This is a genomic window from Bosea sp. PAMC 26642, from assembly GCF_001562255.1.
GTDB lineage: Bacteria > Pseudomonadota > Alphaproteobacteria > Rhizobiales > Beijerinckiaceae > Allobosea.
The window spans coordinates 2,251,269-2,308,472 of the sequence record NZ_CP014301.1 but is presented as its reverse complement, the minus strand read 5'-3'; the positions used below and the strand labels follow the sequence as shown (position 1 = coordinate 2,308,472).

General features: G+C 64.7%; 49 protein-coding genes, 1 tRNA gene and 1 pseudogene (2 of these 51 running past the window's edge). 38 read left to right on the top strand and 13 right to left on the bottom strand.

The features are described from left to right. Window positions 1-160, top strand: partial view of a LysR substrate-binding domain-containing protein gene (locus AXW83_RS10905; protein WP_066613284.1) — the 3' end only. 773 nt of this gene lie to the left of the window's left edge; only the last 160 of its 933 coding nucleotides appear in the window; its start codon lies off the left edge, out of view; the stop codon is at window positions 158-160. Window positions 161-163: 3 nt separating this feature from the next. Here the strand turns inward: AXW83_RS10905 and AXW83_RS10900 are convergent, their stop codons facing one another. From AXW83_RS10900 to carA, 4 genes are all read right to left on the bottom strand, one after another. Next, a complete protein-coding gene (locus tag AXW83_RS10900) occupies window positions 164-592 on the bottom strand; it encodes a group III truncated hemoglobin (protein ID WP_066613281.1) in 429 nt (142 codons plus the stop codon). 158 nt (window positions 593-750) lie between these two features. Continuing rightward, complete coding sequence (locus tag AXW83_RS10895; protein WP_066613279.1) at window positions 751-2,373, bottom strand: ABC-F family ATP-binding cassette domain-containing protein; 1,623 nt, start codon at window positions 2,371-2,373, stop codon at window positions 751-753. Then, window positions 2,370-3,239, bottom strand: coding sequence for a prephenate dehydrogenase (locus tag AXW83_RS10890; RefSeq protein WP_082767066.1), 870 nt, complete (start codon window positions 3,237-3,239; stop codon window positions 2,370-2,372). The genes AXW83_RS10895 and AXW83_RS10890 overlap by 4 nt, the downstream gene beginning before the upstream one ends. 353 nt (window positions 3,240-3,592) lie before the next feature. Further along, complete coding sequence (gene carA, locus AXW83_RS10885; protein WP_066613278.1) at window positions 3,593-4,801, bottom strand: glutamine-hydrolyzing carbamoyl-phosphate synthase small subunit; 1,209 nt, start codon at window positions 4,799-4,801, stop codon at window positions 3,593-3,595. A 153-nt stretch (window positions 4,802-4,954) separates the two neighbouring features. Here carA and AXW83_RS10880 point away from each other — a divergent pair, with 153 nt between their 5' ends. After that, window positions 4,955-5,416: a GatB/YqeY domain-containing protein gene (locus AXW83_RS10880; protein WP_066613277.1), complete on the top strand. Its 462-nt coding sequence runs from the start codon at window positions 4,955-4,957 to the stop codon at window positions 5,414-5,416. Window positions 5,417-5,436: 20 nt separating this feature from the next. On the opposite strand, the gene AXW83_RS10875 is transcribed toward AXW83_RS10880, so the two are convergent. Together AXW83_RS10875 and AXW83_RS10870 are read right to left on the bottom strand one after the other, a co-directional pair. Then, window positions 5,437-5,829 carry a type II toxin-antitoxin system VapC family toxin gene (locus AXW83_RS10875; protein ID WP_236841879.1) on the bottom strand — a complete coding sequence of 131 codons (393 nt, stop codon included), beginning with the start codon at window positions 5,827-5,829 and terminating at the stop codon, window positions 5,437-5,439. Continuing rightward, window positions 5,823-6,098, bottom strand: coding sequence for a type II toxin-antitoxin system VapB family antitoxin (locus AXW83_RS10870; protein ID WP_066613276.1), 276 nt, complete (start codon window positions 6,096-6,098; stop codon window positions 5,823-5,825). The genes AXW83_RS10875 and AXW83_RS10870 overlap by 7 nt, the downstream gene beginning before the upstream one ends. Window positions 6,099-6,215: 117 nt before the next feature. Here AXW83_RS10870 and dnaG point away from each other — a divergent pair, with 117 nt between their 5' ends. Both dnaG and rpoD read left to right on the top strand, forming a co-directional pair. After that, the gene (gene dnaG / locus AXW83_RS10865) at window positions 6,216-8,114 is read left to right on the top strand and encodes a DNA primase (RefSeq protein WP_066613274.1); all 1,899 of its coding nucleotides are present in this window, start codon (window positions 6,216-6,218) and stop codon (window positions 8,112-8,114) included. A 207-nt stretch (window positions 8,115-8,321) separates the two neighbouring features. Beyond that, a complete protein-coding gene (gene rpoD, locus AXW83_RS10860; protein WP_066613270.1) occupies window positions 8,322-10,373 on the top strand; it encodes an RNA polymerase sigma factor RpoD in 2,052 nt (683 codons plus the stop codon). Between the two features lie 53 nt (window positions 10,374-10,426). Here rpoD and AXW83_RS10855 read toward each other — a convergent pair whose 3' ends face one another. Both AXW83_RS10855 and AXW83_RS10850 read right to left on the bottom strand, forming a co-directional pair. Further along, complete coding sequence (locus AXW83_RS10855; protein ID WP_066613268.1) at window positions 10,427-10,909, bottom strand: SRPBCC family protein; 483 nt, start codon at window positions 10,907-10,909, stop codon at window positions 10,427-10,429. After that, on the bottom strand, window positions 10,906-11,250 hold the full coding sequence (locus tag AXW83_RS10850; RefSeq protein WP_066613263.1) for an ArsR/SmtB family transcription factor: 345 nt from the start codon (window positions 11,248-11,250) through the stop codon (window positions 10,906-10,908). The genes AXW83_RS10855 and AXW83_RS10850 overlap by 4 nt, the downstream gene beginning before the upstream one ends. A gap of 117 nt (window positions 11,251-11,367) precedes the next feature. Between AXW83_RS10850 and AXW83_RS10845 the strand changes: the two genes are divergently transcribed. From AXW83_RS10845 to AXW83_RS10805, 10 genes are all read left to right on the top strand, one after another. Then, entirely contained in the window at window positions 11,368-11,979 is a 612-nt protein-coding gene (locus AXW83_RS10845) for a LysE family translocator (protein ID WP_066613257.1), read from the top strand. A gap of 18 nt (window positions 11,980-11,997) precedes the next feature. Next, window positions 11,998-12,420 carry a secondary thiamine-phosphate synthase enzyme YjbQ gene (locus tag AXW83_RS10840; RefSeq protein ID WP_066620315.1) on the top strand — a complete coding sequence of 141 codons (423 nt, stop codon included), beginning with the start codon at window positions 11,998-12,000 and terminating at the stop codon, window positions 12,418-12,420. Window positions 12,421-12,495: 75 nt separating this feature from the next. Then, a complete protein-coding gene (locus tag AXW83_RS10835) occupies window positions 12,496-12,789 on the top strand; it encodes an HlyU family transcriptional regulator (RefSeq protein ID WP_066613255.1) in 294 nt (97 codons plus the stop codon). 158 nt (window positions 12,790-12,947) lie between these two features. After that, window positions 12,948-14,192, top strand: a complete 1,245-nt coding sequence (locus tag AXW83_RS10830; protein WP_066613253.1) for an MFS transporter — start codon at window positions 12,948-12,950, stop codon at window positions 14,190-14,192. Window positions 14,193-14,700: 508 nt separating this feature from the next. Beyond that, window positions 14,701-16,071, top strand: a complete 1,371-nt coding sequence (locus AXW83_RS27030) for a hypothetical protein (protein ID WP_156639937.1) — start codon at window positions 14,701-14,703, stop codon at window positions 16,069-16,071. Window positions 16,072-16,305: 234 nt separating this feature from the next. Next, window positions 16,306-17,331, top strand: a complete 1,026-nt coding sequence (locus AXW83_RS10825; protein ID WP_066613251.1) for a methionine synthase — start codon at window positions 16,306-16,308, stop codon at window positions 17,329-17,331. Window positions 17,332-17,443: 112 nt separating this feature from the next. Continuing rightward, window positions 17,444-17,788 carry an acyl-CoA thioesterase gene (locus tag AXW83_RS10820; protein ID WP_082767482.1) on the top strand — a complete coding sequence of 115 codons (345 nt, stop codon included), beginning with the start codon at window positions 17,444-17,446 and terminating at the stop codon, window positions 17,786-17,788. A gap of 343 nt (window positions 17,789-18,131) precedes the next feature. Continuing rightward, window positions 18,132-19,298 (top strand): ABC transporter substrate-binding protein, encoded by a 1,167-nt coding sequence (locus AXW83_RS10815; protein WP_066613242.1) that lies wholly within the window; start codon window positions 18,132-18,134, stop codon window positions 19,296-19,298. A gap of 40 nt (window positions 19,299-19,338) precedes the next feature. Next, on the top strand, window positions 19,339-21,750 hold the full coding sequence (locus tag AXW83_RS28100; RefSeq protein ID WP_066613240.1) for a methyl-accepting chemotaxis protein: 2,412 nt from the start codon (window positions 19,339-19,341) through the stop codon (window positions 21,748-21,750). Between the two features lie 138 nt (window positions 21,751-21,888). Then, a tRNA-Ile gene (locus AXW83_RS10805) sits at window positions 21,889-21,964 on the top strand. Between the two features lie 250 nt (window positions 21,965-22,214). Here the strand turns inward: AXW83_RS10805 and AXW83_RS10800 are convergent. Both AXW83_RS10800 and AXW83_RS10795 read right to left on the bottom strand, forming a co-directional pair. Continuing rightward, window positions 22,215-23,801 (bottom strand): ABC transporter substrate-binding protein, encoded by a 1,587-nt coding sequence (locus AXW83_RS10800; RefSeq protein WP_082767481.1) that lies wholly within the window; start codon window positions 23,799-23,801, stop codon window positions 22,215-22,217. A 105-nt stretch (window positions 23,802-23,906) separates the two neighbouring features. Beyond that, window positions 23,907-24,941 carry a histone deacetylase family protein gene (locus AXW83_RS10795; protein ID WP_066613236.1) on the bottom strand — a complete coding sequence of 345 codons (1,035 nt, stop codon included), beginning with the start codon at window positions 24,939-24,941 and terminating at the stop codon, window positions 23,907-23,909. 577 nt (window positions 24,942-25,518) lie between these two features. On the opposite strand from AXW83_RS10795, the pseudogene AXW83_RS10790 reads away from it, so the two are divergent. The 7 genes and pseudogenes from AXW83_RS10790 (at window position 25,519) to AXW83_RS10760 (ending at window position 34,487) form a co-directional block, all read left to right on the top strand. Further along, window positions 25,519-26,900 (top strand): annotated as a pseudogene (locus AXW83_RS10790) (aspartate aminotransferase family protein). 733 nt (window positions 26,901-27,633) lie between these two features. Then, window positions 27,634-29,226: an ABC transporter substrate-binding protein gene (locus AXW83_RS10785; RefSeq protein ID WP_066613233.1), complete on the top strand. Its 1,593-nt coding sequence runs from the start codon at window positions 27,634-27,636 to the stop codon at window positions 29,224-29,226. Between the two features lie 178 nt (window positions 29,227-29,404). Next, window positions 29,405-30,418 carry an ABC transporter permease gene (locus AXW83_RS10780; protein WP_066613231.1) on the top strand — a complete coding sequence of 338 codons (1,014 nt, stop codon included), beginning with the start codon at window positions 29,405-29,407 and terminating at the stop codon, window positions 30,416-30,418. A 14-nt stretch (window positions 30,419-30,432) separates the two neighbouring features. After that, a complete protein-coding gene (locus AXW83_RS10775; protein ID WP_066620313.1) occupies window positions 30,433-31,326 on the top strand; it encodes an ABC transporter permease in 894 nt (297 codons plus the stop codon). A gap of 151 nt (window positions 31,327-31,477) precedes the next feature. After that, entirely contained in the window at window positions 31,478-33,178 is a 1,701-nt protein-coding gene (locus AXW83_RS10770; RefSeq protein ID WP_066613229.1) for a dipeptide ABC transporter ATP-binding protein, read from the top strand. A 156-nt stretch (window positions 33,179-33,334) separates the two neighbouring features. Next, the gene (gene hpxZ / locus AXW83_RS10765; protein WP_066613226.1) at window positions 33,335-33,715 is read left to right on the top strand and encodes an oxalurate catabolism protein HpxZ; all 381 of its coding nucleotides are present in this window, start codon (window positions 33,335-33,337) and stop codon (window positions 33,713-33,715) included. An 85-nt stretch (window positions 33,716-33,800) separates the two neighbouring features. Beyond that, window positions 33,801-34,487 carry a GntR family transcriptional regulator gene (locus AXW83_RS10760; RefSeq protein WP_066613224.1) on the top strand — a complete coding sequence of 229 codons (687 nt, stop codon included), beginning with the start codon at window positions 33,801-33,803 and terminating at the stop codon, window positions 34,485-34,487. A gap of 92 nt (window positions 34,488-34,579) precedes the next feature. Here the strand turns inward: AXW83_RS10760 and atzF are convergent, their stop codons facing one another. Further along, entirely contained in the window at window positions 34,580-36,388 is a 1,809-nt protein-coding gene (atzF, locus tag AXW83_RS10755) for an allophanate hydrolase (protein WP_066613221.1), read from the bottom strand. A gap of 271 nt (window positions 36,389-36,659) precedes the next feature. Here atzF and AXW83_RS10750 point away from each other — a divergent pair, with 271 nt between their 5' ends. Genes AXW83_RS10750 through AXW83_RS10735 form a run of 4 tightly spaced genes read left to right on the top strand, consistent with a single transcriptional unit; the run spans window position 36,660 to window position 40,594 of the window. Then, the gene (locus AXW83_RS10750; RefSeq protein WP_210179660.1) at window positions 36,660-37,346 is read left to right on the top strand and encodes a cysteine hydrolase family protein; all 687 of its coding nucleotides are present in this window, start codon (window positions 36,660-36,662) and stop codon (window positions 37,344-37,346) included. A gap of 31 nt (window positions 37,347-37,377) precedes the next feature. Beyond that, window positions 37,378-38,985, top strand: a complete 1,608-nt coding sequence (locus AXW83_RS10745) for a regulator (protein ID WP_066613219.1) — start codon at window positions 37,378-37,380, stop codon at window positions 38,983-38,985. Beyond that, complete coding sequence (locus AXW83_RS10740; protein ID WP_066613216.1) at window positions 38,982-39,206, top strand: DUF4089 domain-containing protein; 225 nt, start codon at window positions 38,982-38,984, stop codon at window positions 39,204-39,206. The genes AXW83_RS10745 and AXW83_RS10740 overlap by 4 nt, the downstream gene beginning before the upstream one ends. Beyond that, window positions 39,203-40,594 carry an AtzE family amidohydrolase gene (locus AXW83_RS10735; protein ID WP_066613211.1) on the top strand — a complete coding sequence of 464 codons (1,392 nt, stop codon included), beginning with the start codon at window positions 39,203-39,205 and terminating at the stop codon, window positions 40,592-40,594. Before AXW83_RS10740 ends, AXW83_RS10735 begins: the two co-directional genes overlap by 4 nt. A 59-nt stretch (window positions 40,595-40,653) precedes the next feature. Here AXW83_RS10735 and mbfA read toward each other — a convergent pair whose 3' ends face one another. Beyond that, window positions 40,654-41,646 carry an iron exporter MbfA gene (gene mbfA / locus AXW83_RS10730; protein ID WP_066613208.1) on the bottom strand — a complete coding sequence of 331 codons (993 nt, stop codon included), beginning with the start codon at window positions 41,644-41,646 and terminating at the stop codon, window positions 40,654-40,656. 120 nt (window positions 41,647-41,766) lie between these two features. Beyond that, window positions 41,767-42,519, bottom strand: coding sequence for a superoxide dismutase (locus AXW83_RS10725; protein ID WP_066613205.1), 753 nt, complete (start codon window positions 42,517-42,519; stop codon window positions 41,767-41,769). 279 nt (window positions 42,520-42,798) lie between these two features. Here AXW83_RS10725 and AXW83_RS10720 point away from each other — a divergent pair, with 279 nt between their 5' ends. The 13 genes from AXW83_RS10720 to AXW83_RS10660 all read left to right on the top strand — a co-directional run. Further along, a complete protein-coding gene (locus AXW83_RS10720) occupies window positions 42,799-44,358 on the top strand; it encodes an ABC transporter substrate-binding protein (protein ID WP_066613202.1) in 1,560 nt (519 codons plus the stop codon). A 209-nt stretch (window positions 44,359-44,567) separates the two neighbouring features. Then, window positions 44,568-45,542, top strand: a complete 975-nt coding sequence (locus AXW83_RS10715) for an ABC transporter permease (protein ID WP_066613199.1) — start codon at window positions 44,568-44,570, stop codon at window positions 45,540-45,542. Beyond that, window positions 45,542-46,378, top strand: a complete 837-nt coding sequence (locus AXW83_RS10710; RefSeq protein WP_066613196.1) for an ABC transporter permease — start codon at window positions 45,542-45,544, stop codon at window positions 46,376-46,378. The genes AXW83_RS10715 and AXW83_RS10710 overlap by 1 nt, the downstream gene beginning before the upstream one ends. After that, window positions 46,378-48,000, top strand: a complete 1,623-nt coding sequence (locus tag AXW83_RS10705) for an ABC transporter ATP-binding protein (protein ID WP_066613195.1) — start codon at window positions 46,378-46,380, stop codon at window positions 47,998-48,000. The genes AXW83_RS10710 and AXW83_RS10705 overlap by 1 nt, the downstream gene beginning before the upstream one ends. 186 nt (window positions 48,001-48,186) lie before the next feature. Further along, window positions 48,187-49,476 (top strand): ArgE/DapE family deacylase, encoded by a 1,290-nt coding sequence (locus AXW83_RS10700; protein WP_066613194.1) that lies wholly within the window; start codon window positions 48,187-48,189, stop codon window positions 49,474-49,476. Window positions 49,477-49,571: 95 nt separating this feature from the next. After that, entirely contained in the window at window positions 49,572-50,477 is a 906-nt protein-coding gene (locus tag AXW83_RS10695) for a DMT family transporter (protein ID WP_066613193.1), read from the top strand. A 95-nt stretch (window positions 50,478-50,572) separates the two neighbouring features. Further along, complete coding sequence (locus AXW83_RS10690) at window positions 50,573-52,027, top strand: methyl-accepting chemotaxis protein (protein WP_066613190.1); 1,455 nt, start codon at window positions 50,573-50,575, stop codon at window positions 52,025-52,027. 157 nt (window positions 52,028-52,184) lie between these two features. After that, window positions 52,185-52,619, top strand: a complete 435-nt coding sequence (locus AXW83_RS10685) for a response regulator (protein WP_066613187.1) — start codon at window positions 52,185-52,187, stop codon at window positions 52,617-52,619. Window positions 52,620-52,707: 88 nt separating this feature from the next. After that, window positions 52,708-53,103: an STAS domain-containing protein gene (locus AXW83_RS10680; RefSeq protein WP_082767062.1), complete on the top strand. Its 396-nt coding sequence runs from the start codon at window positions 52,708-52,710 to the stop codon at window positions 53,101-53,103. Between the two features lie 5 nt (window positions 53,104-53,108). Then, on the top strand, window positions 53,109-53,468 hold the full coding sequence (locus tag AXW83_RS10675; protein ID WP_066620309.1) for a response regulator: 360 nt from the start codon (window positions 53,109-53,111) through the stop codon (window positions 53,466-53,468). A gap of 10 nt (window positions 53,469-53,478) precedes the next feature. After that, entirely contained in the window at window positions 53,479-55,836 is a 2,358-nt protein-coding gene (locus AXW83_RS10670) for a chemotaxis protein CheA (RefSeq protein WP_066613183.1), read from the top strand. 2 nt (window positions 55,837-55,838) lie between these two features. Beyond that, complete coding sequence (locus tag AXW83_RS10665; RefSeq protein WP_066613180.1) at window positions 55,839-56,345, top strand: chemotaxis protein CheW; 507 nt, start codon at window positions 55,839-55,841, stop codon at window positions 56,343-56,345. A 127-nt stretch (window positions 56,346-56,472) separates the two neighbouring features. Further along, on the top strand, window positions 56,473-57,204 hold the start of the coding sequence (locus tag AXW83_RS10660; protein WP_168166087.1) for a methyl-accepting chemotaxis protein. Its footprint extends 1,200 nt past the window's final position; the window shows 732 of its 1,932 coding nt (coding positions 1-732); the start codon lies at window positions 56,473-56,475; its stop codon lies off the right edge, out of view.

The following is a 57,204-nucleotide window of genomic DNA, read 5'->3' as shown; positions in this document are numbered from 1 at the left end:
TGCGCGCACGGCGCTCAATCCGGTGGCCTATTGGCTCGACAGGCCGCTGGGCGCAGCGCGACCCGCCGCTGCGACGCTGGCAAAGCGGATCGCGACCGAAGCGGGCACGGCGCCTGATGCGCTTGCCGCCTTCCTCGATCCGCAGGCGCCGGCGATTTGACGATCAGGTAAGGCTGTGGCGCGGGCGGGCAATCTCGCCGCGCTGGCCGGCGCGAGCCATCTCGAAGCTGTCGGCGATGCGCCTTGCCCTGACGACGAAAGCCTCGGCGATATCCGGCTCGCCGCAAACCTCTGCGGCGGTTTCCTCGAACAGGGCGAGCCAGCGATCGAAGTGATGCGGCTCCAGCGGCAGGATCAGATGCGGGCGCATCGGCCGGCCCTGGTAGCGCCCGGTGCGCAGCATCACCGAACTCCAGAAATCGGTGATGTTGGCGATGTGCTCGTCCCAGTGCTGGACCGCGCCCATGAAGACCGGGCCGATCACCGCATCCTCGCGCGCCCGCTCATAGAAGCTGCGCACCAGCATCGCGATCATCGCCTCGGTGATGGCGGGGTGGGCGGCGCCGGGCTGGGTCAGCGGATTTTCGGTCATGGACGGTCGCTCGCGACTGAAGCCCGCTGATTACACTCGGAACAACGACGTCATCCCGGGCTTGACCCGAGATCCATCCGGAACGGTTCCGGAATGGATTCCGAATCTCCGCTTCGCTGCGTCCGGGATGACCCGTGCCTCATAACGCGGAGCCCGGGCTAGCTCCGCAGCCCCGGCGCCTCCTGGCCGGTGCGGGCGACATATTCGTTATAGCCACCGCCGAAGGCATGGACGCCCTCGGGCGTCAGCTCCAGCGTGCGGTTCGACAGCGCGGCGAGGAAATGCCGGTCGTGGCTGACGAAGAGCATGGTGCCTTCATATTGCGCGAGCGCGTTGATCAGCATCTCCTTGGTGGCGATGTCGAGATGGTTCGTCGGCTCGTCGAGTACGAGGAAATTCGGCGGGTCGTAGAGCATCAGGGCCATGACGAGCCGGGCCTTCTCACCACCCGAGAGTACGCGGCAGCGCTTCTCGACATCGTCGCCCGAGAAGCCGAAGCAGCCGGCGAGCGCGCGTAGCGAGCCTTGGCCGGCCTGGGGGAAGCGGTCCTCCAGCGACTGGAAGATCGTGCGGTCGCCGTCAAGCACTTCCATGGCGTGCTGGGCGAAATAGCCGAGCTTGATCGAGCCGCCGAGCGCGACCGAGCCGTCATCGGGTTCTGTGGTGCCGGTCACGAGCTTGAGCAGGGTCGATTTGCCGGCGCCGTTGACGCCCATCACGCACCAGCGCTCCTTGCGGCGGACCTGGAAATCCAGCCCCTCATAGATCGCGCGGCTGCCATAGCTTTTGTGGACGCCCTTGAGCGTGACGACGTCCTCGCCCGAGCGCGGCGGGTTCTGGAACTCGAAGGACACGGTCTGGCGGCGCTTGGGCGGCTCGACCTTCTCGATCTTGTCGAGCTTCTTGACGCGGCTCTGGACCTGGGCGGCATGCGAGGCGCGCGCCTTGAAGCGCTCGATGAAGTTGATCTCCTTGGCGAGCATGGCCTGCTGGCGCTGGAACTGCGCCTGCTGCTGCTTTTCGGCGAGCGCGCGCTGTTCCTGGTAGAATTCGTAATTGCCGGAATAGGAGGTCAGCGCGCCGCCATCGATCTCGACGATCTTGCCGACGATGCGGTTCATGAACTCGCGATCATGCGAGGTCATCAAAAGCGCGCCCTCATAACCCTTCAGGAAGGATTCCAGCCAGATCAGGCTCTCGAGATCGAGATGGTTCGATGGCTCGTCGAGCAGCATAGCGTCTGGGCGCATCAGCAGGATGCGGGCGAGCGCAACGCGCATCTTCCATCCGCCCGAGAGCGCGCCGACATCGCCCTCCGTCATCTCCTGGCTGAAGCCGAGGCCGTTGAGCACCTCGCGGGCGCGCCCGTCGAGCGCATAGCCGTCGAGCTCCTCGAAGCGCCCCTGCACCTCGCCATAGCGGGTGATGATCTCGTCCATCTCGTCGGCGCGGTCGGGGTCGCCCATCGCGGCTTCGAGCTCGCGCAGTTCGGCCGCGACGCTGCTGACCGGGCCGGCGCCATCCATCACGGCTGAGACCGCGCTGACGCCGGCCATGTCGCCGACATCCTGGCTGAAATAGCCGATGGTGACGCCGCGATCGACCTGAACGAGCCCCTCGTCGGGCTGCTCTTCGCCGGTGATCATGCGGAATAGGGTAGTCTTGCCGGCGCCGTTGGGGCCGACGAGACCGACCTTCTCGCCCTTCAAGAGCGAGGCGGAGGCCTCGATGAAGACGATCTGCTGGCCGTTCTGCTTGCCGATGTTTTCGAGGCGGATCATGGTTTTGCGTGTATCTCGGGGCTGATGCTGCGCTGCAATAGGGCATGGACGCCCTGTGCGGAAGGGCCGGCTTCGCCCAAGGCGACATCGGCTCTCACCTGCTTGGGGTGGTTATCCTCCTCCAGCGCGTTGGTCAGCTCCTGGGCATGGGCGAAGAATCGCTCGCGGACGGCGCGCGCATGTGGGTTCGCCTGCTCGATCGCGAGGAAGACGCCGGGCGCATCGTGCCTGACCATCTCGGTCGCCTGCATCAACAGTTCGAAACTCCGCGTGGTCATCCGGCGCGGCATGGGTTCCATGCGGACCAGGATTTTTGCGACCAGATGGGTCAGGCCCTGGACCAGCGCCATGTCGCGGTCGTGTGCGTCGGCCGTCGTGAGGATGACGTCGAGCTTGAGGATGTGGCGCAGGAAGGCCGCGATCCGGCAGAAACCGTCGCCGCGGATCGGGCAGAGTGCGATTTTCAGGCCTTCGAGGCCCTCGCGCGCACTCTGCGGCCCAAACAGCGGGTGCGTGCCGATGATGTCGACGTCATCTGGCAGCCCAGTCAGCAAGAGCCGTGTCGGCTCGATCTTCACCGAACCCACATCGAGCACCACCGTGCCTGTACGCAGATGTGGATGCAGCGCCGAGATTGCCTCTGCAAGTGCATGAACCGGGACGGCCAACACGACGATGTCGCAGGCCGCAACCTCGGCGATGCTGCCGGGCACGAGGCCGCGGCCCGAGGTATCGGGAGCCGCTGGCTGTGCCGGGTCGAACACCACTAGCGGCAAATGCGGCTGGAGATGGCGTGCCATCAGCCGGCCGAAGGCGCCGAAGCCGAGAAGGCCGATGGAGGAGAAGGATTTTCGCTGGATCGACATCGTCTTGGTCCTTGAGAGGGCCGCGATGTCGGGTGAGTGCCAAATTTCAACCGCCAGCGCGGCGGTTGAGCATGAGAATGCGACCCGCCTTATGAGGACGGGGCGTAATAGCTCTGGGCGAGGCAGGTCGCTGGGTTCATGGAAGCGCTTGAAGCGCAGGCGCGCGGCGCTGTCAACGCGCTAGTGGGCGGCCTCGATGCCCTGGCATGAAGGCGCCGTCATTCCGGACGAGCCGCTAAGCGGCGCCGATCCGGAATCCATCAGAGGGCTCCGGGGCGTTACGATGAATCCCGGGTCAAGCCCGGGATGACGGTCGAGGTTCAGAGCCGGGACCGCCTGCGGAGAATGCCGCGTCAGCCCGCCGTCTTCGCCTTCTCCTTGTCCATCATCTCGACGAAGCGCTGGAACAAATAGTGGCTGTCCTGCGGGCCGGGCGACGCTTCCGGATGGTGCTGGACGCTGAAGGCGGGGCGGTCGGTCAGCGCGATGCCGCTGTTGGAGCCGTCGAAGAGCGAGACATGGGTCTCGACTGCGTGGGCCGGTAGCGAGGCGGGATCGACCGCGAAACCGTGGTTCATCGAGACGATCTCGACCTTGCCGGTGGTCTTGTCCTGCACCGGGTGATTGGCGCCGTGATGGCCCTGCTTCATCTTCAGGGTCTGGCCGCCGATGGCGAGCGCCAGCATCTGGTGGCCGAGGCAGATGCCGAAGGTCGGGATCTTCTTGTCCAGGAGGTCCCTGATCACCGGCACGGCATATTCGCCGGTCGCGGCCGGGTCGCCGGGGCCGTTCGAGAGGAAGATGCCGTCGGGCTTCAGCGCCAGGATGTCCTCGGTGCTGGCGGTCGAGGGCACGACCGTGACCTCGCAACCGGCGCGGGAGAGCAGGCGCAGGATGTTGCGCTTCATGCCGTAGTCGATCGCGACGACCCTGTGGGCCGCATCCTCGCGCTTGCCATAGCCTGCGGGCCAGACCCAGGGCGTCTCGTCCCAGTCATAGCGCTGGGACGCGGTGACGAGCGGTACGAGATCGAGGCCGGCCATGTCGGCCAGGCCGGCGGCGAGCGCCTTGAGTCGGGGCAGGTCGAAGACGCCGTCGGGGCTGTGGGCGATGATGGCGTTCGGCATGCCGTTGTCGCGGATCAGCGCAGTCAGCGCCCGGGTGTCGACGCCGCTGATGCCGACGATGTTGCGCGCCTTCAGCCAGGCATCGAAATGGCGACTGCTCCGCCAGTTCGAAGGCTCGGTGATGGCAGCGTGAAGCACGACGGCGCGCACGCCGGAGGAGGATGCGGCATTGACCGATTCGGTGTCGTCGTCGTTGACGCCGACATTGCCGACATGCGGGAAGGTGAAGGTGATGATCTGCCCGGCATAGGACGGGTCGGTCAGGATCTCCTGATAGCCGGTCATCGCCGTGTTGAAGCAGAGCTCGCCCGGCGCCTCGCCCGTGGCGCCGAGGCCGAAGCCCTCCAGCACCGTGCCGTCCGCCAGCACGAGGAGCGCGGTGGCGCGCGGTTCGGTCCAGCCGCCGTCAGCGGGGTTTCCTTCGGAAGCGGTCATGTCTATGTCTCGGTCCAGGCCGCGTGAGCGCGGCAATGCGTGTGCGGCCGCGGTTTTTGCTGCGCGCCATCTGGAGCGCGAGCCTTAAAGACGCGCCCCCGCGCCGTCAATCGAAGCGGGTTCAGAGCCTGCGGATAAAAGGGAACGATCATCATGACCAGCCTGCGCGAGCGCTTCACGGCCGACCTCAAGGAGGCGATGAAGGCCGGCGAGAAGGGCAAGGTCTCGACCATCCGCCTGATCACCTCGGCGCTGAAGGACAAGGACATCGAGGCGCGCGGCCTCGGGAAACCCGAGACGACGCCCGACGAAATCCTCGCCCTGCTGCAGAAGATGGTGAAGCAGCGGCAGGAGTCGATCGCCATCTACGATGCCAACAGCCGCCCGGAACTGGCGGCGGGCGAACGCGCCGAGGTCGAGGTGATCTCGGGCTACATGCCCAAGCAGATGTCCGAGGACGAGGTGAAGGCCGCCATTGCCGCCGCCGTCACCGAGAGCGGCGCCGAGACCGTCAAGGACATGGGCAAGGTCATCGCGATCCTGCGCGCGAATTATGCCGGCCAGATGGATTTCGGCAAGGCGAGCGGGCTGGTGAAGACGGCGCTCAGCGGCTGAGCCACGACAATCGGGCGGGCTCAGGCCCGCTCGATATCCGTCTGCGAGAAATCCTCGCCCTTGAACAGCAGCGGCCAGCCGCGCGCCTTCGCCAGCGCATAGGCGGCGCAGTCGCCCATGTTGAGCCTGGCGGGATGGCGGCCCTTGCCGAAGCGGCGATAGGCTTCGAAAGTGAGGTCGGAGAGAGGGGCGTCGAAGGGGACGATGTCGATCTGCCATCTGCTCAGCAGATCGTCGAAGCGTTCGGGATCGCCTCCCTTGCCCATCTCCAGAACGATGCGGGTCTCCAGAGCATTGACCGCCGACATGCAGCGGCCGGATGCTGAAACCAGCTGCGCGAGCCGGGCCTCGGCATCGCTCTCATGCGTCAGGATCGCGATGACGGCCGAGCTGTCGATGACGATCTTCACCACATGCCGTTCTCATCATAGCCAATGATGTCGTCCATTTCCTGCTTGGTCATGGACCTCTCGGCCGGCTTGATGTCGTATTTCTTGTAGAACTCCGCCAACCAGAGTTTGCTCTCGGCAATCCGCCGCGCCTTCTCCTCGTCGGACAACTCATCCTTGTCGAGTTCGCCATCGACCGCCTGGCGCACGGCCTGTGTCAGCGTCAGACCGCGACGCTTGGCCAGCGTGCGCACGGCCTTCTCGGTCTCGGGATCCTTGATGTTGAGGGCCATGGCTTTCTTCCTTTTGCCGCGCTTTCTTTATCATGGCGCTGTGGATTGCGCCAACAACCCGGCCTCCTGCCACATCCTCGATTGGCTTTCGCCGCGGCTGCGCCCACATAGAAACCGATGAAGTTCCCGCCCTCCATTCTCGAAGAGATCAAGGCACGGCTGCCGGTTTCGGCGGTCGTGGGCAAGCGCGTGCGGCTGGCCAAGTCGGGCCGGGAATGGAAGGGGCTGTCACCCTTCAACGCCGAGAAGACGCCCTCCTTCTTCGTCAACGACCAGAAGGGCTCGTTCTTCGATTTTTCGTCGGGCAAGAACGGCGACATCTTCAAATTCGTGATGGAGACGGAAGGGCTGTCCTTCCCCGAGGCGGTCGAGCGGCTGGCTTCGGAGGCCGGCGTCGCGCTGCCCAAGGTCACGGTCGAGGCGCAGGCGCAGGAGGAGCGCCGCAAGGGCCTGCATGAGGTCGTGGAGCTGGCGGCGCGTTTCTTTGAGGCGGAGCTGACAGGCGATCGAGGCGCGGGCGCCCGGCGCTATCTCTCGGGGCGGGGGCTCGAAGGCGAGGCGCGAAAGCTGTTCCGGATCGGCTATGGGCCGCCGGACCGGTTTGCCCTGCGTGATCATCTTGCCGGCAAGGGCGTCTCGGCCGAGTTGATGATGGAGGCGGGACTGCTGGTGCATGGCGAGGAGATCGCCGTACCCTATGACCGCTTCCGCGATCGCATCATGTTCCCCATCCACGACACGCGGGGGCGGGTGATCGCATTCGGCGGACGGGCGATGAGTTCGGAAGTCGCTGCGAAGTATCTCAACTCGCCGGAGACGCCGCTCTTCCACAAGGGCCATCTGCTGTTCAATCACCACAATGCCCGCAAGGGCGCGCACGACACCGGGCAGGTCATCGTCGTCGAGGGCTATGTCGATGTGATAGCGATGACGCTTGCGGGTTTCCCGCAGACGGTCGCGCCGCTCGGCACCGCGCTGACCGAGGACCAGCTCGGGCTGCTCTGGCGCATGGCCGACGAGCCGGTGATCTGCCTCGACGGCGACAAGGCCGGGCGCAAGGCCGCCAGTCGTGCGATCGACCTCGCGCTGCCGATGCTGGAGCCGGGAAAATCGCTCGCCTTCGCGACGCTGCCCGATGGGCAGGATCCCGACGATCTGGCGCGTTCGGGGGGCAAGGCTGCGGTCGCCGAGGTTTTGGAGGCGGCGCGCCCGCTCGTCGACATGCTGTGGAACCGCGAGGTCGAGGCCGGGCCGCTCGACACGCCGGAGCGTCGCGCGGCCTTCGAGCGTCGGCTGAAGGAGCCGCTGGGCCAGATCAAGGATGAGGCGACGCGGCGTCATTACCGCCGCGAGATGGACGAGCGGCTGGCGCAGCTTTTCGCCAGCGCGGCGCCAGCGCGTGCCGAGCGCGGTGGTGGCGGTTTCCAGCGCGGCGGACAAAAACGCGGCGGTGGGCGGGGTGGTTGGCAGGCCGCGCCTGCGCCGTGGGCCAGCGGCCTGCTGAAGGCGTCGAGCCAGCTCACCCGGACGAAGATCATGGCGCGCGGACGGGGCGAGGATGCGCGCGAGGCCTTTATCCTGCTGGCGCTGGCGAGCCATCCCGATCTGATCCTGCGCTGTGCCGACGAAATTTCAGAACTGTCGCTCGACGGTACCGCGGCCGAGCGTTTCCGGCAGGCGTTGCTCGACGCTGCCGATGACGGCGTTCTCGACGAGGAGGCGCTGGCGAACCGGCTGGAGCAACCGCGCGTGCAGGAGGCGCAAGCTCATTTGATGGCCGTGACGGGCCCAGCCGAGCGGCTCAAACTCGTGCAAGCGGCTGATCCTGAATCGGTTTTCGACTCGATTCGTCAGGCTATCGTCTTGCATCATCGCGCGCGGACGCTACATAGCGAGTTGAAGGCAGCCGAGCGCGCATTGGCTGACGAAGCGACCGAAGCCAATTTCGCCTGGATCAAGGACGTCAAGGCTCGCCTCGAGACGATCGAGGGGACCGAAGCGATGTCCGGAGATTGACGGCCTGACATTCGGGGTCCCGCCGTCATCATCATGCGCACCGGTTCAAGATGGTTTACGGTTCATCAACGATGACCGGCGCCATGTGGCCTGAGGTGATTTGGGTGGGGTGAGCGCGCCGGACCAGCGGCCGCGTCGCCCTTTTATGCGTCCGTATGTGGCTTCTTCCGGAGCCGGCCCGGACGCGCGAATGCGGAGCGCTGATTGATGGCGACGAAAGCGAGCGAACGGGAAAAGACCGACCAGGTCGCACCGGAAGCCCCCCCGACTTCCGATGGACCGTTGCTCGATCTGACCGATCAGGCCGTAAGGCGGATGATCAAGCTCGCGAAGAAGCGCGGCTATGTCACCTATGACGAACTGAACGAGGTTCTGCCTTCGGAGGAGTTTTCCTCCGAGCAGATCGAGGACGTGCTCGGCCAGCTCAGCGAGCAGGGCATCAACGTTGTCGACAACGAAGACCCCGAAGCCTCCGGCGAGGAGCGCGCAGCCGCGCGCACCGGCGCGGGCGGCGACGAGGAAGAGCCCGAGGGCGGCGAACTCGCCGAGACGCAGCGCTCGGCGCTGCCCGTCGAGGTCAAGCGCAATCTCGAGCCGACAGAGCGTACCGACGATCCGGTGCGGATGTATCTGCGCGAGATGGGCTCGGTCGAGCTGCTTTCCCGCGAAGGCGAAATCGCCATCGCCAAGCGCATCGAGGCCGGCCGCGAGGCGATGATCGCAGGTCTCTGCGAGAGCCCGCTGACCTTCCAGGCGATCATCATCTGGCGCGACGAGCTCAACGACGCCAAGGTGCTGCTGCGCGACATCATCGATCTCGAAGCGACCTATGCCGGCCCTGACGGCAAGAACCCGGCGCAACTGCCGGGCGAGGGCGGCGAAGGGGCAGAGCCCGGCGTGCCCGGTACTCCGGCCGAGGGCGCGGCCGCCGAGGGTGAGGTACCTGAAGGCGAGTTGCCGTCGGATCTCGACGACGACGACATCGAAAACAACGTCTCGCTTTCGGCGATGGAAGCCGAACTCAAGCCGCGCGTGCTGGAGACGTTCGACTCGATCGCCGACAATTACAAGAAGCTGCGCCGCCTGCAGGACCAGGACATCGCCAACCGGCTGGAGAACACCAAGCTCTCGCCGTCGCAGGACCGCAAATACAAGAAGCTCAAGGACGACATCATCACCGCGGTGAAGTCGCTCTCGCTGAACAACAACCGCATCGAGGCGCTGGTCGAGCAGCTCTACGACATCAACAAGCGCCTGATCGGCCACGAGACCCGCCTGCTGCGGCTGGCCGAGAGCTATGGCGTCGGCCGCGAGGACTTCCTCAAGCAGCATGTAGGCGGCGAGCTCGATCCGAAATGGGTGCTGCGCGTCTCCAAGCTGGGATCGCGCGGCTGGCGCGACTTCGTCGGAGCGGAACTCGACCGGATCAAGAGCCTGCGCGACGAGATCCATACGCTCGCCTCGGAGACCGGCCTGGAAATCCAGGAGTTCCGCAAGATCGTGCTGATGGTCCAGAAGGGCGAGCGCGAGGCCAGGCAGGCCAAGAAGGAGATGATCGAGGCGAACTTGCGTCTCGTGATCTCGATCGCCAAGAAGTACACGAACCGCGGCCTGCAGTTCCTGGATCTCATCCAGGAAGGCAATATCGGCCTGATGAAGGCGGTCGACAAGTTCGAGTACCGCCGCGGCTACAAGTTCTCGACCTATGCGACGTGGTGGATCCGGCAGGCCATCACGCGTTCGATCGCCGACCAAGCCCGCACGATCCGCATCCCGGTCCATATGATCGAGACGATCAACAAGATCGTGCGGACCTCGCGCCAGATGCTGCACGAGATCGGCCGCGAGCCGACCCCGGAGGAGCTGGCCGAAAAGCTCGCCATGCCGCTGGAGAAGGTTCGCAAGGTCCTCAAGATCGCCAAGGAGCCGATCTCGCTCGAAACGCCGATCGGCGACGAGGAGGATTCGCATCTCGGCGACTTCATCGAGGACAAGAACGCGATCCTGCCGATCGATGCGGCGATCCAGAGCAATCTGCGCGAGACGACGACGCGCGTTCTGGCCTCGCTCACCCCGCGCGAAGAACGCGTGCTGCGGATGCGCTTCGGCATCGGCATGAACACCGACCACACCCTCGAAGAGGTCGGGCAGCAGTTCAGCGTGACGCGCGAGCGCATCCGGCAGATCGAGGCGAAGGCGCTGCGGAAGCTGAAGCATCCGAGCCGGAGCCGGAAGCTCAGGAGCTTCCTGGATAATTGATCATCAAGGCGGGCTGCGAGGCCCGCCTTTTTCGTTCTGCCGGAAGCTGTCGATCACAGCCCCTTCGCCAGCGCCACCAACTGATCCAGCGCCGTCGCCCAGCCCTGTTGGAAGCCCATCTCCTCGTGCTGCTTGCGGGTGGCGTCGTCCTTGTGGAAGGCGCGGGCGATGTAGCGGGTGCCGCTGCCTTGCGCTTCGAAGCTGACGGTCGCGGTCATGAAGGCCGAGCCCGTCGGGCGCCAGCCGGGGCCGAGCGCATCGGTGAAGACGAGGAGCTGTTCCGGCACAACGACGAGGAAGCAGCCGGTGTTGTCGTGGCGCTCGCCGTTCGGGCCCTCCATCACGGTGTGGAACTTGCCGCCGGGCTTGAGGTCGATCTCGCAGGCCGTCGTTTTCCAGGGCAGCGGGCAGAACCATTGCATCAGCAGTTGCGGCTCGGTCCAGGCGCGCCAGAGCAGGCGTGGGGAAACATCGACCACGCGGTCGAGTTCGAGATCGAGCGTGGGATCGAAGCTGAAGGTCGGCAGGTTTGTCATGGGGCGTCTTCCCGATTCTTGAGTTGGAGAACGAAGGCGTCCAGCTGGTCCAGACGCTTCGTCCAGAGTGTCTTCTGGTCGTCGAGCCAACGCTCGGCTTGGGCCAAGGGCTGTTGGTCGAGGGTGCAGGTGCGCACGCGGCCGACCTTTTGCGTCGCGATCAGTCCGCTTTCTTCCAACACCTTGAGGTGTTGCAGGAAGGTCGGCAGGGCCATCTCGAACGGTCTTGCGAGCTCGCTGACCGAGGCCGGACCGCGCCCCAGCGCCGCGACGACCGCACGGCGGGTGGGGTCGGACAGGGCGCGAAAGGTGTGGTCGAGATCGGTCGAAAGGTTAGCCATGTGGCTAGGTTTACCGACGCGTTTTGGTTAGGTCAATGGCTAAGTTTCGGCGCTTGACGGTGTGCACATAGCCATGGCCTTCTGCGGCCTTTCCGCATCGCCAACGTGGATGCAGCCATGACAACCGACTTCCTGATCACCTCGCTGATCATCGTCGCTTCGCCAGGCACCGGCGCGCTCTATACGATCGCTGCCGGGCTCGCGCGTGGCGGGCGGGCAAGCGTCCTCGCGGCCTTTGCCTGCACGCTCGGGATCGTGCCCCATCTCATGGCGGCGATGATGGGGCTGGCGGCACTGCTCCATGCCAGTGCGCTTGCCTACGAGATCGTCAAATATGCCGGCGTCGCCTATCTGCTCTGGATGGCGTGGCAGACGCTGCGCGAGCACGGCGCGCTCAAGGTCGATGCAGCGCCCGATCCGCGCTCGGGCTGGCGCGTGCTTGTCGATGGCATCGCGGTCAATGTGCTCAATCCGAAGCTGTCGATCTTTTTTGTCGCCTTCCTGCCGCAGTTCATCTCGGCCGGGGAGGCAGCGCCGCTGATGCGGATGCTGGAATTGTCAGGCGCGTTTATGGCGATGACATTCGTCGTTTTCGCTCTTTACGGCCTGTTTGCCGCCGCGATGCGCGACAAGGTCGTTGGTCGGCCGGCGGTCATGGCCTGGCTGCGCCGAAGTTTTGCGGCGGCCTTCGTGGCGCTCGGCGCCAAGCTCGCTTTATCGGAACGCTAGACGGGGGCTTGGGGCATGATCCGTCAGGCCATCCTTACGACGCAGACAAGCGGGCCTGGCCTGAATGAGGTGACCGATCGCGTAGCCGCATTCGTGCGCGAGGCCGCCGTCGGCGCAGGACTGCTGACGCTGTTCCTGCGCCATACATCCTGCTCGCTGCTCATCCAGGAGAATGCCGACCCGGACGTCCAGCGCGACCTGGATGCGTTCTTCTCCCGGCTGGCGCCGGGGGCCGACGATCCCGCGATGGCCTATCTGACGCATCGGGCGGAGGGGCCAGACGACATGCCGGCCCATATCAAGGCGGCGCTGCTGCCGGTGTCGCTGTCGATCCCCATCATGGGCGGGCGGCTGGCACTGGGGACCTGGCAAGGCATCTATCTGTTCGAACACAGACGCCGGCCGCATCGGCGCGAGATCGCGCTGCATCTCGCCGGCTGACGCGGCTTGGCAGTGGGCGCCACGGGCGCTACCTCTCTCGCGAGACCTTAAACTGCCGCCCGACGGAGTTCCGCCATGTCCTTCCTGAAGTCCCTCTTCGGCCGCAAAGGGCCGGCTGCGCCCGCCGGCCCACTCAAGACGCTGGACCATAACGGTTATACGATCCATGCGACCCCCTATCAGGAGGGTGGGCAATACCAGCTCTGCGGGGTGATCGAGAAGGAGATCGACGGAGAGGTGATGAGCCATCGCTTCGTCCGGGCCGATCGATTTCCGGGTGCCGATGAGGCTGCGGATTTCACTCTCGTCAAGGCGCAGCAGATCATCGAGCAACAGGGCGATACGCTGTTCAAGCCGACAAGAGGATAAGCCCGGCCGCTTCAGGGTCGCGCCGCCTTCACGAATGCCTGTGCCGGGGTCCGTCGCCAACGCCGTTCCGCCCTGCGGCCGGCGCGCTTGCCGCGCCTTCTGCCGCCGCCTAATCCTGCATCAGAACGTCGCTCCAGAAGACGACGTCGCGAGGAAACATGGCTGCCCAATCCCTGTCCGACGCGCAGGATGCCGCGCGCTTCGCACCTGATTCATCCTATGCCTGGCTGCGGCTCGCGCTGTCGCTCCTGTTGGGCACGGTCGCCTGCGTCGGTACCTGGTCGGTCGTGGTCGTGCTTCCCACGGTACAGGCCGAGTTCGGTACGCTGAGAGCGGGCGCGTCGCTGCCCTATACCTGCGTCATGCTCGGTTTCGGCTTCGGCAACATCGCGATGGGGCGCATCGCCGACCGCTACGGAATCGTCGTGCCGATCGTGCTCGGCGCGGTGCTGCTCGGGGCGGGCTACATGCTGGCCGGCTTCGCCCAGACGCTCTGGCAATTCGCACTCGTGCACCTCTTGCTCATCGGCGTCGGCTGCGGGGCGGGCTTCGCGCCGCTGATTGCGGATCTCTCGCACTGGTTCCGCCGGCATCGCGGGCTCGCCGTGGTCTTCGGCGCATCTGGCAGTTATCTCGCCGGTGTGATCTGGCCACAGGTCATCACGTGGGGCCTGGCGAACCATGGCTGGCGCGCGACGCATATCGGGATCGGGCTGGTCGCGCTGGCCGTGATGCTGCCGTTGGCGCTGTTCTTCCGGCGCCGGCCCTCGGCCGCGCATCTGGCTGCCGACGAGGCGGCCAGTGCGGGCGCGCGCGGCGATCTCGGGCTCAGCGCCACACAGCTGCAATGGCTGCTCGCCGTCGCGGGTTTCTGCTGCTGCGTCGCCATGGCGATGCCGCAGGTCCATCTCGTCGCCTATTGCGGCGACCTCGGCTATGGCGTGGCGCGTGGCGCCGAGATGCTGTCGCTGATGCTGGGGCTCGGCATCATCAGCCGGGTCGGGTCGGGCTTCGTTGCCGATAGGATCGGCGGGGCGGCGACGCTGGCGCTCGGCTCGCTGATGCAGGGGCTGGCGCTGTTCCTCTATCTCTGGTTCGACGGGCTGACCTCGCTCTACATCGTCACAGGCATCTTCGGGCTGTTCCAGGGCGGTATCGTGCCGATGTATGCGGTGATCATCCGCGAGTATCTTCCGGCCAAGGAGGCTGGCGTGCGCATCGGCATCGTGATGTCGGCGACGGTCGTGGGCATGGCCTTCGGCGGCTATATCTCGGGTGCGATCTTCGATGCTTCCGCGTCCTACCGCATGGCGTTCCTGAACGGGATGGCCTGGAACCTGGTCAATCTGGCGATCGTGGCCTGGCTGATGCTCCGGGCGCGGCGGAAGGCGGTGGTGGCGTAGACTTTTTTGATTTAGGCAGAGCAAACTTTGATCTCGTGGCGAATCGAGAACTGCTGTGCGCATCGAGACCGAGCATGACTTCTCCCGTTGGGCTAAGACACTTCCCCTTCATTTAAGAAAAAGGGCGTCCGCAGCAATCGCAATCCGGGCGTCCGCCCGTGTTTTGCCACTGCTCGCGCACGAGCTACGGCTGTCTGATGAATCAGACCAGAAAACACTAGCCGCAAAGAATCATGTTCTTCCGACATTTGCGTATCTCTTGAGGGCATATTCTTCGGAGCATAATGTAGAGAGATATCATCACTATAGTCATTATCGATTTTCTTCTCCATATGGTTCGGATACCGCTAATTCGACCTTTCGTATAACATGGTCTGCTCAGGCGGCCGCATAAGCCTCGTCTTTTACAGAAAGGGCTTATGTCGCTTCAGTTCGCTCTGCTAGCACCGCTATTGAGCGATCTGCTTCTGCTGCTCGATCTATAAGGGGAAATATAGCCGCTGAGGCAATGTTACAGGTCGAAAGTGACGTCAATTTCCTAATTGATTCTCGGATAGATATTGACTCTTTGCTGTCTTCGGAGCTTTGGACGCGTTCCGAAGGGCGTGTTGCATTTCACAAATTTTGGAGCGAGCTTAGAGGGTATTTGCTTGAGATTGACCCAAGTTGGTCGATTTGGGTGGAATGGTATGACGGGAAATTACGAGGGTACATCCCGTTTACCGTCGATTTTGCTACTCACAATAAGATAATGAGCGCAATATCAAATTTTCGTGACGCTGAATGGAGTGGCGGTCCCGATAGTATAAATAATTTGGCAGCTCATATCGTTATCGGGTTTGGTGGAAAATTATCTAATGGCGACTTTGATCATGATGATAGTGAAATTTTAGATCAGATACCGACGCAGGGAGTGGGGCCTCACTTCGAGGTAAGAGAAGATTATATCATCGATCGCATGAGCGTCGATCAATCGCGCATCGGCGGCGATTTTTCTGATCGAACGGAAAAACTCTGCCCCATCGTTCTACAATCGGCAAAAGATCTATCTAGTCGATTATCTGGTAATCAATTTAGAGAGCTTTCTGATGCGATAATTAAATATATATCTTTAATTGATAAGAGTAATTTGTCTGATATTTCCTGGGGAGAAGTTTGGGGTGTTGGTGTAATAATTAGAAATATATTTGAGGCCTCTCAGAGAGATATTGGTGACCGGATGCTTCCGGAATTGGAAGATCCTGCCAAGGCGGCTCTGGAGAGCCTCCTCACATTGCATGGTCCTATGATACTCTCTACCCGCGAAGGTCAAGAGCTGGCTGATCAATCACAGCTATTTGATAAGAATCGGGCTGAGCGTGCGATTTTGAGAGAGGCCGCAAAAGATATTGCGGCTGCGATATCCCTCCGAACCGATATCGCAACAAAATCGGCAGCTGACGCGGTCGTAGACGCGGCTAGCGCGATGGCGGAGGGGAGCCACCCTGAGCGAGGGGCGGTTTATGGGTTAGCAAGCGTCCGAAACGTAATGATCCCGCTGGTCGCAGCTGCCGTTGTAACCTCGCCGTCAACGATAGGGTATCTGGCGATGGGGCCAACAGGTGTTCTTGCCGCGGCTCCCGTTTCTCTAGTTGCTGTTGAAGGTCTAAAGAAAAGCCCAAGATTTATGGCTTTCGTAAGTGCATTAGGAACGAGATTTGATGATGTTCTTGAAAAAGATCCGATCGCTTGGCTCAGTGAAAATGCTAGAAGATTTGCGCCGTTTCGTAGTTTTTTTATTGATAATAAAGAAAATTTGCTCAGCATCGCTTCGCATACGCCTGAGTTAAAGTGGATCGAAAAATACATTCGCATGATTGAGGCTGATGAGAATTTGTGATGTCTTATTTGCCTTCCTCTGAGTAAGAGGCTGCGTGCCTCTCGAAGGCGAAGGCCGCGATCAGCCAGTCATACATCCTCACCGCATCGGCATAACGCAGGGAGATGCAGATCATGGGCGGCGCCGCAGTCATCGAGGTTTCCTCCTTTCGGCTGGGCTCGTTGGTTGGGCTTGACGCTGGTCTGCGACCCGTCAGAAGTCGGCGCAACCACACAAGATTCCAGAGGACACGCCATGCTCCTGACAACCATCGCCGGCAGCCTGCCCAAGCCTAGCTGGCTTGCCGAATCCCAGCGGCTCTGGGCGCCCTGGAAGCTGGAGGGCGTCGCCCTGCAGGAAGGCCGGCGCGATGCGACGATCCTGTCGGTGAAGCTGCAGGAGGATGCGGGCATCGACATCGTCGGCGATGGCGAGCAGGCCAGGATGCATTTTGTCCACGGCTTCCTCGCCAATCTCGCCGGGATCGACTTCGACAAAAAGATGATCATGGGCATCCGCAACAACCGCTACGAGGCGGAGGTGCCGACCGTGACGGGCGAAATCCGCCGCAAGGGGCCGGTCCACAGCATGGAGGCGCAGGCCGCGCGCTCCCACACCACCCATAAGCTCAAGTTCACGCTGCCCGGGCCGATGACGATCGTCGATACGATCGCTGACGAGCATTATGGCCGGCGCGAAGACCTCGCCATGGCGTTCGCGGCGGTGCTGAACGAGGAGGCGCTTGAGCTTCAGGCGCTGGGCATCAACGTGATACAGTTCGATGAGCCGGCCTTCAATGTCTATATGAAGGAGGTTCCGGACTGGGGCATTGCCTGCTTGGAACGCGCCGCGCAGGGCCTGACGGTCAAGACCGCGGTCCATATCTGCTACGGCTACGGCATCAAGGCCAATATAGACTGGAAGGCGACGCTCGGCGCCGAGTGGCGCCATTACGAGCAGACCTTCCCGGCGATCGCCAAAAGCTCGATCGACCAAGTTTCGCTGGAGTGCCGCAACTCCAAGGTGCCGCTCGACCTGATCAAGCTGCTCGACGGCAAGGACGTGCTGGCCGGTGCGATCGACGTCGCCTCGAACGCGATCGAGACGCGGGAGGAGGTCGCCGCCACGATCCGCGCGGCGCTCGCCTTCGTGGCGCCCGAGAAGCTCTACCCCTGCACCAATTGCGGGCTCGCGCCGATGACCTCCGAGGTCGCCTATGGCAAGCTCGCGGCGCTGGCGGCGGGCGCCGCCCTGGTGCGCAAGGAACTTGGCGCGGCCTGAGGCTCTGGACCGCCAAGAACTCGACCGCCAAGAAGGGGGACACTCATTGACCGAGCCTGACCTGACACCCGAGGAAGCGCCGCGCGGCAACCTGACGGTTCGCATCAACGCCATGCCGGCGGACACCAACGCCAATGGCGACATCTTCGGCGGCTGGGTGATGTCGCGCATGGATGCCGCAGGCGGCATCGCCGGCGTCGATCGCGCGCAGGGCAGGGTGGTCACGATTGCGGTCGACGCGATGACCTTCATCCGGCCGGTCAAGGTCGGCGACGTGCTCAGTGTCTATACCGAGGTGGAGTCCGTGGGCCGAACCTCGATGAAGATCCATGTCGAAGCCTGGGCTCGGCGCTTCCGCACCACGCTGCATGAGAAGGTCACGGATGCGACCTTCACCTTCGTCGCGATCGACGAGGAGGGGCGGCCGCGCCCGGTGTCGAAGCCCGCGGATAGCTGAGCCCTGGCGGGCTTTATCCCAGCACCTCGGCATGGTTACGCCGCGACAGCCGTATCCGGAAGCCAATCCGATGTTTGCCCTGACAAATAGCTTTCTGCTGGCTGTCGGCAGCGGCTGCTCAGGAGATATCTGTGCTGTGCGCCACGTCGGGCAGCAACAAGATTGCTTTGCCTCGACCATCCTTTCATCCACCCCGCTCTCGAAGATTAACGAGCTGTAAATCCGCCCACTATGCAGGCGATTCAGAGCGGGGCGGTCGTTTAAAGCATTCTTAAGTGGAAAACCGGCAGTATTAGGTCATCGCTCAAGCGATCTATGAAAAACAATCACAGGGGATCCGTCCATGACCAGCCGTCGCTCCGTCCTGATTGGCCTATCATCCACCGCCGCCATCGCCATGCTACCGCTGCGTGCCTTCGCCGAGGCCGGCGTCTCGGCCGACACGATCACGCTCGGCCAGGCGGCCGTCTTCGAGGGGCCTGCCAGCGCGCTCGGGCTCGGCATGCGCGACGGGCTGATCGCGGCCTTCACCGAGGTCAACAAGAAGGGCGGCGTCCATGGACGCAAGCTCGAACTGGTCTCGCAGGATGACGGCTACGAACCCAATAAGTCGATCGACGCCACGAAAGCGCTGATCGCGAAAGACGTCTTTGCCCTGGTGGGCCCGGTCGGTACGCCGACCTCGATGGCCACGCATCCGATCGCCAAGGAGGCAGGCGTGCCCTTCATCGGGCCTTTCACCGGTGTCGAAGGCCTGCGCGAGCCCTATCTGCCGCATGTGGTCAATGTCCGCGCATCCTATTTCCAGGAGACCGAGGTCTGGATCGAGCGTCTGGTCAAGGACAGGGGCTTCAGCAAGATCGCGATCTTCTACCAGGACGATGCCTTCGGCCGCGCCGGTCTTGCCGGCGTCAAGAAGGCGATGGACGCCCGCAAGATGAGCCTCGTCGCCGAGGGCACCTTCGAGCGCAATACGGTGGCTGTTCGTTCGGCACTGCTGGAAATCCGCAAGGCCAACCCCGAGGCCGTGGTGATGGTCGGCCCCTACAAGCCCTGCGCCGAGTTCATCAAGCTGTGTCGGCAGGTGAAGTTCGAGCCGACTTTCATGAACATCTCCTTCGTCGGCTCGGATGCGCTCGCAGCCGAACTTGGGGAGGCGGGCAAGGGCGTCTACGTCACGCAGGTCGTGCCGCTTCCGAGCGACGCCTCCATCCCGGTGGTGAAGGCCTATCAGGAGGCGCTCGCCGCCAGCGACGCCAAGGACAAGAAGCCCGGCTTTGTCTCGCTGGAGGGCTATCTCGTCGGCCGCACCGTGATCGCGGGTCTTGAAAAAGCCGGCCCGTCAGCGTCGCGCAAGGCGTTCATGGAAGCCTTGACCAACGGCTCCTACGATCTCGGCGGCTTCAAGCTGGCCTTCGGTCCCAACGACAATCGCGGCTCCGACGACGTCTTCCTCACCGTCATCGGTGCCGACGGCACATTCAAGTCCGTGGCGTCGCTGACGTCCTGATCTCGACCACGTTTCGCATGGCACTCCGGAGACACGACTGATGAAGACGGCCAGCAAGCCCGCGCGCCAGCGCACGAAGCTCCGGATCGGCATCGCCGCGCGAATCTATGCTGCGCTCGGCCTGCTGACCGCGCTGACGATCGTGGCTTCGCTGGTCGCCTGGTTTTCCTATGACCGGGTCAACCTGACGGTGCAAGCTATGGTCGAGCGCAAGATGCCGACTGTGGAACTCGCTCTGGAGCTCTCGCAGGCCGCCACCCAGTCGACCGCGCTGGCGCCGCGCTTCATGAACGTCCAGACCGTGCAGCAAAGGGCGAAGCTGACCAACGAACTCGATGCCATCGAAGCCCGGCAGTTCGATCTGATCCGCCGGATCGGCGTGGTTGGCCAGGTCGATATCAAGCCGGTGCAGAAAAGTGTCGACGAGTTGTCGCGCCAGATCAACGATATCAACGATCTGACGGGCGAGCGGTTGCGCAATGCCTCCGAGATGCAGGCCTCGCTCAATCAGCTTGCCAAGGCGCGCGAGGAGTTCGCCAAGTCGGTCGGCGCCGAGGCCGACGAGCGGCAGTTCAACGTCGTGATGGGCATCGAGAGCGTCAAGGGCCTGAGCGGTGCCCAGCTCGACGAGGCGCTGCAGATGGTCAGCGAACGCGAATTCCCTGCCTTCGACCTTGCTCGCAAGCTCGAAGCCCAGGTCAACGAACTGATTGGGCTGATGCGCGAAGTCACCCAGATCGACGATAAGTCCCGCCTCGGTACGGCGCGCGAGCGCGTCAACGCGGTCGTCCAGCGAATCCGAAAGGATGTGGCTGCGGCCGAAAAGATCGCACCGAACCAGGCCCGCGTGCGCTCGATCAACGCCGTTATCGATATCGGCGAGGGCTCGAGCGGCGTGGTCGAGGTGCGCCAGCGCGACATCGTCACCCAGGACGCCATCGGCAACGGTTTGCGGGGAATCGATCTCGCTGCGAGCACTTTGCGCGCTGAGGTCGACAAGCTGGTCAAGGGCGCGCGCGGCGAGGCCGTCGCCGCGACCGAATCGACCAGCGCGCTGATCGCGCAGAGCAAGACCTGGCTCGGCGTCATGGGCATCGGCTCGCTGTTGGTCGCGTTTGCGCTGTCGCTGTTCTATGTCCGCCCGATGATCGTAGGCCGGCTGAACCGGCTCTGGAGCGCGACGCGGGCCATCGCCGACGGACAGCTCGATACCGTCGTCGATGCCAAGGGCAATGACGAGATCGCGGATATTTCGAAGAGCGTGCTGCTGTTCCGCGACAATGCGGTGGCGCTGCGCGCCGCCGAAGCCGCCAAGGTCGAGGACGATGCGCGCGCGCTGGAGCAGCGCCGCGCCATGATGATGGAACTCGGCGCCGCCTTCGGCGCCGTGGTCAGCGCCGCCGCGGCCGGTGATTTCAGCCAGCGCGTCGCCGCGACCTTCGCCGACGAGGAGCTGAATGCGCTCGCCGGCTCCGTCAACGAATTGCTGGAAACCGTGCAGAGCGGCCTTTCCGAGACCTGCGACGTGCTGGCCGAGCTTTCGGCCGGCCATCTCTCGGCCCGCGTCGAAGGGCTGTATCAGGGCGCCTTCGCCGACCTCAAGACCGGCACGAACGGGCTCGCAGACGAGTTCGAGAGCACGCTGGCCCGCCTTTCGGATACGGTGGCGGCGGTTCGCAGCGCCACCAGCGAGATTCTCGACGGCGTCACCGATCTCGCCGAGCGCACCAGCGAGGAGAGCAACGCCGTCTCGATGGCGACCAACCAGCTCACCGCTTTCGCCGGTACGGTGAGGAAGACCGCAGCCGAGGCCGCCCAGGCCACCGGCATGGCCGAGGGCGCCGAGGCCCGGGCCCAGCAGGGCGAGAAGGTCGTGGCCTCCGCGCTACAGGCGATGCAGCGCATCAGGACGTCCTCCAACAAGATCTCGGAGGTCATCGCCATGATCGACGAGATCGCTTTCCAGACCAATCTGCTGGCCTTGAACGCGGCTGTCGAGGCGGCGCGCGCCGGCGACAGCGGCAAGGGCTTCGCCGTCGTGGCGGCCGAGGTGCGCAGCCTCGCCAAGCGCTCGGCCGATGCCTCCAACGACGTCAAGAAGCTTGTCGAGGCCGCCCATGGCGACGTCAAGGTCGGCGTTGGCCTCGTCGAGGAGACCTCGGCGATGTTCGAAGCGATCGTCTCCTCGGTCAACGACCTGACCGGGCTGATGAACGGCATTTCGCAGACAGCCAAGAGCCAGGCCAGCGACGTCTCGGCGATCAACACCGAGATCGACGGCATCGGCACGATGGCCCATCAGAACGCGGCGCTGGTCGAGGAAACCAACGCAGCGCTTGCTCTCACCGACGAGCAGACCCGCGCCTTGACCGAGCATATCGGCCGCTTCAAGTTCCGCGAGGGCCATGTCGCCGAGCATGGCGGCGAAACCCAGATCGCCCGCGCGGCCTGAGCGGCCTTTCCATTCGGACCCGTTACACGGCCCGCCGTCTTCGCGACGGCGGGTCGTCGTCATTCGGGGTCAGTATCGCCGGTTCTTACGGGCCTTTGGCGCTTGCTAGGCGGTCGGCTGCGATGGTAGGCGAAGGGTGGGCCGGTAGCTCAATGGTTAGAGCTCGCTGCTCATAACAGCGCCGGTGCCGGTTCGAGTCCGGCCCGGCCCACCATTTCGTTCCAGAACAAGGCGCTACAGACAGGATTCTGCGGGTGGACATACACGACGACCGCATACTCATTGGCGGTTCTGCGTGGAGGCCGAAAACGATCCCTTCAGCCAGGAGCAGCGCAGAATTATCGACTTCGTCGATCGCGAGATAGCTCCGCACTCTCCCGGAAAGAGCCAGACACAGCCCAGCTGGCAACCTGCCTGAGCAGATTGCGAGGCGCGGAGATCTCGCGGCGTAGTCGGCTACGGCATTACTCTTTTCGCACGTTCCAGAACAACGAAAACCCCTTCAGCATGTGCGTTAACTCCTTGCGGTGCACGACTGGCACGAGCAACTGTCCGAGCGGAATATAGGGTACGTCTTGAAGAGCGCGCTCCTGCATTGCCGCTGCGAGCCGCTTTTGGTCGGACAGCGACGACGCCTCAAGCCATTGATGGCGCAAGCTCTCGAGTTCGTCCGAAGTCGGCCAGCCCCGACCGGCAGAGCGTCCGTTTCCCCGCAGCGACGAGTTCACCGCCGGGTTGAGATGGTCCAGTCCGGCCCAGTAGGTGTGATAGGCGCTCCATCCTCCCTGCTCGACGGACTCTGTCTTGGCGAGGCGTTGGAGCACCGATCCCCAGTCTGTTATCTGCGCATCGATATTCAGCCCGATCCGGCTCATCAGATCGGCGCCGACTTCCCCCATGGCCTTCAGAATCGGAAAATCGCTCGGAATCAGAACGACAACGCGTTCGCCCTTATAGCCCGAGGCGGCAACCTCCTTGCGCAACGCAGCCTGATCGAACGGCCCCTGCATCACGGAAAGTCCGGTATCGGACGCCATCGGCGCTCCCGGGCAGAACATGCCGACGCCATCGCGCCAGGCGCCGGGCTCATCGCCGGCGACAGCCTGCATGAATTCGTTCTGGCGCACCGCTTTGAGCACCGCGCGCCTCAGTGCCGGGTTGTTGAACGGCGCCTGCAGGTGGTTGAAGCGCATCGTCCCGATATAGCCGCTCGGATCCTGCATCGAAACGACCAGGCCGGGCTTACGGCGAATGATCGGCAACAGGTCGAATGACGGGTTCTCCCACCAGTCCATTTCGCCGGTCTGCATCGCCGCCGCGGCCGTAGAGGGGTCGGGCAGCACGTTCCATTCGATCCGATCGAAATAGCTCACTTTTGGACCGGCCGTGAAGGATGTCACGCCGCTCTCGCGAGGCAGATATTTGTCGAAGCGGGCATAGACGGCGCGGGCGCCGGCCACACGCTCATCGGCGAGGAAGCGGAACGGCCCGCTACCGATCATCTCCTTCACTTGAACGAATGCATCGGTCTGCGCCAACCGCTCCGGCATGATGGCGCAAATATTGGACCCTGCTTTGCCGAGAGCGGCCGGGAGCAGCGGAAAAGGCTTCTTCAATCGAAAGCGCAGCGTGCGATCGTCGTCGGCGCGCAGCTCGTCCGTTGCCGCCATCAGCGTCTGCCCGAAGCTGTCGCGCTTGGCCCATCGGACGATGCTCGCAACACAGTCGCGTGCCAGTACCGCCGTCCCGTCATGAAACTGGAGGCCGTCCCGCAGACGCAAGATCCAGGTCCGGCCGTCGTCCTCGATGCGATGACCCGCCACCATTTGCGGCTGTGGCTGAAGTTGATCGTCGAGACCATACAGAGTGTCGAAAACGGCAAGCCCGTGATTTCGCGTCACGTAACCGCCTGTCCAGATGGGGTCGAGGACGCTCAAGTCTGATTGCGGCACGAAACGAAGGACTCTCGAGCCTTGTGCCCGGGCTATCCTGGGCGCTGCCAGAGCTACTCCGAAGCCAGCGGTGGCAGACAGAAAGGTCCTGCGTCTCATGTTCATGTGACTCCCACGCTTGCTGCGGTTCGATTAAGGGCAGGCAATTTGCAGTCTTGGAGATGTTGGGGGCTGGCGTGCTTGCTGCTCGCCCCCAACGACGTGTCAGGTGGTGCGGGCGGAGAGAAAACCGGCGAGGAAGCTTGCGAGATTGCTGCGGAGCGCGTCCACGGCGTATCCTCCCTCCTGGACGATCACGGTCGGGATACCGACCGCACCAAGCCGACGCCCGATCTCTCCAAAGCCTGGCGTCGTGATGCGCATCAGGTCGGACGAATCCTTCTCGAAAGCATCCAGTCCGAGCGCCACGACCAAAGCCTCGGGCGAGAAGTCGCACAGCGGCTTCGACAGCGCGCTCAGGGCTTCCAGGTAGTCTTCGTCGGTTGTGCCCAGCGGCAGCGGGATATTGAGCGTCTTGCCCGATCCATCTCCTTCGCCCCGCTCCTCGGCATAGCCGGCGTGCCAGGGGTAGGCCTTGTTGGGGTCTGCATGCAGGGAGATGGTCAACACATCGCCACGCTGCCAGAAGATGCCCTGGGTGCCGTTGCCGTGGTGCACGTCGACATCGATGATCGCGACGCGCGCGAAACGACGGCGGAGATACTGTGCCGCGAGGGCTGCATTGTTGAGGTAGCAATAGCCTCCCGCCAGATCGGCATAAGCATGATGGCCCGGAGGGCGGCAAAGCGCGTAGCTTTGCCATGCGCCTGACAAGACCGCATCAGCGGCCTCCAGCGCGCAATTGGCCGAAGACAGGATGGATCTCCAGCTCATGGAGCCAATGGGGACGGAGTTACCCTGAAGATAATAGCCAAGCTTCCCCTCGAAGCTCGTGGGGCAAGTCCGCAGCTGCCGTATGGCATAGCTCTGTGCCACCACGACAGGGCCCTTCGGCCCCGACAGCGCCTGCCATTCGTCATAGGCCGTGGCGAGAAAGTCGAGATACTGCGCGTCATGGACGTCCAGCAACGCGGCACGTCCAAAGTCTCGCGGAGCCACAACCCGGTGTCGGCCGTCTTCGATCGCCTTTAATAGCTCACCAGCGCGCTGAGGCGATTCTCGGGCTGCGATGGGTATGCCCCGGCGAATGTAGGCGACGGGGTCATGAAGCTGATTATCCGAAGAATAGACGCAGAGCATCGACCCCGGCTCCTCGCGATTGCAGACAACTCAGACCCGGAGCCCGTTGCCGACGGGACTAGGGGTCCCCTTGTCCCTTTAGGCGAACGGTCTCATTCGAACGCGATTGCAGAGATCGGAAGGCCAACGCCCAGACGGCACTCGAACTCCACCTCGGCCTTCCACGGGTATCGAACATAGTTGCCGGAATCGATGGATCGCAGTTGATGCTCAGCCAACGATATCGCTCTGACGAATAACAGAATATCATTCTATTATGCTGTTTCGTTTGCGCTCGTCAAGCTGTTCTCGCAGTTGCGAACATCGGCCATCGCAAACGCGAAGGTCTCCCCCACCCTCGGCAGGATCGACCACACTCATTCCACTCTCCATACCCTGCCAATTCGCATCGACCGATCCGGCGCTGATCGTTCGATGAACCATCGGGAAATACCGACCCTGCGCGACCTTTGAGATCGACCCGCCATGAGACTCCAGTGGGAGTGAAATCAGAACGGTGTTCCTTTTTTGTGAAACTGCGCTTGACCGCATATGCTCCGGGGATAAAGTCGCGCGGTGCTCGAACAGGAAGATATTCATGCCAGCCGCCCCCAATTCCATTGCAGGCAGGGACGTCAAATATCACCTGCACTCGAACACCAATTCCGGAAGCACGAGCAGGATGGCCCTCTTGTCATGGCAAGAGGAGAAGGCGTTCGCGTCTATGACGACAACGGCAAGGAGTATATCGAGGGACTGTCCGGGCTGTGGTGCGCTTCGCTCGGCTTTTCGGAAAAGCGCCTTGTCGAAGCCGCACGCCGCCAGCTTGATCTGCTGCCCTACTATCATACGTTCCGCGGCCGCAGCACACCCGTCGTGGCGGAGTTGGCTGAGCGGCTGATCGATCTTGCGCCCGTGCCGATGTCGAAGGTTTTCTTCGCCGGTTCAGGGTCGGAAGCAAACGACACCGCGATCAAACTCGTCTGGTACTATCAGGAAGCGCGGGGCTATCCGAATAAGCGCAAGATCATCTCACGCAAGAATGCGTATCATGGCGTTACCATTGCGACCGCGAGCCTGACCGGGCTGCCCATCAACCACAAGAATTTCGGCATTCCGCTTCCCGGTTTCATCCATGCATCATGCCCATTTCCGTACAAGAACGCCCGCCCCGGCGAAACCGAGGAGGCATATGCGACGCGACTTGCCCAGGAACTCGACGACCTGGTCACCCGAGAGGGCGCCGACACGATCGGCGCATTCATCGCCGAACCGATCATGGGTGCGGGGGGCGTGATAGTTCCTCCGCAGGGCTATTTCGAGAAGATCCAGGCCGTTCTGCACAAGCATGACATTCTTGCGATAGCAGATGAGGTCATCTGCGGCTTTGGCCGGACGGGCAACATGTTCGGCTCGGAGACGGTGGGCTATCGTCCAGACATCCTGACCGCGGCCAAGGCGATATCGTCGGGGTATCAGCCCATTTCCGCGGTCATGATCTCCGATGGCATCTATCAGGTGATCGCCGACAAATCGGCGGAGATCGGAACCTTTGGCCATGGCTTCACCTATTCGGCCCATCCGGTTTGTGCCGCGGTGGCGCTCGAAACACTGAAGATCTACGAGGAGATGGATATCGTCTCGGTCGTTCGGGCCAAAGCTCCACTTTTCTTCGAAGGGCTGAATGCGCTGCGCGATCATCCGATGGTCGCCGAGGTGCGCGGCGCGGGCCTCATTGCTGCAGTCGAGCTTGCGCGCGACACAAAAAATCGGGTGCCGTTCGAGGCATCAGAGGCGGTTCCTGCTTATCTCATCGAGCGTGCGCAGGAGTATGGGCTCATCATGCGCCCCATCGGCGATGCGATCGTACTGTGCCCGCCGCTTGTGATTTCATCAGAGGATATCAAGGAAATCCACACGCGGCTGGGCCGCGCCTTGGATGACACCTACAATATGGTCAGAGAACGCGGCCTGCTTTAGTTTGGGGCATCCGAGAAAAATACCGAGCCGTATTGCTAGAATGCGATTCTCTACGGAAGCCTGCAACGTCGCTGGTCGGATGCTTCGACACCAGGACGCCTGAGAGCGGACGTCGTCAAATTCGCTCCGGGCCATTATCTTAAAGAAGACGGCGTTACTGAGAGCTTGACGTCTGATCCAGGCGTCCTTGGGTGGGCCGCGCGATGTTGGCTCGCCATCATCCTGATTCCGGCCCGGCCCACCATTTCCGATCACTAAAGCTTTTTCATAAGAAGCAGCTCGATTATGCCTATAATTTAGTCGTATTTCGGCCATATGCATACATCTTGCATTCAGTGTGATTTTTGGGATGCCACTATCGCTTGCTCCCGTTGGCCGGCGGATCGCGCTGCAGGTTCGCCTGAAGAGCTAGCCTGCAGAATCCTTCTGCAGGCAACGACGTGATCACAGTGCCGCGAATGTCGGCGATGTTTTGGCTGGTTGGGCGTTCCTGGGCCGATTCAGGCCGGATTTTCAGTCCGAATACCGATCTCGTGCCATTCTCGAGGGATGTGCGGCCGGCGTGGCAATGGCCGGCGCTGGCTCGTCCTATCCTCGTTTCCAGGGTCCGGCCCGCCGGCCTTCGCGCTCCCGGACGCAAGGATGGCGTGTTCGCACGGTCGGCACGCTCCCTGCATGGGTGGCTGACGCTGCCGCAAAAATCGGCCCGCCCGTGCATCCGAGGGACCGCTTCATGACCATCACACGCCGTACCGCCATCGCCGCAGGCCTTAGCCTGCCCTTCGTCGCGCGCGCCGGCGGTGCGCAGGCCCAGGCTCCGAGCCGGGCAGAGACGCTGCTGCTGGTCCAGGAATACGGCCCCAACAGCTTGGACATGCAGGGCATCGGCTCGTCGCAGCCGGTCAATGGCGTGGCGCTGAACTGCTACGACCGGCTGCTGCGCTTCAAGCCGGTGCCGATCCCCGGGGGGGGCGGCAACATGGTCTCGATGGGCGAGCTCGAGGGCGAACTGGCCGAGAGCTGGCAGGTCGCCTCCGACGGCATGAGCTGCACCTTCAAGTTGCGCGACGCGACTTTCCATTCGGGCCGCAAGGTCACGGCCAAGGACGTGAAATGGTCGCTGGATCGCGCCTGCACGATCGGCGGCTTCGCCACGACGCAGATGAACGCGGGCTCCCTGGAGAAGCCCGAGCAGTTCGTCGTCGTCGACGAGAAGACGTTTCGGATCGACTTCATCCGCAAGGACAAGATGACGCTGCCAAACTTGGCCGTCACCATCCCCTTCATCTTCGATTCCGAGCTTGCCATCCAGAACGGCGGCGGCGATCCGCTGGCCAAGGAGTGGCTCAAGAACAACATCGCCGGCTCCGGCGCCTACAAGGTCGAGAGCTGGAAGCCCGGCGTCGAGACGATCTATGTGCGCAACGACGACTGGAAGTGCGGAAAGCTGCCGCAGTTGCGCCGGATCATCGCGCGCGATATCGCCTCGCCCTCGACCCGCCGGGCGCTGATGGAGCGCGGCGACGCGGATGTGTCCTACGGGCTGCCGCCGAAGGACTTCAAGGACCTGCTTGATGCCGGCAAGGTCAACGTCGTCGGCGTGCCGATCCCCAACGGCGTCTGGGGCTGCTATCTCAACACGCAGGTCGGCCCGTTCAAGGATGTCCGCCTGCGCCAGGCCGTCGCCTGGGTGATGCCCTATGACAAGATCCTGCAGGCCTCGCTGTTCGGACGCGGTGTTTCCATGGCCGGCGGCACGACGCCAAAGGTCGCCTGGCCGCAGCCCTTCCCGTACACGCCCGATGTCGCCAAGGCCAAGGCGCTGGTCGATGCTGCCGGCGGCCCGTTCTCGACGACGCTGTATTTCGACGCCGGCAACGCGACCGTCGCCGAGCCGATGGCGGTTCTGATGAAGGAAGCGCTGGCTGCGATCGGAATCACCGTCGAGATCAACAAGGTGCCGGGCGCGAATTTCCGCACCGAGATTGCCAAGAAGACCAATCCGATGGTGCTGAATCGCTTCGCCGGGTGGCTCGACTATCCCGATTACTACCTGTTCTGGACGATGCACGGCAACAACTCGATCTTCAACATCGCCGCCTACCAGAACCCGGCGCTGGACAAGCTCGTCGATGCCGCCCGCTTTGCGCCCGACAAGGCAGCTTACGACGCCAACGTGATCGACTTCATCAAGCTGGTGAACGAGGAGGTGCCGATGGTGCCGATCAACCAGCCGACCCATGACGTCGCGCTGCAGAAGACCATCGGCGGCTACCAGTTCCAGCCCTGCCGCGAGCCCGATTTCCGCTACCTGACGAAGGGGTGAACCCCCGTCATTCCGGGGCGGCCCGCAGGGCCGAGCCCGGAACCCATAAGCACAGGTGGTCGAAACAAGGACGCCCGATGTCGTCGATCTCTCCTGAGGCTGCGGTAGTTATGGGTTCCGGGCTCTTCGCTGCGCGAAGCCCCGGAATGACGTCGGGTGGAACCGAGGGGATGACGCCATGCTTCGTATGATCGGCCAACGCCTGCTCACGACGATCCCGTCGGTCATCGGCGTGATCATCGTCACCTTCCTGCTGACGCGGGTGCTGCCGGGCGATACGGCGGCGTATTTCGCAGGTCCCGCCGCGTCGCCGCAGGCGATCATCGAGGTTCGCAGCAAGCTCGGGCTCGACCAGCCGCTGCCGGTGCAGTTCGTATCCTATGTCACGGCGCTGGTGAAAGGCGATCTCGGGCAGTCGCTGACGACCGGCCAGCCAGTGACCAAGGACCTTGCCGCAAGGCTGCCCGCCTCGGCCGAGCTGACGCTGGCCGGGCTGATCCTGGCCATGGCGGTGGCGCTGCCACTCGGCGTGCTGGCGGCGGTGAAGCAGGGCTCGTGGATCGACCATCTCTGCCGTGTCGTGGCGACGGCGGGTGTCTCGCTGCCGGTGTTCTTCACCGGGCTGCTGCTGGTCTATGTGTTCTATTTCCTTCTCGGCTGGTCGCCGGCGCCGCTCGGGCGGCTCGACGTCTTCGCCTCGGAGCCGCCGCGCGTCACCGGGCTTTTACTGGTCGACACGCTGCTGGCGCGCGATTTGGAGACGTTTCGCGCTGCCTTCGCGCAGCTGATCCTGCCGGCGTTGACGCTTGCTATCTTCTCGCTTGCGCCGATCACGCGAATGACGCGGGCATCGATGCTGGCCGTGCTCGGGTCCGATTTCGTCCGCACCGCGCGCGCCAGCGGTCTCTCCAACGGCAAGGTGATCGGCACCTATGCCTTCCGCAACGCCATGCTGCCGGTCGTCACCACGCTCGGCATGGTGTTCTCGTTCCTGCTCGGCGCCAACGTGCTGGTCGAAAAGGTGTTCGCCTGGCCCGGCGTCGGTTCCTACGCGGTTGAGGCGCTGATCGCCTCCGATTATGCGCCGATCCAGGGCTTCGTGCTAACCATGGCTGTGATGTACGTCGCGCTGAATCTGATGATCGACGTGCTCTACGGCGTCATCGATCCGCGCGTCCGGCTGGAGGGCTGAGGACCATGAACGACATGTCCAAGGTCGAGGCGGTTCCCGCGTTACGCTTCGAGGCGCCCCCCTCGACCAGCCTGCTGGCCCATGGGCGCCATATCGTCTCGGAAAACCCGATCACGGGTCTCGCCTTCGGGCTGTTTGCGCTGATCCTGCTGGCTGCGATCGTCGGCCCTTCGATCGTTCCGTACGATCCGCTGGCGAGCAACACCAATTCGGCTCTGCAGGCGCCGAGTTCGCGGCACTGGTTCGGCACCGACCAGCTCGGCCGCGATATCTTCAGCCGGGTGATCGCTGCGACGCGGCTCGACTTCACCATCGCGGTCGCGTCGGTCGCGCTCGTCTTCGTTCTCGGCGGGCTGGCCGGCGTCATGGCGGGCTTCTATGGCGGCTGGGTCGACAAGGTCGTCGGGCGCATCGCCGACACGATCATGGCGTTTCCGCTCTTCGTGCTGGCGATGGGCATCGTGGCGGCGCTGGGCAACAGCGTCACCAACATCGTCATCGCGACCGCGATCATCAATTTTCCGCTTTATGCGCGCGTGGCGCGAGCGGAGGCGAATGTGCGCCGCGATGCCGGCTTCGTGCAGGCGGCGCGGCTTTCGGGCAATTCCGACTGGCGGCTTTTGCTAACGCAGATCGTCCCCAACATCATGCCGATCATGGCGGTGCAGATGTCGCTGACGATGGGCTATGCGATCCTCAATGCGGCGGGGCTCTCGTTCATCGGGCTCGGCGTGCGTCCGCCGACGCCGGAATGGGGGATCATGGTGGCGGAAGGGGCGAGTTTCATCGTTTCGGGCGAATGGTGGATCGCTTTCTTCCCGGGGCTCGCGCTGATGATCGCGGTGTTCTGCTTCAACCTGCTCGGCGACGGCGTGCGCGACCTCGTCGATCCGCAGCGGAGGAATTGATGCAGACGCCAGTACCTACTTCTGTCATTCCGGGGCTCGCGCAGCGAGAACCCGGAACCCACGGGCAGGGGCGCTGCCATAATCGCTCACCCGGTCGTGGGTTCCGGGTTCCCGGCTTGGCCGGGCCCCGGAATGACAAAGGGGGCCTCTCGTGACCAGCCCTCCGCTCCTCGACATCAAGAACCTCACCGTCGAATTCGCGACGCGGCGCGGGACCGTGCAGGCCGTCAAGTCGATCGACATCAGCGTTGCCAAGGGCGAGACGGTCGCGATCGTCGGCGAATCCGGCTCGGGCAAGTCGGTGACCTCCTATGCCGTGGTGCGTATCCTAGACCGGGCCGGCTCGGTCGCCGAGGGCTCGATCTCGTTCTCCGGGATCGATCTCGTCACCGCCGACGAAACGCAGATGCGCGATCTGCGTGGGCGGGAGATCTCGATGATCTTCCAGAACCCGCGCGCGGCGCTCAATCCCATCCGGAAGGTCGGCAAGCAGATCGAGGACGTGCTGCTGCAGCATGTCCAAGCAACGCGTGCGACCGCCCGCGAGAAGGCGATCGAGGCGCTGACCAAGGTCAAGATCGCCCGGCCCGAGGAGCGCTACGACGCCTATCCGTTCGAGCTTTCGGGTGGCATGTGCCAGCGCGTCGTCATCGCGCTCGCGCTCGCCTGCCAGCCGCAACTGCTGATCGCCGACGAGCCCACGACCGGTCTCGACGTGACCACGCAGAAGGCGGTGATGGACCTGATCGTCGAACTGACGCGCGAGCGGGGCATGTCGACCATCCTCATCACCCATGATCTCGGGCTGGCGGCCGCCTATTGCGACAAGGTCGTGGTGATGGAAAAGGGCAAGGTGGTCGAGACGGCAGCCGCCGCCGACATCTTCCGCAACCCGCAGCATCCTTACACCCGCAAGCTGATGCAGGCGACGCCACGCATCGGCATGTCGCTCGCCGATCTGTTGCCGGACGCGCCGAAGGCTCCGCCGGCCGAGGCGAAGGCGCCGCGCATGGTACTCGCCGGGGCAGAGCCGCTGATGCGGGTCGAGAACCTGGTGAAGGAGTATCCCCGACCCGAGACCGGCGCCTTCCTCGCGAAGCTGATGGGCAAGGCGGAGGAGCCGAAATCCGCCTTCCGGGCCGTCGACGGGATCAGCTTCAGTGTCGCCAAAGGCGAGACGCTGGGGCTCGTCGGCGAATCCGGCTGCGGCAAGTCGACGACCTCGATGATGGTCACACGCCTGATCGACCCGAGCAGCGGCTCAATCATCTTCGATGGCACCGATATCGGCGCGATTCCGGCAAAACAGTTCGCCGCATCGCCCCATCGCCGGCGCATCCAGATGGTCTTCCAGGATCCGACCGACAGCCTGAATCCGCGCTTCACCGCCGAGCGTGCCATCGCCGATCCGATCATGCGGATGGGTTCGATTTCGGGACGCGACGCGCTGCGGGAGCGCTGCGAGGAATTGGCCCGTCTGGTCGGACTGCCGGTCGAGCTGATCGACCGGTTTCCGCACCAGCTCTCTGGCGGCCAGAAGGCCCGCGTCGGCATCGCTCGGGCGATCGCGCTCGACCCCGATCTCGTCATCCTCGACGAGCCGACGGCAGCGCTCGACGTGTCGGTGCAGGCCGTGGTGCTGAACCTGCTGGAGGAGCTGAAGGGGCGGCTCGGGATGAGCTACCTCTTCGTCTCGCACGACCTCAACGTGGTACGCCTGCTCTGCGACCGCGTGATCGTGATGCGGACGGGCGCCATCGTCGAGCAGGGCACGGCCGAGGAGGTGCTCGGCGATCCGAAGGCGGATTATACCAAGGAACTGCTTACCGCGATTCCGCATCCGCCGGTGTGATACCTACCCATGTCATTCCGGGGCTTCGCTACGCGAAGAGCCCGGAACCCACGACCGGGTGAGTTTTCATAACCGGCACGACATGGCTCGCCCGGTCGTGGGTTCCGGGTTCGCGGCCGCGCCGCGCCCCGGAATGACAATCGTTTGGAGATTCAGATGAAAATCAACGACCCCGCCGTGCTCGCCGAAGTCGAGGCTGCCTTCGCTATCTATGAAGCGGCTTTGACGAGCAACGACGTCGCTACGCTGGATACGTTGTTCAAGGACAGCCCGCTGACGCTGCGCTATGGCGTGGGCGAGAACCTTTATGGCTACGACGAGATCGCCGCCTTTCGCGCGGCTCGCTCGCCGGTCGGGGTGATGCGGACGATCGAGCGGACGGTGATCACGACCTATGGCGACGCGATGGCGACCGCCAACACGCTGTTCAGGCGCGACAGCATGCCGGGCAAGATCGGCCGGCAGAGTCAGACGTGGGTCAAATTTCCCGAGGGCTGGCGCGTCGTCTGCGCCCATGTCAGCGTCATCGCGGACTAACCAAGCTCTGATCTACGCCATGACCTGCATTCCCGAGTCTGCTATGCGGAAACGGGCTATTCCGCCCGCCTTCTGGTCCTGATCGATGCCGCGCAGCGTTGCCACCATCGTCCCCGGGAAGTTCGTCCCGACGCCGCGCACGCGCACAGAGACGTTGCGCCTGCAGATCGCAGACGAGATCGTGTCCGGCGTGCTCGAACCCGGCTCGCCGCTGGACGAGCAGGAGCTCGCGGCGCGCTTCGGCGTCTCGCGCACGCCGGTGAGAGAGGCGATCCGGCAGCTCTCCGCTTCGGGGCTGGTCAGCGTCAGGCCGCATCGCGGCGCGGTCGTGGCATTGCCGACGCCGGCCCAGCTCGACGACATGTTCGAGGCGATGGCGGAGCTCGAGGCGCTCTGCGCCGGAATGGCTGCGCGCAATATGACGATCACCGAGCGGCGCCGGCTCGAGGCCATCCACAACGAGCTGCGCACCCTCGTCCAAAAGGGCGATCCCGGCCGCTATCACGAGATGAACGAGGCCTTCCACGCACTGATCTATGCCGGTTCGCACAACGGCTATCTGGCAGAGCTGACCCTGATGACGCGCGCTCGCGTGGCGCCGTTCCGCCGGGCGCAGTTCCGCGCCTGGGGCCGGCTCGGCGGCTCCTATCAGGAGCACGACAAGATCGTGCAGGCGATCCTGCGCGGCGATCAGGCGGGAGCCATAGAGGCGATGCGGGCGCATATCGGCATCGTGCGCGACGCGTTTCGGAGCTACGCCGAGACGCGGTGACGAGCCGACGTCCGTCAATCCAGTCCCACGCGCCGTCATCCCGGATCTCCGCTTCGCTGCGTCCGGGATGACGGGGAGGTTGTAACCGACCGTTATTCCGGTCGGCTCACGCCGCGCTCGCCAGCCTTCACGAAAGCCCGCCAGCCGCCGAACTCCGTGACGTCGCGGGCGCCCTCGGTCGCGATCGTCTCGCAAAGGAAGCCTTTTACGCGGGTGCCGTCCGCGAGCGCCAGCGTGCCGATGCCGAGCGGGGAGGGGATGCCGGCGACGAAGCGACCGAAGCCTTCGGGCGGCATCGACCAGACCTCCAGTGCGATGGCTGCGCCGCCCTTGCCGGTGCGGATCAGTCCGGGCCGCGCGGGCGGGCCGCCGGGCAGGGCGAAGAGGCTGTACTCAGCGGTCGTCGTCGTCGCGCGGAGGAACGTCGCGCCGAGCGAAGTCAGTTCGCCGTTCAGCGGCATGCCGGAGAGATGGGCGCCAACGACGGCGATCTCGATCGTGCCGGGCGTCGGTGCAACGGGCAGATCGGCCAGCGCTGGCACAGGGAGGCCGGCCGCACCCAGCGTCAAGTCGGAGGCGGCGTGGAAGGCGCGGCCGAGGCCGGCGAGCGCCGCGTCATGGCCAGATGGCGCAATGAAGGTGACGCCGGCCGCCGTGCCGTCGCCAGCGAGGCTGACCGGAACCGCGAGTGCACACATGTCGAGCAGGTTCACGAAATTGGTGTAGCGGCCGAGCATGGAGTTCTGGCCGATCGGATCGGCCGCCATTTGCGCCAGCGTGACCGGGCGCGGCGCCGTTGGCACCATCAGCGCGTCGATGCCTTTCAGCGCGATCTTGGCCACCGAGGCGAGTTCGGCAAGCCGATAGCGCGCCGCGAAGGTTGCTGCCGCGTCGGGCAGGGGCTTGCCGGCGATGACCTGCCGGATGACGGGCAGGACCGCTTCTGGGTCTCGCGCCAGCAGATCCTGCACGACGAGGAAGCGCTCGGCGACCCAGGGGCCGTCATAGAGCAGGCGGGCCGTGTCGTAGAACGGCGTCATGTCGAGCGGGACGATGGTGGCGCCGAGCGCATTCGCGCGTTCGATCGCGAGGTCGAAGCTCGCGGCTGCAGCGGCGTCGCCGTCGAAGTCGAGATCGGCGGGGCGAGGAATGCCGAGCCTGAGATGGGGCGACACCGCGCCCGGCCGGCCGAGTGGAACGGTGCGCGAAAAGGGGTCGGCCGCGTCGGGGCCGGCGATGACCTCCAGCACGATCCAGGCATCCTCGACCGTCAGGGCGAAGACCGAGACGCAGTCGAGGGTGCGGCAGGCGGGTACCGCGCCGGCCGTCGAGACGAGGCCGAGGCTGGGCTTGAGGCCGACGAGGTTCTGCAGGCCGGCCGGCACGCGGCCGGAGCCCGCCGTGTCGGTGCCGAGCGCGATCGGGACGATGCCGGCGGCGACTGCGCTGGCCGAACCGGAACTGGAGCCGCCCGGCACGAGATCGGCGCGCAGGGCGTTCTGCGGCACGCCGTAGGGCGAGCGGGTGCCGTTCAGGCCGGTGGCGAACTGGTCAAGATTGGTCTTGCCGATGACGATCGCACCAGCGGCCTTCAGCCTCGCCACGGCGCCCGCGTCGCCGGCCGGCTCGTAGGCGAAGGCGGGACAGGCGGCCGTAGTGGGGAGGCCGGCGACGTCGATATTGTCCTTCACCGCGACTGGCACGCCCCAGAGCTTGCGGCCACGCGGACCTTCCGCCTGCAGGCGCGCGGCCTCTGCCAACGCCTCGCCTTCCGGACGCAGCGTGATGAAGATCGCGTCGTCGCCATGGGCGCGATGGCGCGCATAGGCTGCCGCGATCGTCTGCGGGATCGTGGTGCGGCCATCCAGATGGTCGGCGAGCAGGCTGGTCAGCGTCGGCACGGGAACCTCTCAGTCGGAACGCCCAACGAATGGGCATATTTCTTGATCATGCATACAAACATTATGCAATCGCGGTCGAAGATCGCTTCTGCCGCGTATCGGATGCTATCGGCGGCGGCGATGTTGAGATTTCGATTCACTGCAATTCATTCCTATTTTCAGCAATGTAGGCGTTGCTTTGAGACATCGATTCCGCTCGGTGTCGCTTCTCTTTACGTCAGGCACAGCCCTTGCAAAGCCCGTTCCGTTCGCCGTGACGGGAGCGCCGCCAGTGAGCCGCAGCGAGATCGCAGCCAAGCCCTTTCCGCTCAGCGTCGATTTCGCGCGCACCGCGCTCGTGATCATCGACATGCAGCGCGACTTCCTGGAGCCCGGCGGTTTCGGAGCGGCGCTCGGCAACGACGTGTCCCTGCTGATGGCGGCTGTCGGGCCGTGCCAGGCGATCCTTGGCGGCGCGCGCGAGGCCGGAATGCTGGTGATCCATACCCGCGAGGGGCATAGGCCCGATCTCTCGGACGCACCGCCCGCCAAGGTCAATCGCGGCGATCCCGCCAAACGCATCGGCGCGGCCGGCCCGATGGGCCGTATCCTGATCCGGGGCGAGGCCGGGCACGACATCGTGCCGAGCTTGAGCCCGCTGCCGGACGAGCCGGTGATCGACAAGCCGGGCAAGGGCGCCTTCTACCAGACCGATCTCGACCTGATGCTGCGCAATCGCGGCATCGAGACGCTGCTCGTCGCTGGCGTAACGACCGAGGTCTGCGTCCATACGACCGTGCGCGAGGCGAACGACCGGGGCTATCGCTGCGTCGTGCTGGGCGATGCCTGCGCCTCCTATTTCCCGGAATTCCACGAGGTGGGCCTGCGGATGATCGCGGCCCAGGGCGGAATTTTCGGCTGGGTTTCGACGACGGGAGACGTGCTTGCGGCGCTGGGAAAAGCGCGGCAGGCGGCATGAGGGCCGAGCGACACACAGGCAGAAGGGGGAGATGGCTATGACAACGACGACGGCCTCACCGAAACTCTGGACGCCGGGGGACTGGAACGCCCTGTTCGGCTTCGGCACCAACATCCTGGTCAACCTGCTGGTCCTTACCGGACTGCTGCAGTTCGTCCTGAAGATGCCGTCCGAGATCGTGTTCGGCAGGATCCTTCCGGCGCTCGGGCTGATGATGTTCCTGTCGACCGGGTATTATGCCTGGCTCGCCTGGAAGCTCGCCAAGGAGACCGGCCGCGACGATGTCTGCGCGCTGCCGTCCGGCATCAGCGTGCCGCACATGTTCGTCGTGACCTTCGTGATCATGCTGCCGATCGCGTCGATGACCGGCGATCCGATCAAGGGCTGGGAAGCCGGGCTCGTCTGGGTGTTCTTCCAGAGCTTCATTCTGATGGCGGGCGGGTTCATCGCGCCCTACATCCGCAAGATCACGCCTCGGGCTGCTCTTTTGGGCACGCTGGCGGGCGTCTCGATCGCCTTCATCTCGATGCGGCCCGCGCTGGAGATTTTTCTGACGCCGGCGATCGGCCTGGTCTGCCTCGCCATCATCCTGGTGAGCTGGTTTGGCGGGGTGCGCTATCCCAAGGGCATTCCGGCGGGCCTCGTCGCCATCGCCTTCGGTATGGTGATCGCCTGGGGGTCGGCCTTGTTCGGGCTCGATATCGGCGGGCTCTCGCTGGCCAAACTGGGCGCCGCCTTCTCGACCTTCGGTTTCGCGCTGCCGATCCCGGCCGTCGACCACGTCTTCTCGGGCTTTTCCTATCTCGGGATCATCCTCGTCACGGCGATCCCGTTCGGGATCTACGACCTCGTCGAGGCGATGGACAATGTCGAGAGCGCCGAGGCCGCGGGCGACCACTACCCGACGACGCGGGTGCTCACAGCAGACGGCGTCGTCTCGCTGATCGGCTGCCTGATGGGCAACCCCTTCATCAACGCGGTCTATATCGGGCATCCCGGCTGGAAGGCGATGGGCGGGCGCATCGGCTATTCCGCGGCGACGGGGGTGATCGTGCTCGGCCTGTGCTGGCTCGGCATCGTCGCCTTCCTGCTGGCGCTGATCCCGATCGTCGCGATCTCGCCGATCCTGCTCTATATCGGGATGCTGATCGGGGCGCAGGCCTTCCAGACCACGCCGACGAGCCATGCGCCGGCGATCGTGCTGGCGCTGACGCCGCATCTGGCGGCCTGGGCCAAGGTGCTGATCGACGGCGCGCTGGGGGCGGCAGGGACGAATGCGGCCACCGTCGGCATCGACAAGATGGCCAATATGGGCGTGCTCTATCACGGGCTCGAACTGATGGGCGGCGGGGCGATCCTGTCGGGGCTGGTGTTAGGGGCCATCGCCGTTTTCGTGATCGAGAAGCAGTTCGTGCAGGCGGCGGGGTTCGCGGCGGCCGGAGCGGTTCTGACCTATTTCGGGCTGATGCATGGCGAGGCGATCGGCGTCGGCAAGGGGCTCGGCGTCACGCCCTCGATCAGCCTGGCCTATGCGATGGTGGCGGGCTTCCTCTATCTCTGCGCCCGTTCGCTGGTCGTCGCGACCGAGGGCAAGAGCATGACCGCGCAGCCGCATGGCAAGCTGGAGCCGGCCGAATGAGCGAGCCCAAACCCGGCTTCGACGCCGGGCGCCATTGCGATGCGATGGCGCCGGCGCTTGGGTTGACTATCACGGACCAGCAGCGGCCGGCGGTGCTGCAGTTTCTGACCATCGCGTCCGGGATGGCAACGATCGTCCAAGCTGCGCCGCTGGATGACGGCTCCTTTGAACTCGCGCCGGTCTTTCGGCCCGGGCCGGTCAGCGGTGGAGGGTCTGCGTGAGCTTCGACGCCTTTACGCCGGCCCATCTGATCGCCAGGCAGATCGGGGACGGTGTCGTCACGGCCGAGGCGGTGACGACGGCCTTCCTCGACCGCATCGGAACGGTTAATCCGCAGATCAACGCTTTCACCGACGTCACCGCCGAGCGGGCGCTGGCGCAGGCGCGGGCGATCGATGCGTCGCGAAAGGCGGGGCGGCCGCTCGGTCCGCTCGCCGGCGTGCCCTTTGCTGCCAAGAACCTGTTCGACATCGAGGGGCTGCCGACGCGGGCAGGCTCCAAGATCAACCGCGAACGCGCGCCTGCGACCCGCGACGCGGTGCTGATCGAGCGGCTGAGCGCCGCCGGAGCCGTGCTGGTGGGCGGCCTCAACATGGGCGAATACGCCTATGATTTTACCGGCGAGAATGCCCATGACGGCGCCTGCCGCAATCCGCACGACCTGTCGCGCATGGCGGGTGGTTCGTCCTCCGGTTCGGGCTCGGCGACGGCCGCAGGGTTGGCGCCGATCTCGCTGGGCTCAGACACCAATGGCTCGATCCGGGTGCCGAGTTCGCTCTGCGGCATTTTCGGACTGAAGCCGACCTATGGTCGGCTGTCGCGCGGGCGCAGCTTCCCTTTCTGCGACTCGCTCGACCATCTCGGACCCTTCGCACGAGACGTGACCGATCTCGCCTTGGCCTATGACGCGATGCAGGGTCCGGACGCAGATGATCCGGCCTGTGCGCAGCGGCCGGTCGAGCCGACCTTGCCTTCGCTGGCGCAGGGCGTCGGCGGGCTGCGGATTGCGTTGGCGGGCGGTTATTTCGATACCGACGGCATGCCTGAAGCGGCCGAGGCGGTGTCGCTCGTCGCGCAGGCGCTGGGGGCAAGCGGCAGGATCGAATTGGCCGGTGCCGATATCGCGCGCGCTGCAGCCTTTCTGATCACCAATGGCGAGAGCGCGGCCTTCCATCTCGAGCGGCTAAAGTCACGGGCGGATGATTTCGACCCCGAAACCCGCGACCGTTTTCTCGCCGGCGCCATGCAGCCGACTGCCTGGTACATCCAGGCGCAGCGGGCTCGGCATTGGTTCCACGGTCAGATGATGCGGGTCTTCGCCGATGTCGATCTGATCATCGCGCCGGCGACGCCCTGCCCGGCACCGCTGGTCGGGCAGAAGACGCTGGAACTGCGCGGCGAGAGCGTGCCGCTGCGGCCCAATCTCGGCCTGTTCACCCAGCCGATCTCCTGCATCGGGCTGCCGGTGGCGGCGGTGCCGGTGTTCGGGGCGGGTCTGCCGATCGGGGTGCAGGTCATCGCCGCGCCCTGGCGCGAGGATCTGTGCCTGCGCGCGGCGTTCGCGCTGGCGCAGGCAGGAGTGTGCGAGGCGAGGGCGCCGGTTCTGTGATCTGTCATTCCGGGTTCGCGCCTGTGGCGCGCCCCGGAATGACAATGAGGGTGCTCCCGCTACGCCCCGCCGATGAGAATGCCCGCCGCCAGCACCAGCCCACCGCCCAGCACGATCTGGAAGGCGGCGCGCAGGAAGGGCGTCTCCATGAAACGGTTCTGGATCCAGACGATGGCCCAGAGTTCGACGAAGACGACGATCAGCGCCACCGTCGTGGCCGTCCAGAAATGCGGGATGAGATAGGGCAGCGCGTGACCGAGCCCGCCCAATGCCGTCATCACACCCGAGGCCAGCCCGCGCTTCCAGGGCGCGCCGCGGCCCGAGAGCTTGCCGTCGTCATGGGCGGCCTCGGTGAAGCCCATCGAGATGCCGGCGCCGACCGAGGCCGAAAGGCCGATCAGGAAGGTGGTGTGCGGGTTCTGCGTGGCGAAGGCCGTGGCGAAGATCGGCGCCAGCGTCGAGACCGAGCCGTCCATCAGCCCGGCGAGGCCGGGCTGGACCCAGGTCAGGACGAACTGGCGCTTGGCAGCGAGGTCCTCGTCGGAGCGTGTCTCGCCGTCGAGCTTCTCGGCGGTCAGTGCCTGTGCCTTGGCCTGATGCCCGGCCTCGGCCGCGGCGAGTTCGCCCAAGAGCGTGCGCGTATCGACGTCGGTCGAGCGGCCCGCGGCGGCGACATAGAAGTCGCGGGCCTGACGCTCCATGTCCTCGGCTTCCGCGCGGATCTGATCGAGGCCGAGATTCTCGACGAGCCAGACGGGTTTGCGCGCGTAGAAATCGGCGACATGCTCGCGCCGGATCGGCAGGACGACGTTGCCGAAACGCTGCTGGTGCAGCGCCAGCAGGCGCTGACGGTGACCGTCCTCCTCCTGCGCCATACCGTCGAAAATCGCAGCCGAGGCGGGATAGGCCGTCCGCAGTGCCTGCGCGTAGATGGCGTAGATGCGGCCATCCTCCTCCTCGGAGGAGATCGCGAGAGCAAGGACCTCCTTTTCGGAAAGGTCGTCGAAGCGGCGCTTGCCGCTGAAGCCGGGCAGGGACAGGCGCGAGAGCATGGCACATCCATAAATTAGAATTATTCTAATCTAGGTAGCCTTCGGTCGCGAGACAAGGCCGGAAATGACAATGCCCGGCCTTGCGGCCGGGCATTGCATGATCGCTTCAGGATCCGTCGATCAGACGGTCAGTTTGCCGGCCTTTGCGGCGGCGTAGCGCTCGTTGACCTTGGTCCAGTTGACGGTGTTCCACCAACCCTTGAGGTAGTCGGCGCGGCGGTTCTGGTATTTCAGGTAATAGGCGTGCTCCCAGACGTCGTTGCCGAAGAGGGGCATCTGCTTGTCCATCAGCGGATTGTCCTGTCCGGGCTTGGAGACCATGGCGAGCTTGCCGTCGCTGCCGACCGTGACGAAAACCCAGCCCGAGCCGAAGACGCGCAGGCCGGCGGCCTCGAAATCGGTTTTGAACTTGTCGAAGCCGCCGAGATCCTTGGTGATCGCGGCGGCGACGTCGCCGGTGGGAGCGCCGCCGGCGCCGGGGCCCATGACCTCCCAGAACATGGTGTGGTTGGCATGGCCGCCGCCGGCGTTGCGGACTGCGGTGCGAACGGCCTCGGGCACCGACATCAGGTCGCCGAGCAGCTTGTTGAGCGGGGTCGAGCCGACGACGCCATGGTCCTTGGCGACGCCGTTGAGCCCGGCGACGAAGGCCGCGTGGTGGCGGGTGTAGTGGATGTCCATCGTCATGGCGTCGATATGTGGCTCGAGCGCGGCCGCCTCATAGGCGCGCTTGGGCAGCGAGAACGGGCCGGCCGGCGGGGCGGCCGGAGTGGCGGCCTGGGCCCAGACCTTGGGCGCGGCGGAGACCGCCAGGGCAGCGGCACCGAAGCCGATGAGCGAACGGCGGGAGAACGAAGTCGCGGACTGGGTCATGGTAACCTCCACTGGCCGATGGCTTGGGATTCGGCCTTGTCTTTGCACTATCCGATTAGGCCCTGCGCGGATGCGACGATCCGCACAAATTTTTGTGATCGGCCAAGGCGACGCATGAATCGTGCTTCCATGGTCGATCCCGGGCTCTGCTATCGCGATTGGCGCAGAGCTTGCTAAACCAGTTCAAATCGGGTGCGATCAGGACGGACTGCTTTCGCTCCCCTGGGGGAGGAACCCGGGACCTTCGCGCCGTCTCGCCGATCCAATGGAGAACGACCAATGACTGGAACGAGATTGGCCCTGGCGCTCGCTGCCTCCCTGACCGCGCTTTGTGCCGCGCAGGCGCAGGCCCCCAAGCAGGGCGGCACGGTACATGTCGTCGTCCAGCCCGAGCCGCCGATGCTGATGCAGGGGCTTAACCAGAATGGCCCGACCAACATGGTCGCCGGCAACATCTACGAGTCGCTGCTGCGCTATGACGAGAAGCTGCAGCCGCAGCCATCGCTCGCCAAGAGCTGGGAGATCTCGGCCGACGCCAAGGTCTACACCTTCAAGCTGCAGGAGGGCGTGACCTGGCATGACGGCAAGCCCTTCACCGCCGACGACGTGGTGTTCTCGCTCGACAAGTTCCTGCGCGAGGTGCATCCGCGCTGGCGCCCGATCGCCAACGGCCAGGTCGACAAGATCGAGAAGGTCGACGACCTCACGGTCAGGATCACGCTGAAGCAGCCCTTCGGCCCGCTGATCCTGTCGCAGGAGGTCGCCGGTGCGCCGATGATCCCCAAGCACATTTATGACGGCACCGACTACCGCGCCAACCCCGCCAACAATACGCCGATCGGCACCGGCCCGTTCAAGCTGAAGGAATGGAAGAAGGGATCCTACATCCACCTCGTCAAGAACGAGGCCTACTGGCAAAAGGGCAAGCCGCATCTCGACGAGGTCTATTGGCAGATCATTCCCGACGCAGCGGCCCGTGCGGTCGCCTACGAAACCGGCAAGATCGATGTTCTGACCGGCGGTTCGGTCGATGTCTACGACGTCGCGCGCCTGTCGAAGCTGCCCAATACCTGCGTCACCACCAAGGGCTGGGAGATGTTTGCACCCCATGCCTGGGTCACGCCCAATATCGCCAAGGGAGGCCCGCTCGCCAGCAAGCAGTTCCGCCAGGGCATGATGTTCGCGATCGACCGCGAATTCGGCAAGGACGTGGTCTGGGGCGGGCTCGGCAAGCTGCCGACCGGGCCTATATCGTCGAAGACGAAGTTCTATTCGGCCGATGTGCCGAAATACGGCTACGACGTCGCCAAGGCGAAGGAGTTGATCAAGGCCTCGGGCTACAAGGGCGAGCCGATCAAGCTCCTTGCGCTGCCCTATGGCGAGGTCTGGAGCCGCTGGGCCGAGGCGATCAAGCAGAACCTGACCGATGCCGGCGTCAACGTCGCGATCGAGACCACGGACGTGCCGGGCTGGACGCAGAAGGCCAGCAACGGCGATTTCGACCTGACCTTCAACTATCTCTACCAGCTCGGCGACCCGGCGACCGGCGTGGCGCGCAACTACATCTCGACCAACATCGTCAAGGGCAACCCCTTCGGCAATCAGGGCGCCTATGTGAACCCGGAGGTCGACAAGCTCTTCGCCGATGCGGCCGTCGCGCCGACCGATGCTGCGCGGCAGGAGCTTTATACGAAGGTGCAGAAGCTGCTGGCCGACGAGGTGCCGGTGCTCTGGCAGCTCGAAATGGACTTCCCGACGATCTATCGCTGCAACGTCAAGAACCTGGTGAGCTCGGCGATCGGCGTCAATGACGGCTTCAAGGACGCGTGGAAGGAGTGAGGCGGGCGCGCCAGGATCGCGAGGTGCGCTCCTTACATGATTGAACCGGAGCGCTTGATCACACTCTACCGTCATCCCGGACAAGCGGCGAAGCCGCGCCGATCCGGGATCCATCGGAGGGCGCTGCGCTCTACGATGGATCCCGGATCTCCGCTTCGCTGCGTCCGGGATGATGGCGCAGGTGTGACCGGGACCAGAGACTTTTCCTGATGAACCTCCCCCAATTCCTCGCAGGCCGGCTGGTCAAGGGCATCCTCGTGCTCTTCGCCATCGCGCTTTTGAACTTCTTCCTGATCCGGGCCGCGCCGGGCGATCCCGCGCAGGTGCTCGCCGGCGAGGCGGGGGCCGCGGATGCGCAGCTGCTTGAACAGCTGCGCCAGCGCTTCGGGCTCAACGAGCCGATCACGACGCAGCTCTGGCTCTATCTCAAGGGCTACATGACGTTCGATCTCGGCTTCAGCTATCGGCAGCAGCAGCCGGTGCTGACGCTGGTGCTCGACCGGCTGCCGGCGACGCTGCTGCTGACGGGCGCGGCTTTCGTGATTTCGCTCGGGCTCGGCGTGGTGATGGGGGCGCTCGCCGCCCGTCGGGCCGGGGGCTGGCGCGACAGCATCATCACAGCGCTTGCGCTTGTCTTCTATGCGACGCCGCTGTTCTGGATTGCGCTGATGAGCCAGATCCTGTTTTCGCTGAAGCTCGGGCTCGTGCCCAATGTCGGGTATGAGACGATCGGCGCCAATTATACCGGGCTCGCGCGGATGCTCGATATCGGCCACCACCTGATCCTGCCGGCGCTGACGCTGGGGCTGTTCTTCACCGCTCTCTACGCAAGGATGATGCGGGCCTCGATGCTGGAGGTCGCCGGTGCCGATTTCGTCAAGACGGCGCGCGCCAAGGGCCTTTCGCCGGCGATCGTCTCGCGCCGGCATGTCGCGCGCAACGCGATCCTGCCGGTCGTGACGCTAGCGGGACTGCAGGCGGGGCAACTCGTCGGCGGTGCGGTACTGACCGAGACCGTGTTCGCCTGGCCCGGCATCGGGCGGCTGATGTTCGATGCGCTGGTGCAGCGCGACTATTCGGTGTTGCTCGGCGTGTTCTTCATCTCCTCGGCGATGGTGGTCGGGTTCAACATCCTGACCGACCTGATCTATCGCCTGGCCGACCCGCGTATCGAGGCCGCGTGATGAACTTCCTCAAGCGCTTCGCCCGCAATCGCGGCGCCCTGATCGGGCTTGCCATCCTGCTGGTGGTGATCGTCTTCGCGCTGATCGCGCCGTCGCTTTATCCGCAATCGCCCTGGCGCATGGTCGGGCGGCCTTTCATGGCTCCCTTCGCGCTGGAGCGCTTTCCGCTCGGCACCGATACGCTGGGGCGCGACATCGCGGCCGGCATGGCCCATGGCGCGCGCGTCTCGCTGATGATCGGGCTGGTCTCGACGCTGGTGGCGCTGCTGATCGGCGTGCCGCTCGGCGCGGTCGCGGGCTATGGCGGCGGGCTGATCGATGACGCACTGATGCGCTTCACGGAGTTCTTTCAGACGATTCCGAGCTTTGCGCTCGCCATCGTGCTGGTCGCGATCCTGCAGCCGCAACTGGGCTCGATCGTGCTCGCCATCGGCGTCGTGTCGTGGCCGCCGGTGGCGCGGCTGGTGCGTGGCGAGGTTTTGTCGCTCAAGACGCGCGAATATGTCCAGGCGGCGGTGACGATCGGCCAGTCCACGCCGCGCATCATCTTCAGCCAGATCCTGCCCAACACCATCGCGCCGATCATCGTGATGGGCTCGCTGATGATCGGCTCGGCGATCCTGCTCGAATCCTCGCTGTCCTTCCTCGGGCTTGGCGATCCCAACCTCATGAGCTGGGGTTACATGGTCGGTGCCGGGCGGACGCGGCTGATCGATGCCTGGTGGATCAGCTTCTTCCCCGGCGTCGCGATCTTCCTGACGGTGCTGGCGCTGAACCTCGCTGGCGAAGGGCTGAACGATGCGCTGAACCCGCGCCTGGCAAGGGGGAGGGAGTGATGGCGCCGCCCGTCCTCGTCGTCGAGAACCTGACGCTCGCCCTGCCGGCGCTGGCCGACCGCGTCAACGCTGTCGAGGGCGTGTCGCTGACGATCGCTGCGGGGGAGACCCTGTGCATCGTCGGCGAATCCGGCTCGGGCAAGTCGATGATCGCGCACGCCGTGATGGGGCTATTGCCCAAGGCGGTGAAGCCCGCCGGCGGGGCGATCCGGCTCGCGGGGCGCGATCTGCTAGGGCTCACCGAGTCCGCCATGCAGGATGTGCGCGGCCGCGAGATCGGCATGATCTTCCAGGAGCCGATGACCTCGCTCAATCCGGTGATGCGGATCGAGGACCAGATCTTCGAGATGTTCGAGGCGCATGGGCTGCTCGACAAGGGACAAAGGCGGGCGCGGACGCTCGAACTGCTGACGGAGGTCGGGCTGCCCGATCCGGCGCGGCTGGCGCGGGCCTTTCCGCATGAATTGTCCGGCGGGCAGCGCCAGCGCGTGATGATCGCCATGGCGCTGGCGCTCGAACCCAAGCTCCTGATCGCCGACGAGCCGACCACGGCGCTCGACGTGACGACGCAGGCGCAGATCCTCAAGCTGATCGACAATCTGCGTCGCAAGCACGGTACGGCCGTGCTGTTCATCACCCATGATTTCGGCGTCGTCGCCGAGATCGCCGACCGCATCTGCGTGCTGCAGCAGGGCAAGGTTGTGGAGCAGGGCAGTGCCGACCAGGTGCTGTCGCGGCCGGCCGACTCCTATACGAAACGGTTGCTGGCGGCGGTGCCTTCGCTGACGCCACCTGAACGTGCGGCGCTGCCGGAGAGTCGGCCGGTGCTCGATGTCGCGGGCCTGAGCAAGGTCTACCGCAAGCGCTCCTTCTTCGGCGCCGGGCGCGAGGTCAGGGCAGCCGACGATGTCAGCTTCTCGCTCGCCAAGGGCGAGACGCTGGGGCTGGTCGGGGAATCGGGCTCGGGCAAGTCGACGGTCGGGCGCTGCTGCCTGCGGCTGATCGAGCCGAACAGCGGTCGGATCACGCTGAGCCATGCCGGCTCCGACGATATCGTCTTGAGCGACCTCGGGGCAGGCGCGCTGCGGCAGCACCGCAAGCGCATCCAGATGGTGTTCCAGGACCCGTTCGCCTCGCTCAATCCGCGCCAGACGGTGGGGCGGATCATCTCCGACGGGCCGGTTGCCCATGGCGTCGCGCGCGGCGTCGCGCTGGCAAAGGCGAAGGAACTGCTCGAACTGGTCGGGCTCTCTGCCAACGCGATCGATCGCTATCCGCACGAGTTCTCCGGCGGGCAGCGGCAGCGCATCGGCATCGCCCGGGCGCTGGCGCTGGAGCCCGACGTCCTGGTCGCCGACGAAGCGGTCTCGGCGCTCGATGTCTCCGTGCAGGCGCAGATCCTGACGCTGATCAAGGAGATCCAGCAGCGGCTCGGGCTCGCCATCCTGTTCGTGACGCATGATCTGCGCGTGGCGGCGCAGATCTGCGACCGGATCGCAGTGATGCAGCGCGGCCGCATCGTGGAAACGGGGCCGACGGCCGCCTTGTTCGCCGCGCCTCAGCATGAATACACGCAGGCCCTGCTCGCGGCCGTGCCGGGCGGCGCGCGGTTCGGGCATTGATTGTGGCGGTCGTCACACCCTCCGCCGTCATCCCGGACGTAGCGAAGCGGAGATCCGGGATCCATCGTAGAGCACCGTCGTGCCCTATGATGGATCCCGGATCGGCGCGGCTGACGCCGCTTGTCCGGGATGACGGCGTGGGTTTGGCGACGCTTTAAGATAACCCTCTTGCTCGGAGCCCGACCCATGCCTCTCGATCCCGCCCTGCGCGACAAGATTCTCGCTTCCGTCGAGGCCGGCTTTGCCGAGCAGATCGCCTTTACGCAGGAGCTGATCCGCTTTCCCTCGCTGCGCGGAGAGGAACATGCCTGTCAGGATTTCATCTTCCGGGAACTGAAGCTGCGCGGTTTCACCATGGACCGCTTCCCGATGGACCGGGCCGCGATTGCAGCGCATCCGGGCGGGGCGCCGTTTTCCGAGGCGCATTCGGAGGCGCCGATCGTCGTCGGCATCCACCATCCACGCGAGGAGACCGGCCGCTCGCTGATCCTGCAGGCGCATGTCGATGTCGTGCCGACCGGACCAGAAAGCCTGTGGACGCATCGGCCCTTCGATCCGGTGATCGAGGGTGACTGGCTCTATGGCCGGGGCGGGGCCGACATGAAGTGCGGCCAGGGCGCGAATTTCGCCTGCCTCGACGCGTTGAGGCGCATCGGGTTGCAACCGGCGGCGACGCTCTACCTGCAATCCGTGGTCGAGGAGGAATCGACCGGCAACGGCGCTCTGATGACGCATCTGCGCGGCTACAGGGCCGATGCCGTGCTGATTCCGGAGCCCGAGGAGGAGATGCTGGTGCGCGCCAATGTCGGCGTGCTCTGGTTCCAGGTCGAGGTGCGCGGCGTGCCGATGCATGTGCGCGAGATGGGGGGCGGCGCCAATGCGATCGACGGCGCGTATCGCGTCATCGCCGCCTTGCGGCAGCTGGAGGCGGAGCTCAACGCCGAGAAGGCCGGGCGCGAGCATTTCGACGCACTGGCGCATCCGATCAACCTGAACATCGGCAAGATCGAGGGCGGCGACTGGGCCTCGTCGGTGCCGTGCTGGTGCCGGATCGACTGCCGGATCAGCATGTATCCGGGCACGAGCGCCGAGACGCTGTCGCGGCGTATCGAGGATTGCGTGCGCGGCTTTGCCAGGCAAGACATGTTCCTCGCCAACAACCCGCCACAGATCACCTTCAACGGCTTCTATGCGGAGGGCTATGTGCTGGAGCCCGGCAGCGAGGCGGAGGCCGTGCTCGGGCGCGCGCATCAGGCGGCGGTCGGTGCGCCGCTCCAGAGCTTCATGACGGCGGGCTATATCGATACCCGCGTCTATGCGCTCTACGACAAGATTCCCGCTCTGTGCTACGGGCCGAAATCGGAGAACATCCACGCCTTCGACGAACGCTGCAGCCTCGCCTCACTGAAGAAGATCACAGGAGCGATGGCGCTGTTCGTGGCGGAATGGTGCGGGGTCGAGAGCATTTCGGCGTGAGGGTCCAACGGCGCCTCACGCCGAACCGTCGCTTCCCGCATCGCTACCCGCCCGATTCGGCATGACGGGATGGGACCGGCGGCGGGCATGATCGCATGATGTTCCAGACGTCCAATCGCTCGCTTCTCCTCATCCCGCTTCTCGGCCTGCTCTGGGGCTTCAACTGGCCGGCCGTCCGGATTTCGCTGGGCGAGATCGCACCCTGGACGCTGCGCGCCGGCGGCATGACCTTCGCCGGCCTGGTCCTTATCGCAGTTGCGCTGCTGAGCCGGCAGCCGCTTGGGGTGCCGTGGGCGCAATGGCCCCGGCTGTTGCTTGCCGGCTTTCTCTCGATCGCAGCCTTCAACGTGCTGTTGGCCTTCGCGCAGCTGGCGGCGCCGACCTCGCGCGCCGCGATCCTGACCTTCACCATGCCGATCTGGTCGACGCTGCTGGCCCGGCTCTGGCTCGGCGAACCGCTGGACCGGCGCAGGCTGATCGGGATCGGACTGGGGGCGGCCGGGCTCACCGCGCTGGGTGCGCCGCTGATCGCAGCCGGCAACCTTTCCCTCGGGCTGTGGCTTGCTCTCGTCGCCAGCGTGAGCTGGGCGCTGGGCACGATCGTCAGCAAGCGCTGGCCGGTCTCGGCCCCGGCCGTCACCGTCGCCGCCTGGCAGTTGCTGATCGGCGGCTGCGTCGCCGGGGTCGGTATGCTGGTGTTCGAGGGCGTGCCCGTCCCCAAGCCGCTGCAACCGCGCACGCTGGCGGCGCTAGGCTTTCATATCCTCGGTGCGCAGGCGCTGGCCTATTTCCTCTGGTTCAGCGTGATCGCGAGGCTGCCCGCAGGGATTGCCAGTCTCGGCACGCTGATGGTGCCGGCCGTCGGCGTGCTCGGCTCGGTCGTGCTGCTCGGCGAGCGGCCGCAATGGAGCGACTGGCTCGGGCTCGCGCTGGTGATCGCGGCCGCCGGTTCGATCATGCTTCCGGTCCGCTCTCGCCCGGTAAAAGCCGCTGCGATTTAACGCAATCGCCGGGCCGGCAGCCCCTGTTAACCGCAGCTTTACCGCGTTTTCGTAGGATCAGGGCAGAAAACCAGAACCGAGGAAGCCCCAACGCCATGCAAGCGCAGGCTCTGAGACTGCCGGCACCGGCTAATGAGGATGCGCCTGTCGATACCGCCGCCGCCAAGGCCGTGCGCGAGATCGCGGAGCGCTTCGGCAAGCTCGGCGTGGAAATCACCGATATCTCCGGTAGCATCGGCGATGTGACGCGCCAGCTCGAAGGCCAGACCGACGGGCTGCACAGCGTCGTCACGTCGGTCGAGCAGGTCTCGCGCGCCAACCAGGCGATCCAGCATTCGGCCGAGGATGCGCAGAGGACGGCCTCCGTGGTCAGGAGCGGGCTGGAGCGCGTCACCGGGGCGGTGAAGCTTGGCCTCAGTGCGGCACAGTCGGACATCGAGGCCTTGTCTCAAGGCGCGCAGTCGATTTCGAATGCGTTGACCGAGGCCGTGGGCACGGCCCAGAAGGTCAGGGCGGCCAGCGACGTCATCCAGTCGATCACCCGCGAGATCCAGCTCCTGTCGATCAATGCCGGCGTCGAGGCGGCGCGCAGCGGCGCGGCCGGGCGCGGCTTCGCGGTGATCGCGGCCGCGGTCAAGCATCTCGCCGAACAGACACGCGAGGCCACCGCGGTCAGCGCGAAGCAGCTGGAGGCGCTGGTCGACGCTGTCGACAATCTGGCGCGCAGCAGCGGCGACAATGCCGCCGCTGCACGTCGTGCCAGCGAGGAAAGCCAAGGTATCTCGCAGCATATAGGCGAACTCGACAGTTTCAGCCGGTCCGTGGTCGGGCTGATCGGGGATATCGACGCCATTTCCGGGCCGACGCGGGACAATGCGGTCGCCTTCGCCAAGGTCGGCGACGATCTCAAGGCGCTCGTCCTGGGCGTCGACATGTCGAGCGAAAACCTCGAACGCGCTTCGCGCCGAGCGGAATCCCTGGTCTCGATCAGCGAAGCGATCCTGGGCTCGATCGCGGCCTCCGGCGTTCGCACCGCCCAATCAGAGATGATCGCGACGGCGATGGAGACTGCGAGCACGATCGCGGCCCTGTTCGAGGATGCGCTGGCACGCGGCGAACTGACGAACGCCGATCTGTTCGACGAGGCTTACCGGCCGATCGCGGGCAGCGACCCAGTCCAGTACATGACCCGTTTCGTCGCCCTGACGGACCGCATCCTGCCGGCGATCCAGGAAAAGCTGCTCGCCTCGAACCGGCGCGTCGTGTTCTGCGCGGCCGTCGATCGCAACGGCTTCCTGCCGACGCATAATCTGAAATATTCGCAGGCTCAGGGGCATGATCCGGTCTGGAACAATGCCAATTGCCGCAACCGGCGCATCTTCGACGATCGCACGGGGCTGGCGGCAGCGCGAAACAAGAAGCCGTTCCTGCTGCAGACCTATCGCCGCGACATGGGGGGCGGGCAGTTTCTGGTGATGGAGGATCTGTCGGCACCGATCATGGTCAAGGGCCGGCACTGGGGCGGGTTCCGTTTCGGCCTCAGTGCCTGAGGCCGGGATTGACAGCCCTCGTCCTACGAAGTGTTCGCCAGAACGGGTGCTTTGGGCGGCAGTTGTCGTCGTGAGTTTTGCGCAGGTTCTGCGCTGTTGCGTCGCGTAAGGGTCGGTCCGCATCATGCATATTGCGCCGTCATTCCCGAATTTGTCGGTGCTGCTGATCGATGCCAGCCCGCACTACCGGCGCATTATCCGGACGATGCTCTATCAGGCACAGCTGCACCGCATCTTCGAGGCCTCGGACCTAGCCTCGGCCGCGACGATGTTCATCCAGAAGCAGCCCAATATCGTGATCCTCGACTGGGACCTGCCCGATGCCGGCAGCATGAAGTGCCTGGCCTCGATGCGCTCGTTCAAGACATCGCCTTTCGCCAAGGCACCGGTGCTTGTGATGATGGAACGGGCGGACCGCCGCTCGGTCGTCCACGCGGCCAAGTTAGGCGCGCATGAGATCATCACCAAGCCGATCTCGCCGAACAATCTGTGGCTGCATCTGTCGGGGATCATCAACATCCCGCGCAAATACAAGGAGCAGGGCGGCAGCATTTCTCTGGTTCCACGTGCCATCAGCAACAACATGTTCTGATACCCCCGACGGGGTCTGCAGCGCAGGCCGCGACGCAGTCGCGAGCAGAACTGCCATCTGACGAGACTGACCCGCCCTTAAGGTCGTCTTGACCAAGCGCGCCGCCAAAAAGCCTGAAACGTTGCGGCGATCCCGTTCGATTAGTGAAATTTTTACCAGTTTGCCGCGATGCTCTCTGAGCCAAATCATAGGTTCAGATATCGTGGTCATCACCGTCTCGCTTCCCCCCTTCCTCGGCCGTTCAGAGGCCGCAGCGTTCCGCAACCAGTTGCTGGTGGCTCTGGAGCAGAAGGAGAGCATTGCCGTCGAGTGCGCAGCGGCGGGTGCACTGCCCAGCCTCTGGATCCAGTTGCTCCATGCGGCCGCCACGAGCGCCAAGGCGCGCGGGCTTTCGGTCAGTCTCAAAGCGGCTTCCGAGGAATGCCGCAAATCCCTGCAGGCGATCGGCTTCGATCCCGCTCAAAGCGCCCTCGTTCTGGAGTGATCTGGATGAAAATCCTGGCTATCGACGACACCAAGACCCTGCTCAGCCTGCTTTGCCTGACACTGCGCAGCGCCGGGCACGAGGTGGCCGCCGCCGAGAACGGAGAAGAGGGCCTGACCACCTTCGACGAGTTCAAGCCCGACCTGGTGATCACCGACCTCAACATGCCCCTGATGGACGGGATCCAGTTCACCCGTGCCTGCCGTGCCCGGCCGGCGGGACAGAACACGCCGATCATCGTGCTCACCACCGAGAACGGCGCCGAGATCAAGGCGGAAGGCCGGAGGGCGGGGGCCAGTGCCTGGATGGTGAAACCATTCGAACCCCAGACCCTGCTCGGCCTCGTCGCGCGCTATCAGAACTGAGGCTGCATCCATGGATCCGTTGGCGGAACTGAAGCAGACCTTCTTCCAGGAGTGCGAGGAGCTTCTCGGCGCGCTCGAACTCAAGCTCCAGGCCCTCGACGAGGGCTCGACGGACTCCGAGGACGTCAACGCCGCCTTTCGTGCCATCCACTCGATCAAGGGTGGTGCGGGCGCCTTCGGCTGCACCGAGCTCGTGGCCTTCGCGCATGTCTTCGAGGCATCGCTCGACCATCTACGTTCGGGCCGCGTCGCCATCGCGGACGCGCCGTTCAGCCTGTTCCTGCGCTGCTCGGACGCGGTCGCCGACCTCGTTTCCGCCGCGCGCAACGACGAACCGGCCCGGCCACGCCCCGATCTGCTGGAAGCGCTCGAGCGGGTCGGCCAAGCCGATGCCCCCAAGCCCGCGATCGCGGCGCCGGAAGCCGTCAAACCTGCCCCGGCCAAAGCCGGTGCTGTCCAGCCCGAAGCGGCCAAGCCCGCCGCGAAGAAAGCCGCCCCCAAGCCCGCGCCGGCTTCCGCAGACGACGCGCCTCCGGGCCTCGCGGCTCTCGGCAACCTGCTCGCCATGGTCGAAGCCAAGGCCGGCGGCGCACCAGTCGCCGCCGACGACGGCTGGGACGACACGCCGGCCGTCAGCACGCCGCCGCTCAAGCCCGGCAACGACATCCGCCTGAGCATCCGGCCCGATAGCGATCTGTTCCGCCGCGTCATCGAGCCGCGCGCCGTCTTCGCCATCCTGCCGGCGGAGGACATCGTCTCGATCACCTGCGACCTGTCGCATGTGCCGCCGCTGGAGACGATCGACGTCACCGATTGCTGGATGCGATTCACCGTCCTGCTGCGCACGCAGATGTCGGTCGAGGAAGTCTACGGCAAATTCGACTTCACGCTGTCGAGCGAGGAATTCGAGGTCGAGTTGCTGGCCTCGGCTGCCAAGGACGACGCCTCTACGGTGTTCGAGGCCGAGCCCGCGCCGTCGGCCGATGTTTCCGAAGTTTCGCAGGACGTCGCGGCCGATCTGTCGGCCATCCTGGCCAGGCTTGGTCCGGCTCCTGCCGCCGCTGGCGAACCCGATATCGCACCTGCCGCGCCCGCGGCTCCGTCGCCGGCCATCGCGCGTCAGGCGCCGCGTCCTCCGGCCAATGATGCGGTGGCGGCGCGCCAGCGCCAGGCCGTCAGCGTACGCGTCGATCTCGAGCGTATCGACAAGCTGATGAATCTCGTCGGCGAGATCGTGATCACGCAGTCCATGCTGGTCGAATGCGTGCGCTCGCTGCCCTACGACATCTACGCCAAGACAGCCGAAGGCATCCTCACATTGTCGCGCCAGACGCGCGAACTGCAGGACCATGTCATGGCGGTGCGCGCGCAGCCGGTGAAAGCCGTGTTCCAGCGGATGCCGCGCCTGGTTAGGGAGCTCGCCCAGACGCTCGGCAAGGAAGTGCGCCTCGTGCTCGAAGGCGAGAACACCGAGGTCGACAAGACGATCATCGAGGAACTCGCCGATCCGCTGACCCACATGATCCGCAATTCGATGGATCACGGGCTGGAGACGCCGGAAGACCGCCTCGCCGCCGGCAAGCCGCCCGAGGGCGTGATCAAGCTGGTCGCCGAACATCGTGCCGGCCGCATCGTCATCTCCGTCACCGATGACGGGCGCGGGATCGGGCGCGAGAAACTGCTCGCCAAGGCGAAATCCCGCGGTCTCGTCGGAGCCGACGAGAAGCTCGCTCCCGAGGAGATCGACCAGCTGATCTTCGCCGCGGGTCTCTCGACTGCGGAGGTGATCAGCGACGTGTCGGGCCGCGGCGTCGGCATGGACGTGGTGCGCCGCAACGTGGAATCGCTCGGCGGACGCATCAGCGTCGACTCAGAGCCGGGCCGCGGTTGCAAGTTCACGCTCGCCCTGCCGCTGACGCTGGCCGTGCTCGAAGGCATGGTCATCCGCTGCGGCGACGACCGCTACGTCATCCCGATCGCCAGCGTGATCGAGACGCAGCATCTGGCCTCGACGCCGATCGAACACCTGACCTTCGGCCAGGAGGTCTTGCGCTGGCGCGGCGAGGTGACCCCGCTGCATCGGCTGGGCGCGGTGATGGGTTCGACCGGCACTCCCAACGAAAACATCATCATCATCGCCGAGACCGAGCGTGGCGACAATGTCGGCATCGCGGTCGACGAAATCGTCGGCCAGCAGCAGGTCGTGGTGAAGAGCCTCGAAGGCAATTACGGCACGGTCAACGGTGCCTCCGCCGCGACCATTCTCGGTGACGGTCTCGTCGCCCTGATCCTCGACGTCGACTCGATGCTTCGGCTGGCCGCAAGCAGCGAACGTTCCCCCGCTCCCGTACTGAAAATGGCTGGCTGATCATGACCCTTCAACTCGGCGAAAAGCATTTCTCGTCGGCGCAGCCGGAATCGGCGGTGCGCCGGATCGTGACCTTCAAGGTCGGCGACCGCACCTTCGGCATCGATGTCGGCATGGTCCGTGAGATCAAGGGCTGGCAGGCGACGACGCCGCTGCCGCACGCGGCTCCGCATGTCCGGGGCGTGCTGAACCTGCGCGGCGTCATTCTCGCGGTCTACGACCTGCGCACCTCGATCGGGCTCGGCCTGACCGACGCAACGGCGACCCATGTCATCGTCGTCGTCGATATCGAGGACAAGGTCGCCGGCCTGCTGGTCGACTCGGTCTCGGACATCGTCGACGTGCCGGTCAGCGCCGTACGGCCCGCGCCCGATCTGGAGCGCGACGAGCATGGGCTGATCGAGGGTCTCGTGCTGCTCGACACCGATATCGTGGCGCTGCTCGATCTCGCCGCGGTGATCCGCGATGGCGGAGTCGAGAGCCCGGCCAGGACCGCCCGCCCCAACTGAGTTCTCGTCACCTGCAGGCAAGGGTTGAGTTTTTGCATCAGGAAGAGCCTTACGTATCGAAAGAAATACAAGAAATATGGGCAGCTTCCTCGGTTCCCTTTCCCGATTGTCGGTCAGGCTGCCGCTCATGTTCGCGGGAGCCGCTCTGGCGGCAGGCGGCACGGTCGGCGCCTGCGTCTATCATGTCGCCCGGGGACGGTTCGACGCATTGACCCAGGTCCTTTCCAGGGCCGAGGTTGAAGGATTGTTCGCGGCGGCGCTGCCGCAGATGCTTGCGACGAGCGCGGCGGCGCTGACGCCGATCGTGCTGATCGGCTGGTTCGCCGGGCGCAGCATCCACAAGCCGATTTCCGACATGCGCGATGTCGTCGGGCGTATCGCCGATGGCGAGGACGCTGCAATCCCCGGCCTGTCGCGCGGCGACGAGATCGGCGAACTGGCGCGCGCGCTCAAGACCGTGCACGAGTCCGGCGTCGAGGCCATGCGCATCCGCACGGCGCTCGATGGTTGCCGCACCAATGTCATGGTCTGCGATGAGCGGGGCCGGGTGGTCTACGTCAACAGTGCCTTGCTGAAGTTCTTCACCGAGGCGCAGGACGATTTTCGTATCACCTTTCCGGGTTGCTCGGCCAAGGACATGCTTGGAAAGGTCATGGAGAGAGTGCAGCAGGAGCCTTGCGCCAGGCTGGCGGGCCAGAACGCGATCCGGTTTCCGCTCGCCAGGCGCACCGTTTCGCTGTCCCTGACGCCGGTGCTTCATGCGGACGGCCGCCGGCTCGGCACCGCTGTCGAATGGCTCGAACTCACCGATGAACTCGCCGCCGGTGCAGAGGTCGCCGAGATCGTCGCCGCGGCCGTC

What these genes read in the sequence shown, in the direction of transcription:
- AXW83_RS10900 (WP_066613281.1), bottom strand. Translation starts at nt 592, where the DNA reads ATGACCGAAAATCCGCTGACCCAGCCCGGCGCCGCCCACCCCGCCATC.
- AXW83_RS10895 (WP_066613279.1), bottom strand. Translation starts at nt 2,373, where the DNA reads ATGATCCGCCTCGAAAACATCGGCAAGCAGAACGGCCAGCAGATCGTC.
- AXW83_RS10890 (WP_082767066.1), bottom strand. Translation starts at nt 3,239, where the DNA reads ATGTCGATCCAGCGAAAATCCTTCTCCTCCATCGGCCTTCTCGGCTTC.
- carA (WP_066613278.1), bottom strand. Translation starts at nt 4,801, where the DNA reads ATGACCGCTTCCGAAGGAAACCCCGCTGACGGCGGCTGGACCGAACCG.
- AXW83_RS10880 (WP_066613277.1), top strand. Translation starts at nt 4,955, where the DNA reads ATGACCAGCCTGCGCGAGCGCTTCACGGCCGACCTCAAGGAGGCGATG.
- AXW83_RS10870 (WP_066613276.1), bottom strand. Translation starts at nt 6,098, where the DNA reads ATGGCCCTCAACATCAAGGATCCCGAGACCGAGAAGGCCGTGCGCACG.
- dnaG (WP_066613274.1), top strand. Translation starts at nt 6,216, where the DNA reads ATGAAGTTCCCGCCCTCCATTCTCGAAGAGATCAAGGCACGGCTGCCG.
- rpoD (WP_066613270.1), top strand. Translation starts at nt 8,322, where the DNA reads ATGGCGACGAAAGCGAGCGAACGGGAAAAGACCGACCAGGTCGCACCG.
- AXW83_RS10855 (WP_066613268.1), bottom strand. Translation starts at nt 10,909, where the DNA reads ATGACAAACCTGCCGACCTTCAGCTTCGATCCCACGCTCGATCTCGAA.
- AXW83_RS10850 (WP_066613263.1), bottom strand. Translation starts at nt 11,250, where the DNA reads ATGGCTAACCTTTCGACCGATCTCGACCACACCTTTCGCGCCCTGTCC.
- AXW83_RS10845 (WP_066613257.1), top strand. Translation starts at nt 11,368, where the DNA reads ATGACAACCGACTTCCTGATCACCTCGCTGATCATCGTCGCTTCGCCA.
- AXW83_RS10835 (WP_066613255.1), top strand. Translation starts at nt 12,496, where the DNA reads ATGTCCTTCCTGAAGTCCCTCTTCGGCCGCAAAGGGCCGGCTGCGCCC.
- AXW83_RS10830 (WP_066613253.1), top strand. Translation starts at nt 12,948, where the DNA reads ATGGCTGCCCAATCCCTGTCCGACGCGCAGGATGCCGCGCGCTTCGCA.
- AXW83_RS27030 (WP_156639937.1), top strand. Translation starts at nt 14,701, where the DNA reads ATGTTACAGGTCGAAAGTGACGTCAATTTCCTAATTGATTCTCGGATA.
- AXW83_RS10825 (WP_066613251.1), top strand. Translation starts at nt 16,306, where the DNA reads ATGCTCCTGACAACCATCGCCGGCAGCCTGCCCAAGCCTAGCTGGCTT.
- AXW83_RS10820 (WP_082767482.1), top strand. Translation starts at nt 17,444, where the DNA reads ATGCCGGCGGACACCAACGCCAATGGCGACATCTTCGGCGGCTGGGTG.
- AXW83_RS10815 (WP_066613242.1), top strand. Translation starts at nt 18,132, where the DNA reads ATGACCAGCCGTCGCTCCGTCCTGATTGGCCTATCATCCACCGCCGCC.
- AXW83_RS28100 (WP_066613240.1), top strand. Translation starts at nt 19,339, where the DNA reads ATGAAGACGGCCAGCAAGCCCGCGCGCCAGCGCACGAAGCTCCGGATC.
- AXW83_RS10800 (WP_082767481.1), bottom strand. Translation starts at nt 23,801, where the DNA reads ATGAGACGCAGGACCTTTCTGTCTGCCACCGCTGGCTTCGGAGTAGCT.
- AXW83_RS10795 (WP_066613236.1), bottom strand. Translation starts at nt 24,941, where the DNA reads ATGCTCTGCGTCTATTCTTCGGATAATCAGCTTCATGACCCCGTCGCC.
- AXW83_RS10785 (WP_066613233.1), top strand. Translation starts at nt 27,634, where the DNA reads ATGACCATCACACGCCGTACCGCCATCGCCGCAGGCCTTAGCCTGCCC.
- AXW83_RS10780 (WP_066613231.1), top strand. Translation starts at nt 29,405, where the DNA reads ATGCTTCGTATGATCGGCCAACGCCTGCTCACGACGATCCCGTCGGTC.
- AXW83_RS10775 (WP_066620313.1), top strand. Translation starts at nt 30,433, where the DNA reads ATGTCCAAGGTCGAGGCGGTTCCCGCGTTACGCTTCGAGGCGCCCCCC.
- hpxZ (WP_066613226.1), top strand. Translation starts at nt 33,335, where the DNA reads ATGAAAATCAACGACCCCGCCGTGCTCGCCGAAGTCGAGGCTGCCTTC.
- AXW83_RS10760 (WP_066613224.1), top strand. Translation starts at nt 33,801, where the DNA reads ATGCCGCGCAGCGTTGCCACCATCGTCCCCGGGAAGTTCGTCCCGACG.
- AXW83_RS10745 (WP_066613219.1), top strand. Translation starts at nt 37,378, where the DNA reads ATGGCTATGACAACGACGACGGCCTCACCGAAACTCTGGACGCCGGGG.
- AXW83_RS10740 (WP_066613216.1), top strand. Translation starts at nt 38,982, where the DNA reads ATGAGCGAGCCCAAACCCGGCTTCGACGCCGGGCGCCATTGCGATGCG.
- mbfA (WP_066613208.1), bottom strand. Translation starts at nt 41,646, where the DNA reads ATGCTCTCGCGCCTGTCCCTGCCCGGCTTCAGCGGCAAGCGCCGCTTC.
- AXW83_RS10725 (WP_066613205.1), bottom strand. Translation starts at nt 42,519, where the DNA reads ATGACCCAGTCCGCGACTTCGTTCTCCCGCCGTTCGCTCATCGGCTTC.
- AXW83_RS10720 (WP_066613202.1), top strand. Translation starts at nt 42,799, where the DNA reads ATGACTGGAACGAGATTGGCCCTGGCGCTCGCTGCCTCCCTGACCGCG.
- AXW83_RS10715 (WP_066613199.1), top strand. Translation starts at nt 44,568, where the DNA reads ATGAACCTCCCCCAATTCCTCGCAGGCCGGCTGGTCAAGGGCATCCTC.
- AXW83_RS10710 (WP_066613196.1), top strand. Translation starts at nt 45,542, where the DNA reads ATGAACTTCCTCAAGCGCTTCGCCCGCAATCGCGGCGCCCTGATCGGG.
- AXW83_RS10705 (WP_066613195.1), top strand. Translation starts at nt 46,378, where the DNA reads ATGGCGCCGCCCGTCCTCGTCGTCGAGAACCTGACGCTCGCCCTGCCG.
- AXW83_RS10700 (WP_066613194.1), top strand. Translation starts at nt 48,187, where the DNA reads ATGCCTCTCGATCCCGCCCTGCGCGACAAGATTCTCGCTTCCGTCGAG.
- AXW83_RS10695 (WP_066613193.1), top strand. Translation starts at nt 49,572, where the DNA reads ATGATGTTCCAGACGTCCAATCGCTCGCTTCTCCTCATCCCGCTTCTC.
- AXW83_RS10690 (WP_066613190.1), top strand. Translation starts at nt 50,573, where the DNA reads ATGCAAGCGCAGGCTCTGAGACTGCCGGCACCGGCTAATGAGGATGCG.
- AXW83_RS10675 (WP_066620309.1), top strand. Translation starts at nt 53,109, where the DNA reads ATGAAAATCCTGGCTATCGACGACACCAAGACCCTGCTCAGCCTGCTT.
- AXW83_RS10670 (WP_066613183.1), top strand. Translation starts at nt 53,479, where the DNA reads ATGGATCCGTTGGCGGAACTGAAGCAGACCTTCTTCCAGGAGTGCGAG.
- AXW83_RS10665 (WP_066613180.1), top strand. Translation starts at nt 55,839, where the DNA reads ATGACCCTTCAACTCGGCGAAAAGCATTTCTCGTCGGCGCAGCCGGAA.